The organism is Allobosea sp. BK604, assembly GCF_004341515.1.
Classification (GTDB): domain Bacteria; phylum Pseudomonadota; class Alphaproteobacteria; order Rhizobiales; family Beijerinckiaceae; genus Allobosea.
This window is the reverse complement of sequence record NZ_SLZF01000001.1, coordinates 842,197-897,132: the sequence shown is the minus strand read 5'-3', so window position 1 is coordinate 897,132 and position 54,936 is coordinate 842,197. Positions and strand designations below refer to the sequence as shown.

Genomic DNA, 54,936 nt, shown 5'->3' with positions numbered 1-54,936 from the left:
CGCGAGAGCCGGCGCCTGCATGTGACGGCAAAGGCGGACGATGTGTCCCGGCTCGATCTGCGGATGTCGCATGAGCCGGTGCGCTGGGGCCCCGGGCAGGCCGTGATCGAGATCAGCGCCGCAGCCGTCAATCCCAGCGACGTCAAGGCGACGCTGGGGATGATGCCGCACGCCAGATGGCCGAGGACGCCGGGTCGTGATTTCGCCGGGACGGTCGTCGAGGGACCGACGAATCTGCTGGGATTGGAGGTCTGGGGATCGAGCGGCGAGCTGGGCATCAGCCGGGATGGCAGCCATGGCACGCATCTGGTCGTCGACCTGGCCGATGTGCTGCCAAAGCCCCGTGCGATGTCGATGATCGAAGCGGGCGCCGTCGGCGTGCCCTTCGTCACGGCCTGGAAAGGGTTCGAGCGTTCAGGCTTCCCGAAGGCGGGCATGAACGTGGCCGTTCTCGGGGCGACCGGCAAGGTCGGGCAGGCCGCCATCCAGATCGCTTCGATGCTGGGCGCCAGGACGATCGGGGTCATGCGCGAAGGCGCGGCCTTCGACGGCTACCATGCCAACCCGGTCAGTATCGTGAGCGGCAACGGCGCCGAGGCCGCAGCCCGGATCCGCGAGCTGACGGACGGACATGGTGCCGACATCGTCTTCAACACGGTCGGCAGTCCCTATTTCGATCTGGCGCGTCAGATCCTGGCGCTGCATGCGCATCAGATCCTGATTGCGACCATCGATCGCGCCGTCCCGTTCGATATCCTGCAATTCTATCGCGGACAGCAGACATTTGTCGGGATCGATACGCTGGCCCTGAGTACGGCCGAGACGATCGCCATCCTCGGGCAGATGGTCCCGAGCTTCGAAAGCGGCGCGCTCAAGCCATTCCCGGTCCTGCCGTCTTCAATCTACACGCTCGATCAGGCGAAGGAGGCCTATGCCAAGGTGCTCGGCTCCTCGCGCGATCGCCTTGTCCTGGTCCCTGGGGGAGCTTGAGATGAATGTCACCCGGCTGAACGACGCGCCGTTCTACCACCCGCCCGCCCATGACGACATGCGCTGCCTGCGCTTGCAGGGTCACGAGGCCGGACCATCCTCGATGCTCTGGCTCGGGTTGTCGCATTTGCTGCCCGGCGGAAAGACCTCACTCGATACCTCGCCCCTCGAGAAGCTGTATTTCGTCGTCGAGGGCGAAGTCACCGTATCGACGGGCGAGGAGGAAGCCGTTCTGCGCCGCGGGGATTCCTGCCGCATCGCGCCTGGCGAGGCGCGGGCACTGCGCAACGATTCCAACAGCCCGTCGAGCATCCTTCTGGCGATGCCCCTTCCTGCTGCCACTCCCGCGAGCAGCTGAGATGGCCGATACGCTCCAAGTGATCGCGTTCCCGGGGGCTTCCAACTGGCCGCTATTCGCCGGCTTCGAGCGGAAATTCTTCACTGAGCGTGGCATCGACCTGCAGGTCAGCCTCACGCCGAACTCGCGCCATATGGCGCGCGAGCTGCACGAGGGACGGGCGCAAATCGCACTCACCGCCATCGACAACATCATCGCCTATGTCGAGGGACATGGCGAAGAGGTGCTCGAAGGCCCCATCGATTTCTTCGCCTTCATGGGGGTGGATGACGGTCTGCTCAGCGTGATGACGCAACCGGACGTCAAATCGCTTGCCGCACTACGCGGAACCACCTTGGCCGTCGATGCCATGACCACAGGCTTCGCCTTCGTCTTGCGCGAGTTGCTCCAGCAGGCGGGACTGCGCGACGGCGATGTCAGCTATGCCAGCGTCGGCACGGGCGCCGAGCGGCTGGCCGCTCTCAGCGCCGGGGCATGCACGGCGACCTTGCTCAATGCGCCGCTCTGTCTCGCCGCCGAGGCACAAGGCAAAGCGCGGCTGCTCCGCGTTCGCGACGTTCTCGGCAGCTATCAGGGCGTGGTCGGAGGCGCACGCCGCAGCTGGGCGCAAGCCAATACGCGGACGCTCCAGGCTTTCATCGCCGGCTTCCACGATAGTATCGGCTGGTTGGCGGACCCCGCCAACAAAGAGGCTGCCTGCGCGATCCTCGCGGCAAAGATGCCGCAGCTCAAGGCGTCGCTTGGCGCTGCCTATGATTTGCTGATCAGCCAGGGCGGCCTGACTCGCTCGCTCGACATCGATACGGAAGGCGTCGTCCGGGTGATAGACCTGCGGCGGCGCTACAGCACGCATGCCGACAAGCCCCTGGGCTCGCCCCTGGCCTATATCGACAATAGCTTCCGCCAGGCCGCGCTCGGCTGAAGCACTGCTGCGATCCCACCCGGCAGGCGCGCTGCTTGATCATGCCCGCGGTGAAGCGGTCGATGCCCTGACGACCAGTTGGGACGGCAGGACGACGTTATGCGGGGGGGAATCGTTGTTTTCGATCGCCGCCTGCAGCAACTGCCCGGCTTGCCGGCCCATCTGCTTGTGACTGATCCGCACGGTCGTCAGCGCCGGCGAAACGAGATCGAGCATCGGCATATCATTATGCCCGATGATCGAGATATCGGCGGGGCAGCTGAGCCCACGCTCTCGCAGTGCATCATAGGCGCCCAGGGCGAGAAGATCGTTGGCCGAAGCGATCGCCGTCAAATTGGGGCTGGCGTCGAGCAGGCGGTGCGTGGCGGCGGCGCCCTCCTCGCGGGTATAGGCCAGCGTGTCCTGGCAGGGAGCATCCTGGAGCTCGATGCCATGCGACAGGATCGCGAGTTGGAAGCCCCTGCGCCGGAGATAGCCGGTGGAGTGGCGGGACGGCCCCGCGAGATGGCCAATCGTGCGATGGCCGAGTTCGACAAGGTGGTCCACCGCCAGCTGCATGCCCAGGGCATCATCCGAAATCACGGCCGGCAAGCGCGCCCGCATCTCGGCACGGTTGACCAGCACGGCCGGCAGCTTCCTGCTCAGGCAATAGTCGACGAGCGGATCGTCACGGCTGACGGTTGCGAGGATCAGCCCATCGACCCGATGGGCGATGAGACCCTGAACGAGCTCTAACTGACGGTTCTCGTCATTACCGACGTCGGCGACGATGACGGAATAGCCCTGGGAGGCGAAAAGCTCGCTGACACCGCTGAGGATCGGGCCGAAGACCGGGTTCACGATGTCGGGGACGAGCACGCCCACCAGCTTGGATCGCCCCGTCCGCAGGCTGGCCGCGACCGGATCGCGGCGATAGCCCATCTGCGCGGCCGCCTTTTCGACGCGAGCGACGACATCCTCGGCGACCATCGAACGCGTTGCCGCATTCAGCGCCCGCGAGACCGTCGAGGCATGCACCCCGGCGCGTTCGGCGACCTGCTTCAAGGTCACGTTGGATCGGCGCTGGTCTTTATCGGATTCCATTCGCGATGCGGCGTGAGAGGGGGAGGAGACAGCGAGTATTCGAATTGGCAGCTTGACCGCAATGATTATTTCTGCAATCGATTGCAGAGACAAGGCAAGCGCCGTTCGCACTCTCACGGAGGCATGTGATGAAGAAAACTTTCGTTCGGGGCACCTGGCAGAAAACGCGCGCCTTCTCGCCTGCAATCGTTACGGAGGGCGGCAGGATCGTCTGGATTGCCGGCCATACCGGGCAAAAGGACGAGAATGGAAAGTCGCTCGCCGGCGATTTCGAGGCACAGACCTACCAGACCTTCAGGAACATCGAGGAGACGCTGAAGGAAGCGGGCGCGACCCTCAAGGACATCGTCACCATGACGGTCTTCCTGACCGATGCGCGAAACACGACGCGAATGACGGAGATCCGGTCGGAGATCTTCGGTTCCGACTTTCCGGCGAGCGCTGCGGTCACGGTCACCGGCTTCGCCGATCCGCACATGCTGATCGAAATTCAGGGCATCGCTGTCATCGAATAACTCAAAATGAGGGGATAATAATGTCGACTGCAAGCATCGGAGCGAGAATCGACAGATTGCCGGTGGGAAAATTCCACTGGAAGCTTTTTTATATTGTCGCCGTCGGCATGTTCTTTGAGGGATTTGACATCTATATCGCAGCCAGCGTTCTGGCTGGAACGACCAGCACCGGCTTTTCAACTTTTGCGCAAAATGGCCTGTTCATCTCGGCGACCTTCGTCGGCATGACGCTGGGGGCGCTCCTCACCGGCTTTCTCGGGGACCGCTATGGTCGGCGCCGCACCTACCAATGGAACCTGCTGCTGTTTGGTGCCGCCGCGATCGCCTCGGCCTTTGCGCCGGATATGCAGACGCTCATCATCCTGCGTTTTCTGATGGGGCTGGGATTGGGGGCCGAGAATGTGGTCGGCTATTCGATCATCGCTGAATTCTTCCCGAGCAAGACCCGCGGGCGCTGGGCGGGAATGATCTGCACGGCCGTGACATTGGGGCTTCCCGCGTCTGCGATCATGGCCTGGCTGCTGATCCCGATCTTCGGATGGCGCGTGATGTTCGTTCTCGGTGGAATCGGCGCGCTGATTGCGTGGCTGCTGCGGACGAAGCTGCCGGAATCGCCGCGTTGGCTCGAGATCGCCGGACGCGGCGCCGAGGCCGAAAAGCTCGTTTCCGAGATCGAACGTGAGATCGAGCGTGAACGAGGTGCGTTGCCCGCGCCCGATCTCACCCCGCCGCCGGCGATCGCGCGAGATCTCGGGCAGCTCTTCCGCGAGCCGCTGCTGTCGCGGGTGATCGTGGGCAGCGTCTCGCTGATGGTGGTGAACACGCTGATCTATGGCTTTATCGTCTGGATGCCGACCTTCTTCGTCAGCCAGGGGCAGACGATCACCAAGAGCACCGGCTTCGCCCTGCTGATGGCCCTGGGTGGCCCGCTTGGCTCCACGCTCGGCGCTCTCGCCTGTGACGCTTTGGGCCGGAAGGTCACCATCGTCGGATCGGCGCTCATCGGCGTGCTGCTGAGCGCGGCCTTCGCCCTCTCGACGGATGTCCTGGTCACGGTTTCGCTGGGCTTCCTTCTGACGATCCCGATCTACGTCCTCGTGGCGGCGCTGTTCGCGGTCTACATTCCCGAAATCTTCCCGACGGAATTCCGCCTGCGCGGCGTCGGGCTCTGCAACGCCGTCGGCCGCAGTGCCAGCATCATCGTCCCGCTGTTCATCGGGCCGGTCTTTGTCAGCTATGGCGTCGTCGGTGTTCTCAGCGTGATGAGCGCTGCGCTGCTGCTCATGGCGGTCGTGGTCGCGCTTCTCGGCATTGAACCGAGCCGCATGGGCTCGGCAGACTTGGACGAGGCAAAGCGGCCTGTGCCGGCTGCGTCATAAGCCGGGCAAGCGGGCTTTCCGACAATGACCCTGGCCGTTCGCCTGCGCGCGGGCAGCCAGGGTAGAACATGAGCAGCCCAAGGGGATGCTGACGGCCTTGCTCGCCATTCTGGACCTGATTTCGAGATATCCGGCGATCGCGTCATGACCATCTCCCTCACACCGATTTTCCGAAGGGCGACCGGCGCAGATTTCGCAGCCGCGGCCGCGCTGATGAACAGCTACTATGTCGATCGACTGTCTCCGGCGGAGCGTCGGGAAGGCTATCTGCTCGCCACCTTTACCGCCGAGCAACTCGCGGCCATGGATGCCGCCTGCGCGGTGCTCGTCGCCCATGTCGGCGAAAACCTGGCCGGTTGCCTGTGCAGCGCGGATCTGGGCGGAGCGTCAATTCCGCCGCCGGCAAAGGCGCTGCGCAGCTTCCTGCAGGGGATCGATCCCGACGGCGAGCATTTCGCCGATGACAGCACGATGGTTTATGGGCCGGTCTGCATCGACCGTGCCTATCGTGGGCACGGCATCCTGCGTGGCCTGATCGATCGGCTGCGCGGATTGGCCGAGAGCCGCTTCACCACCGCGGTGGCCTTCGTCTCAAGCTCCAATCCCAAGTCGATCGCTGTTCACCGTGACGGCATGGGCATGACCGTGCACGGCGAATTCCTCTTCGCTGGAGAGCGCCTGGTTGCGCTCTCATTCCCGCTTCGCGTCGAGGGGACATTCCGCGGATAGGCTGCCGTCATGTCCCAGGTTGGGTTGGACGATGGCCGGCCGAACGAGGCGGGGCACATAGCGGCGGCTGCAGCCGTCTAGAGCATTTCCGCGTTTCCTCGAAACGCGGAAATGCTCTAAGCTTTTGTTTTATTGCATTTTCTTCACGCGAACCGGTGTCCACTTCGCTCGAAAATGCTCTATTGATGCGCGTCGTGCGACCGCAGCATCTCGATGAAGGCTTCGAGGGCGGGCGATTGGGCGCGATCCTTGGCGACGACGACAGAGACGACGTGCATCGCGTTCGGCCGGACGAGCGGGCGCAGCTCGATGTCGAAAGAGCGGGCGAGGGCGCTTGCCCACGAGGGCCAGACGGCGATGCCCAGGTTCGCGTCGACCAGCCCGAGCATCGTGATCATGTTGCGGACCTCGAAGCTCGGTTGGATCGAGACCCCGGCCAGCGCGAACTGCCGATCGAGCCTGCGCCGAGCGGCACTCTCCGACGTCACCGCGATCAACGGATGACCGGCCAGATCAGCCCAGCCGACCTCATCCTTGAGCGCCAGGGGATGATTGCGGGCACAGACCAGCATCTGCCTTTCCTGGAAGATCGGTGTGCTCGTCAGCCCATCGTCCTTGGTGTCGAAGACGCCGACCCCGCAATCCGAGAGGGAATTCGCCACGCGGGTCGCGACTTGTTCCGGCCGAAACTCCTCGAGAACCACGCTGATGCCGGGATAGGCCGTGCGAAACTTGGCGATGACCTTCGGCAGGAGCGCGGCCGCCGCCAGCGGCGATGCAGCTATGCTTACGCGGCCACGGCGACGGGCGACGATCTCGCGCGTCGCCTCGACGCCATGCCCCAACTCGGCGAGGATTCTCTCGGCGAAGGGCAGAAATTCACGTCCGGCCTCAGTCACCTCGACTTTGCGGGTCGTACGGTCGAGCAGTTTGGTCTGAAGTTCGGCCTCGAGCTCGCGAATAAGCACGGAGAGCGATGATTGTGTGGCATTCAATCGCTCGCTCGCCCGCGTGAAGCTGCTCAGCTTCGCTACTTCCAAGAAGGCGCGGACCTGCTTGAGAGTAACATTCATTCTGTTTTCCTAAGAATGGATCTCCAGTAATCAGCTAACATTCATATTGGCAGGCAGCAAGCAGCGCCTCCGTAGCCGATACCCTAGTCGATATCATGGGGGGTCAGGCGGCGCGCATAACGCCGGAGCACCCCTTCGAATGCGGTGACGGCCGGCGAGGCCGAACGGTCGCTGCGCCTGATCATGACGATGTCGCGCGCGATCGTCGGCTCCGCCAGCGGCCTGGCGATGACGCGGCGGTGGGGAGCGGCCGCGCGCGCATAGGTCGGCAGGACCGCGATGCCCAGGCGGGCTTCGGCCAAGGCCAGGGCCGTGGTGATCTGGGTGACCTCGTAGGCGGGCAGGAGCTGTACGCCCGCCGTTTCGTAGCCGACCTCGACGAGCAGCCTGATGCCGCTGTCGCGGGTCAAGGTGATCAGCGGCTCGTCCCTGAGATCGCGCCAGGTGACTGTGCCCGCCGCCGCGAACCGGCTGCTGTGGTCGCAGAACAGCATCAGGCTGTCGCGCGCCATCGGAATGCGCTCGATCCCATCCTCGACCGCGGCAAAGGTGCCGACGCCGCAATCGGCCCGGCCCAGGCGGACCGCCTCGACGATCGTGTCGGTCTTCACATCGATCACGGAAATCTGGATCCCGGGATAGCGCTCCCGCATCTCGGCGATCGCTTCGGGCAGGATGACCGCCGCCAGCAGGGGCGGGGCGGCGACGACGATCCGGCCTCGCTTTCGCTCGGCCAGATCGATGGCACCTCTGACGGCGAGCTCGATATCCTGAACGATCTTCGCCGAAGCCCCGTGGAATTCTCTGCCGCCATCGGTGAGTTCGACGCGCCGCGTCGTGCGGTCGAACAGCCGAATGCCGAGCTCACGCTCCAGCTCGCGGATGAGTTGGGACAGCGCGGGCTGCGCCATATGCATGCGCTCCGCGGCCTTGGTGAAGGAGCCATGCTCGGCAACGGCGAGAAAGGCATGCATCTGACGCAGTGTGACGGCCATGCGACCAACTTATAATGATTTCATCTGAATTCATACGAATAAGCTCAATTCCATATGGCCGGGCTCCTGCCATGATGCCTCATCGCCGCCCGCACCGAGCCTGGCGCGGGATTGGAGCGGCCGTGACGCCGATGGTCGCGCAGGCCGGTCGTTCGAGGGAATTCATGTCTAACTATCCGGATCTCAAGCTCTATATCGGCGGTGCCTGGCGGAAGACGGCGGATGAGCTACCGGTGCTCAACCCGGCCGATGAAGCCGTGATCGGCGCGGTCCCGGTGGCGCGCCGTGCCGATCTCGATGCGGCGCTGGAAGCGGCCGCGAGCGGCTTCCGGATCTGGAGCCAGACTTCTCCGCGCCGACGTGGGGAGGTGATGCTCGCAGCGGCCCGGCTGATGCGCGAGCGCGTCGAGGAAATCGCCCAATCCATCACGCTGGAGCACGGCAAGCCGCTTGCCCAGGCGCGGCTCGAAGTGGTCCGGGGCTGCGAGTTCTTCGAGTGGGACGCTGCCGAGGGGCAACGCACCTATGGCCGCGTCATCCCGAGCGAGCCAGGCATCAAATACATCGTGTTGCACCAGCCGATCGGGATGGTCGCGGCGTTCTCGCCGTGGAACTTCCCGATGAGCCAGCCGTCGCGCAAGATCGCCGGCGCGCTCGCCGCGGGCTGCTCGATCATTCTCAAGGCGGCGGAAGAAACGCCGGCGGGAGCGTTCCACATCGCCCGCGCGCTGCACGATGCCGGCCTGCCGCCGGGCGTCTTCAATCTCGTCTTCGGCGTGCCTTCGGAGATTTCGGACTACCTGATTCCGCAGGACCAAACCCGCCTGATCGCCTTCACAGGCTCGACCGCCGTCGGGAAGCACCTGACCAAGATCGCCGCGGAACACATGAAGCCGGTGCTGATGGAGCTTGGCGGGCACGCGCCGGTCATCGTCTGCGACGATGTCGACCCGGTGGCGGCGGCGGTGACCTCGGCGATCCGCAAGGCCCGCAATACCGGCCAGGTCTGCACGTCCCCGACACGGTTCTTCGTGCAGGAACCGGTTTATGAGGTCTTCGCCAAGACCTTTGCCGAAAAGGCCCGCTCGATCGTCGTCGGCAACGGGCTCGACCCGGCGACCCAGATGGGACCGCTCGCCAATCACCGCCGCATCGAGGCGATGGAAACGATGGTGGCCGATGCCAGGGCGAAGGGCGCACGCGTCCTCGCCGGAGGCGAGCGGCTCGGCAATCGCGGCTATTTCTTCCCGGTGACGGTGCTGGCCGATGTGCCGGATGATGCGAGGGCGATGCGAGAGGAGCCGTTTGGCCCGCTCGCGCTGATCAGCCCGGTCTCGTCGCTCGATCAGGCGATCGAGAAGGCGAATTCGCTGCCTTTCGGCCTCGCCGCCTACGCGTTCACGCATTCCGCCAGCACTGCCGACCGTCTCGCAGAGACGATCCAGGCCGGCAATGTCTCGATCAACACGCTCGAGGCCTCCGTGCCCGAAACGCCCTTCGGTGGCGTCAGGGACAGCGGCTACGGCCGCGAGGGCGGCGCCGAGGGATTGGCGCATTACACGATCATCAAGAACGTCTCGCACCGCATGGCGATCTAGTCGCCAGCCGGCCGGAGAGGAGCTGCCACGTGAACTACGCCAGGAAGGACGCGAAGGCTTATGCCCGCGCCAATATGAAGGGGATCTGGGCGGCGGCGCTGACCCCGTTCACTCCGACGCTCGCCATCGACGAGGATGGCTTCCGCGAGAACATCCGGCACTGGACGGAGGAGCTGAAGATCGACGGGCTCTTCGTCGCCGGCAAGCAGGGCGAGTTCTTCTCGATGTCGCTCGAGGAGCGCAAGCGCAGCTTCGAGCTCGCGGTCGAGGCGACGCAGGGCCGTGGCGCCACGATCATGTCCTGCTCCGACCAGAATATGGACGTCGTCATTGAGCTGGCAAAGCACGCCCAGAAGGTCGGCGCCGACTATATCGTCGTGCATGCGCCGGTGCTGCACTTCTTCAAGGCCCATGACGAGACGGTCTACGAATATTACCGCGCGATCGCGGAAAAGGTCGATATCGGCATCGCGCTCTGGAGCCATCCGGATAGCGGCTATCTGATGAGCCCTCAGCTTTGCAACCGGCTCGCCGATATCGAGAACGTCGTCGCGATCAAGTATAGCGTGCCGCGCGCCATGTATGCCGAGCTGACCCGGCTCGCCGGCGACCGCATCCTGGTCAGCACCGCCTCGGAAGAGGAATGGCTCGACAATATCCTCGAGCTCGGCTGGCAGCTCTATCTCTGCTCCTCGCCGCCCTACCTGCTGCAGAGCGCGCATGACCTGCGGATGCGCGAATACACCGATCTCGCCTTCCGCGGCGAGGCCGAGAAGGCGCAGGCCGTGCGCGACAGCCTCGACCCGGTACGCGAGGCGCTGCGTTCCACGCGGCCGGCTGAGAAGCCGCATGCGCATCAGAAATACTGGCAGGAGCTGCTCGGGCAGGTCGGCGGCAGCGTTCGCGCGCCGCTGCTGCAGCTCACCGACAGCGAGAAGGTGGCGACACGCGCGGCTTTCGAAAAATCCGGGCTGAACCTGCGCGCAGGTCAGCCATTGGCCAAAGCCGGCTGAAGGCCCGGCACGTTCAGCGACGGGAGATCAAGGATATGGCTACGGAAGGACGTCTGAAGGCCTTCAACTTCGCCAAATGGATCGAGGAGCACCAGCACCTGCTCAAGCCGCCGGTCGGCAACCAGCAGATCTGGACCGATTCCGACTTGATGGTGACCGTGGTCGGCGGCCCGAACCAGCGCACCGACTATCACGACGATCCGGTAGAGGAGTTCTTCTACCAGCTCAAGGGCGACATGATGCTCAAGGTCGTCGACAACGGGAAGCACTATGACGTGCCGATCCGCGAGGGCGAGATCTTCCTGCTGCCGCCGCATGTGCGCCATTCGCCGCAACGTCCGCAGGAAGGCTCGGTCGGGCTGGTGATCGAGCCGAAGCGGCCAGAAGGCTGGCTCGACGCTTTCGAGTGGTACTGCTTCAACTGCACCCAGCTGGTGCACCGCGTCGAGGTCGACCTCGTCAGCATCGTCGACGACCTGCCGCCGCTCTATCGCGCCTTCTACGGCAACGAGCAGGCGCGCACCTGCCCGCATTGCGGCACGCTCCACCCCGGCAAGGAGCCGCCGGCCGGCTGGGTCTGCCTATAGGCAGCGCGCCCGGCGCAGCGGGTCGAGATCGCGTCGGGCAGACTGCACACAGGGCGGGGATGACACCGTCCGAAACATCTCAGAGGCATGAACGCAAACAACTGGAGTCCACCATGAAAGCGCGAGGCTTGTTGTTCGGTCTGGCGACGTCGCTGCTGATGTCCGCTGCCGCCTTCGCCCAGCAGGCGCCGGTCAAGATCGGGATGATCACCACCCTGTCCGGGCCGGGCGGCTATCTCGGCCAGGATATCCGCGACGCCTTCAAGCTCGCCATCGAGATGGAAGGCGGCAAGCTCGGCGGCGTGCCCGTCGAACTCGTCGTCGAGGATGACGGTCTCAAGCCCGGCCAGGGCAAGCAGATCGCCGAGCGCATGCTCAAGACCGACGGCATCAAGATCTTCACCGGCATCGTCTTCTCGAATGTCGCCGGTGCGACCGTGCCCGATATCGTCGATGCCGGCGCGCTCTATGTCAGCCCCAATGCCGCGCCCTCGAATCTCGCCGGCAAGGAGTGCAACGCGAATTATTTTGTCGTGTCCTGGCAGAACGACAGCCTGCACGAGAGCGCCGGCCAGAACGCGACCAATCTCGGCTACAAGCGCGCGTTCATCCTGGCGCCCAACTACCAGGCCGGCAAGGATGCGCTCTCCGGCTTCAAGCGCTATTTCAAGGGCGATGTCGTCGGCGAGCTCTATACCCGCCTCGACCAGACCGATTTCGCCGCAGAAATGGCGCAGATCCGCTCGGCCAATCCCGATGTCGTCTTCCAGTTCCATCCCGGCGGCATCGGCATCGCCTTCCTGCGCCAGTACCAGCAGGCGGGCCTGCTCGGGAAGATCCCGATGGTCGTCGCGGCGCCGTCGCTGGATGCGGTGACGCTCGCTGCCGTCGGTGACGCGGCGCTCGGCCTCAACGTCTCCAGCCACTGGAACTCGGATCTCGACAATCCCGCCAACAAGGCCTTCATGGCCGCCTGGACCAAGGCCTATAACCGTCCGGCGACCTATTATTCCAGCCAGGGCTATGACGCCGCGCTCGCCATCGCCTCGGCGCTGAAGGGCACCAGCGGCAAGCTCGATGTCCCCGCCCTCGACAAGGCGCTGGCCAAGGCCGATTTCCAGTCCGTGCGCGGCGCGTTCAAGTTCGGACCGAACCAACACCCCATCCAGGACTGGTATGCGCTCAAGGTCGAGAAGGATGGCGAGGGCAAGCTCGCCCTGAAGACGGTGGGCAAGGTGTTGACCAATCATGGCGATGCCTACGCGGCGCAGTGCAAGCTGTGATCCCGGGCGAGACGACCCCGCTCGTCTTGCTGCCATCCCTCCGGCCATGTGACTCGCGATGACGCTCGTCCTCGAACAATTGCTCAACGGCGTGCAGTTCGGCGTGATGCTGTTCCTGCTCGCAGCGGGGCTGACCCTGATCTTCGGCATCATGGGCGTGATCAATCTCGCCCATGGCTCGCTCTACATGGTCGGCGCCTATGCTGGCGCGATCGTCGCAGCGAAGACGGGCTCGCTGCTGCTCGCGATTCCGGCCGCACTCGCGGCGGCCGCCGCCGCCGGCGTGGCGATGGAGCTTCTCGTGCTGCGCCGGCTCTACCAGCGCGACCATCTCGACCAGGTGCTGGCGACTTTCGCCCTGATCCTGATCTTCAATCAGGGCGTCACGCTCCTCTTCGGCCGCCAGCCGCTTTTCGTCTCCATCCCACCGCTGCTGAACGGCTCGGTCGAACTCCTGCCCGGGCTGAGCTATTCAGTGTACCGGCTGACGATCATCGCGGTGGGATTGCTGGTCGCGGCCGGGCTCTCCATCCTGATCAACCGCACACGTGTCGGCATGCTGGTGCGGGCGGGCGCGACCCATCGCGACATGGTTCGCGCGCTCGGCGTCGACATCAAGCTGCTCTACACCGCGGTCTTCGGCCTGGGCGCGCTGCTCGCAGGGCTTGCCGGCTTGATGGCGGGGCCGATCCTCGCTGTCCAGGTCGGAATGGGCGAGCAAATCCTGATCATGACCTTCGTCGTCGTCGTCATCGGCGGCGTCGGCTCGGTCCGCGGTGCCCTTTTCGGGGCGCTCATCGTCGGAATTGTCGATACCTGCCTGCGTGCGTTCCTGCCCGGCCTGCTGCGGCAGGTGATGGCGGGTTCCGAGGCCGATGCGCTCGGCGCCGGTCTCTCCTCCATGGGAATCTATCTGCTGATGGCGGTCGTTCTGCTGCTGCGGCCCAAAGGGCTCTTCCCGAGCCATGCGTAACGAAGCGATGGTGCAACCCGTTCCCGTGCCGGTGGCCTACGGCCCGCTGCTGGCCACGCTCGTCCTCGCGCTGGCGCTCGTCGTACTGCCCTTCGCGGCGCAGGCTCTCGGCCAGCCCTCGCTCGTGCCCCTGGCGACGCGGGCGCTGATCTATGCCATCGCCGCCGCGAGCCTGAACCTGGCGCTGGGCTATGGCGGCATGGTGAGCTTCGGCCACGCGGCTTTCTTCGGCATCGGCGGCTATGTCGTCGGCATCCTCTACCAGAGCTTCACCGCCGACGAGCTTCTGTTCGGATTGATCCCGGGCACGAACCAGCTGCTGCTCACCCTGGCCGCGGCGATGCTGGCGGCGGGCTTCCTCGCCCTCGTGATCGGGGCCTTGTCACTGCGCACCAGCGGCGTGCAGTTCATCATGATCACGCTCGCCTTCGCGCAGATGCTGTTCTTCCTCTTCGTCTCGCTGAAAGCCTATGGCGGGGACGATGGCCTCATCATTCGCCGCCGCAACATCCTCTTCGGGCTCGATACGCGCGACGACACGGTGTTCTACTTCGTCTGTCTCGCCGCGGCGGCCATCATGTTCTGGGGGATCGCGCGCATCGTCGGCTCGCGCTTCGGCATGGTCCTGGCCGGTATCCGGCAGAGCGAGCGGCGCATGGCCGCGATGGGCATCGCCCCCTATCGCTACAAGCTCGCGGCCTTCGTCATCTCCGGCATGGGGGCCGGGCTCGCCGGCGCGCTGATGGCCAATTACCTGCGCTTCGTCAGCCCCGACATGCTGCACTGGACCAAGTCGGGCGAGCTGATGATCATGGTGATCCTTGGCGGCGTCGGCACGCTGCTCGGCCCGCTCCTGGGGGCAGCGGCGCTCGTCGTTCTCGAGACCGTTCTGACCGCCTGGACGGAGCATTGGCAGCTCGTTCTCGGGCCGATCCTGCTCGTCGTCGTGTTGTTCACCCAGGGCGGCCTGCGCGCGCTGCTCCGCCGGTTGGGGGGAGGGCGCTGATGGCCGAGCCTCTGCTCTGCGTTCGCGGCCTGCGAAAGCGCTTCGGCGGCCTCGTCGCCACCGATGGAGTCGATCTCGACGTCGCCGAGGGCGAGATCCACGCCCTCATCGGCCCGAATGGCGCCGGCAAGACCACGCTGATCACCCAGCTCTTCGGCGAGCTCTCGCATGATGCCGGCGAGATCAGGCTCGGTGGCGAGGAGATCGGCGCCCTGCCGACGCCGCAGCGCGTGCGCCGCGGTCTCGCGCGCACGTTCCAGATCACGCATCTGCTGCCGGACTATACCGTGCTCGACAATGTCGCACTCGCGGTGCAGGCGCGGCAGGGCCACAGCTTCCGCTTCTTCGCGGAGGCGCGTCGCGATGACGGCTTGCGCGGCCAGGCCAAAGGGCATCTCGCCGCCGCCGGTCTCTTTCACCGCGCCGAGGTCAAGGTCTCCGACCTCTCCCATGGTGAGCAGAAGCAGCTCGAGCTCATCATGGCGCTCGCCGGCGGACCGCGCCTGCTCCTGCTCGACGAGCCGATGGCCGGGCTCGGCCATGCCGAGAGCGAACAGATGGTCGGCATGCTCAGCGCGCTCCGGGGCAAGGTCACGATGCTGCTCGTCGAGCACGATATGGACGCCGTCTTCGCCTTGGCCGATCGGATCTCGGTGCTCGTCTACGGCCGGGTGATCGCGACCGGGACGGCTGCGGAGATCCGCGACAATCCCGATGTGCGCGCCGCCTATCTCGGCGATGGGGAGGCCTGATGCTGAGTGTGCGCAACCTGCAATCCGCTTATGGCGCGAGCCAGGTGCTGTTCGACGTCGCGCTCGAGATCGGCGAGGGCGAGGTGGTGACGCTGCTCGGCCGGAACGGCATGGGCAAGACCACGACCGTGCGCTCGATCATGGGGCTGCTTGCGCCAAAGGGCGGAGAGGTCAGTTTCGACGGCGCCCCGCTGCAAGCTGCCACGCCGGAAACGATCGCGCGGCGCGGCATCGGCTTGGTGCCGGAGGGAAGACAGGTCTTCCCCACTTTGACCGTGCGCGAGAACCTGGTCGCCACCGCCGCCAACCGGCTGAGGGCCGGCGATCCCTGGACGCTGGAGCGGGTCTACCAGCTGTTCCCGCGGCTGAAGGAGCGGGCCGAGCAAATGGCGCGCACGCTCTCGGGCGGCGAGCAGCAGATGCTTGCGATCGGACGGGCGCTGATGACCAATCCGAAGCTGCTTATCCTCGACGAGGCGACGGAGGGCCTGGCGCCGGTGATCCGCGCGGAGATCTGGTCCTGTATCGAGACCCTGAAGGCGCGCGGGCAGTCGATCCTGCTGATCGACAAGAACCTGCAGGTGCTCAAGCGCATCGCAGATCGGCATTTCGTCCTCGAAAAGGGCCGCACGGTCTGGTCCGGCACGAGCGCCGCCCTTGCCGATGATGCCGAATTGGTGAGCCGCTATGTTGGCGTCTGACATGGCCGACGAGATCATCGTCGCCACACTGGAACACGACGTGGTCGAAGCGTTGCGCGAGGCGTTGACGCTGCTGCTCGACAAGCTGATCGCGGCCGGTCGTGGTCCGCAGCATCTCCTCGATATGGTCTGGGAAGTGCCCGAGCCGGCGGCTTTCCATCCGTCGCGCCATCTCGTCGACCTCGCCTATCGCGAAGTCCTGATCGGCTTCAGGCCGCCGATCACCTTGCTGCGCTCGTCCGATCCCGGCCTGACGGTGCGTGCACGCATCGCGCCGGCCCAGCCTGTTCCGGACAAGCTGGTGCGCGGCTACAGCCTGCCGCAGCTCGGCCGGCAATACAGTCCGCGGCTGCAGGCGGATATGCTCGCGCTGTTCAGGCAATGGAGCCGGGATGGTGACGCCTACCGCGCCACGCATCCGGGTCTCGATCTCGCCTATGGCGAGGATCGCTTCGAGACGCTCGATCTTTTCAAGCCTGATGGCGTCGAGCGGCCACCCGTCTGGGTGCTCGTCCATGGCGGTTACTGGCAGGCTTCGGACAAGCTCCAGCATGCGCAGTTCGCGCGTGGGATGGTCGCCGCCGGTTATGCCGTCGCCCTGCCCAACTATGGACTGGCGCCCGACAACAGTGTCGCGCGCGCGGTCACGCAAACCGTCGCGGCGTTGAATTTTCTGGCGCGCGAAGCCGACAGTCTCGGCGTCGATGGATCGCGCCTGCATTTGTGCGGGCATTCCGCTGGTGCGCATCTCGCGGCCATGGCGCTCTGTGAACCGGATGCGCCGCGGCTCCGCTCGGCGCTGCTCCTCTCCGGCCTGTACGAGCTCGAGCCGCTCGGCCATTTGCCGCTCGGGCGGCTGCTCGGTTTCGACGATCCCGATTATGCGATGCGGCTGAGTCCAAGGCGCAGGCCTCCTCCCAGCAATGTTCGGTTGGAGCTGGCCGTCGGAGAGGGTGAGAGCGACGAGTTCAAATGGCAATCGGCCGCGCTCGCCGACGCCTGGGGTGTCTCGGCGCCGCTTGTCGTGTCGGGAGCAAACCATTTCAGTCTGCTCGACGGGCTGAATGGCGGGAGCTTGCTCGATCTGGCCCGCTCGCTCGCGACGGACGAGATATGATGGCTCGCCCGCTGCGCATCGCCCTCATCGGCTGGGGCGCGATCAACCGCCGCGTCGCCGAGCTGCTTGCCGAGCGTGTACCGGAAACAGTCGTGATCGTCGCCGTGGGCGTCAGGAGCGCGGCTGCGGTCGCCGGGCTGCCGGCGAATGCGAGGATGATCGCAAGCCCGGGTGATCTGGAGGCGCTCGATCTCGACCTGATCATCGAGGCCGCTGGCAGGGAAGCGGTCGCAGTCTGGGGAGAGGCGGCGTTGCGGCAGTCCCGTGGCTTCGCGGTCGCATCCACAAGTGCCTTTTGCGATGACGCATTGCTCGAGCGTCTGGTCAGCGTCGCCGATCAGGTGGGCAGCCAGATCCTGGTGCCCCCCGGCGCGCTCGCCGGCATCGAGGCTATCGCTGCCGCTTCGGCCTTGCCGCTCGACGAGGTCATCCACCGTATCGTCAAGCCGCCGGCCGCCTGGCGCGGCACGCCGGCCGAGGGCCAGGTGGCGCTCGATGGCTTGAATGAGCCCGTTACATTCTTCACCGGCTCGGCGCGGGAGGCGGCATCGCGCTTTCCCCAGAACGCCAATGTGGCCGTCGTTGCGGCTTTGGCCGGGATTGGGCTCGACCGTTCCAAGGTCGAGCTGGTCGTCGACCCTCGCGCGACCGGGAACAGCCACCAGCTCAGCGCGCGCGGGGCGTTTGGCACGCTGACCATCGCCATCGAGAACCGACCGCTCGCCGCCAACCCCAAATCCTCGGAGATGACGGCGCTCAGCCTGGTCAGGCTTGTCGAGAACCGTGTACGGGCGCTGGTGCAATAGGCGCCGTCAGGGCAAGCTTTCGCCTCGTGCCAAGGGAGCCAGGCTGGCTCCGAAACCCTGGTGTGGGCCTTAGTGGAGCGCCGCGCTCAGCAAGGCGCCGGCATAGAATCCGAGGCCGAGCACGAGATGTCCGACGATATTCAGCGTGCGGATTTTGTTCGCGATTGGGCTCCTGGAGGCGGCGAAGCCGTGGCCGAAGGCAGGCATCAGCAGGAACCAGGCCGGAATGAGCGTCGCAAGCCCTGCCGCCAGCGCTGGGATCAGCGTCGGATTGCGAGCCCAGTCAGGTCCGGCTGCGAGAAGGAGGAGCGCTGCGAAAGCCACGCCCGTCACGTAATGCGCGAGCCAGCCGATCCGGGCTTCTCCAGGGAAGGCCCGGGCCTCGCGAATGGTCCGGTGCATGAGCACGCCATGGCCCGCATGGCGCACCCATCGACCGAGCAGCCCCCAATCGGGATTGGGCGTTTGCAGAACCCGGTGCAGGAGCAGGTTCCACAAGTCGAAGACGATGGTGGCGGTGACGCCGATGACCACTGTGCGGATCATGAAGTCCAAAGGCGTCATCGAAGCCTCGTCCCCGCTGCGTCAGGCGGCAGCGAGCTGATAGCCCGACTCGCGAATGATGCGAGCGGCCGATATTTCGAGCTCCGCCTGCCGCTTGCGCAAAGTGTTCGCGTCGAAGAGCAGGCTTCCGTTTCGCTTGATGAGGTCGCCGTTCACGAAAACCGTATCGACATTGAAGGCATTGGCTTGCTGGACGACCGTGTGAACCGGGTCGTGCACCGGAAAGAGATTGAGCGCCTTCATCCCGATCAGGATGATGTCGGCCTTCTTGCCCGGTGTCAGGCTGCCGATGAGATGCTCCAGCCCGAGGGCTCGCGCCCCACCGATCGTGATCCATTCCAGCGCCTCGCGCGAACGCACCGGAAGCGTCTCGAGCGGACCATTGCCCTTCCGATAATTGGCGCGATGCTCCAGCGCACGCTGGAACAGCATTGCCACGCGCATCTCGGTGAACAGATCGCTGTTCGCCGCCGGGATGCTGTCGACCCCGAGCGACGGCAGGCCGCCCAGCGCGCTGACGCGCCCGGTGACGGGATCGGCCGGGTGGACATGCAGCTCGATCAGGGAGGTCACCGTGATCGACGCGCCGCTTTCGACGACGAGCTTCAGTTCCTCGTCGGTCAGATAGTTGCCGTGGACGACGTTATGGGAGTGGTCCAGCAGACCGCGCTCGGCGGGGATGAAATAACCTTTCGCGGAGACCCGGTCCTGCGGGCGGCGCGCGGCATGGGAGCTGGACAGGAGCCCGAGATCCCTGGCCATGCGGAAATCATGTTCGGTGACCTCGGGCGTCGAGAACTGGGGCCCCAGGATCGCGGCGGCGAGGGTGACGCGCCGGTCGTCGGAGGCGAAGCGGCCCTTGCGCAGCGCTTCCAGCCGCTCGCGCGCATGCGGCCTGTGGGTGAAGGGCAGGTCGCCGTCCGCCGCGAGTGGCTTTGCCGTGCCATGGCCGAAGACTGCGCGAATGCCGCTCTCTTCCAACCCATCGACCGAGCGCTCCGCCATCTCCAGCGAGGTCAGGTTATGACACCAGTCGAACAGGGTCGTGACGCCGCCATTGAGCTGTTCGAGCGCGCCGACGAGGGTCGCCACATAATTGTCTTCGGCGTTGAAGCGCGTCCCCATATTGCCGTGCATCAGCCGGTGATAGTCCGGCCCGGTCCAGCCGGCACCGATGGAGCGAAGCCCGGTCTGCCAGGTATGCAGATGCGCGTTGACCAGCCCAGGCAGGACGATCATGTCGGTCGCGTCATGGACCTCGTCCGCATCGGCTTCGATATGAGCGGCGACAGCGACGATCCTGTCATCCTCGATCAGCACGTCGCCGCGGACGAAATCGCCGATTGCCGCATCCATGCTGACGACACGGCCGCCCTTGATCAGCTTCTTCATGATAAACTCCAGCCGGGAAAGGGGCGCGGGCGGATGCCCGATTGATCGGGAGAATCAGCCGAACAGGGCGTAGGACGGGTCGGCGCGGCCGATCTCGCTCGCCCGGTTGAACTCGCAGGTCGCCTTCAGCTCCGCTTCGGTGATGATCCGCACCCGGCGGAAATCGCGGATGGTGTCGCGATGGGAAAGCGCCCAGCGCCCGTCATCCCGGCGCCAGCGATCGAGATAGCGCGAATGCACCGTCCGGTCTTCGATATCGCCGTCATCCCGCTTCACCAGCAGCGTCGCGGTGGAGGATGTCTCGCTCACAGCGTGGTCGCCCCGGACCTCGATCAACGTGTTGGTGATGCGGTGATTGTTGAACAGCATCCGGTCATGGGCATGCATCAGCCAGTCGACGAACGCCGTCCAGCTGCCGTCGAACATCGGCGCGAACTTAACCGTGGCCTCAGGATGCGCGATCGAGAGCAGGATATCGCGGTCGAGGCGGTCGAGGCCGCGCGGATAGGTGTGGATCAGTTTCCTGATCTGCGCTTCGGCCACAAGCTGTTCGACGGTGAAGTCCATGGATGCCGCTCTCGCTCTTCGGGCCGGCGGCGTTGCGCCGGGCCCCTCGTTCCCAGGAAAAAGACGTCCTCGCCCGATGGGCGAGGCGTTGTCGTCGTGGCGGCGCTGCGCGGCCGCTATTTCTCGTCGCCGATGACGGCGACGCAGGAGATCTCGATGAGGAAGCCTGGCACGGCCAGGCCAGCGATGGTGATCTGCGAGCTGGCAGGAGGATTCTTCGGGAAGACCTCGCGCCTGACCTTGGCGAAATCCCCGCCGTTGCGGGCATCGGTCAGGTAGACGTTCATCGTGACGATGTCGTCGAGCTTGCCGCCGACCTTGGCGAGGTTGCGCTCGATCTCGCGGAAGATGAAGCGTGTCTGGCCCTCGACATCACCGGCCAGCGACTTGCCCTGCTCGTCCTTCAGCGTCGTCACGCCGGCGAGCCAGACCGTCTTGCCGCCCTTGGTGACGACGCCCGGCGAGTAGCTGCGGCCGGCGAACTCAGGCGGCAATGGGATGTAGTCACGGGCTGCCGCGGCGCCGGCGGCGGATAGTGTCAGAAGGCCGACAAGCCAGGCCCCTGCTAGACGATTTTGGCGAATCACTTACCCCTCCATTTGATTTGCCTGAGGACATGTCATCGACGAGCCTAAAAGGCGTGGTTGATACGGTCCAATGCTTTATCCGCATTCAGTTATCTTGTTTCTTTATGAATGTGCTGGGCCGTGCCGTTCCGGATGAGATCATCGAATTAAGGTGGTATCGCACTGAAATAATTTAGCTTTTTATCGCCTTCGGCTGGCCTTAGCCGCGCCAGCGCAAGCCGCGACGCTCGATGGCGCGAACGAGCTCGTTCAGGATGACCGCCATCAATGCGAGGATCGCGATGAGGGCGAAAAGCGGCGCCGGATCGTGGGTCTCCGCGTAGAGCTTCGTCCAGTAGCCGATGCCCTGCGTCGAGACGTAGAGCTCGGCGAGCACGACGCCGAGCAGGGTCAGGGTCATGCCCAGGCGCAGTCCGGTGAACAGGCTCTGCAGCATGTTCGGCAAATAGATGTAGCGGGCGATGTCGAAGCTGGAGGCGCCGAGCGAATGGCCGCTGCGCAAGTACAGGATATTGATGTTCTTCATGCCCGAGATCACGTTGACGGCGATCGGGAAAAAGCCGTGGCTGAGCCCGAAGGCGATCTTGCAGGCTGGGCCAATGCCGAAGATCAGCACGAAGAGCGGCAGCAGGATGACCTGCGGAATGCCGTAGAGCAGCAGCACGACGGGGAAGAAGGCCTTGCGGCCGAAGCTGCTCCAGCCGACCGCAAGGCCGATGGCGACGCCGAACAGGATCGCCAGGGCGTAGGCGACGAACAGTATCCACAACGAGGTGACCAGCGCGTCGATGACGCCGGGCTCGCGGAACAGCTCGAAGATCGCCGCGTGGAGAACGAGCGAGGGCGGGCTGACGAAGCGGGTATCGGCCCAGAGGCGGGCATAGACCTCCCAGCACAGAAGGGCGGCGAGGAGCATGGCGCATCTGGTCCAGAAGATGCGGGCGCCTGTTGTCATGCGCATCGAGAGTCCATCCAAGGTTGCCGTTTGGCGGCGGTCGTCTTCGTTTGTCTGCAGGCTCGCCGGATCATTGCGCGCTCGCGCGGCTCTCGAGCATGGACAGCACCATGTTGGTCGCCACCGAGAACACGATCACGAAGACGATCCAGGCGAACATCTCGGCCGGTTCCATCAGCTCGGCTGCGAGGGCGATGCGCTTGCCGATGCCCGTGACGGAGGACAGCGTCTCGCCCCCCAGCACCGAGGCGAAGGTGATGAAGAAGCTGATCCGGATGCCGGTCAGGATGATCGGAAAGCTCGCCGGCAGCATCACATGGCGGAAGGTCGCGAACGCAGACGCGCCCATCGAGTGCGCTGCGCGCAGGTAATGCTCCTTCACCGCCGAGAACCCGGCGATGGCGTTCAGCGCGACCGGGAAGAACCCGTATGTCGCCGCATAGGCCACCTTGGAGCTGGGCCCGATCCCCAGGAAGAGGATGTAGAGCGGGAATAGCAGCGTCAGCGGGATTGCGAAGATGCCGGCGATCACCGGCTCGAAGACGGCGACGAGGAAGCGCGAGCGGGTGATCGCATAGGCAGCCGCCGAGCCGGCGATCATCGCGATCGCCCAGGCCTGCAGCACCGTCGACCCGGTGACGCGCAAGCTCGACCAGAACTGCCCGCTCTCGACCAGCTTGACGAAGGCGATGCGGACCGAGTCGGGCGAGGGGAGCAGGAGCGGGCTGATGGTTCCGAGCGAGCTCAGCAGCTGCCAGGCCCCGACCAGGAGCGCGAGAAAGCCGAGCTGGATCGCACGCGAGGACAGATTGCTTGCATCCCCGATCATGTCCGACCTGCCGCCGCGCTGGATTTGCGTTCGATCTGCAGTCCCTCGCGCACCTCGTCGCGCAGCAGCCCGTAGAGCTGGTTGCGCAGGTCGCCGAAGCGCGTCGTCAGCATGAAGTCCGGGGAGCGCGGATGCGGCTCGTCGATCTCGACGATCGTCTTGAGGCGGCCGGGGCGGGCGGCCATCACATAGACGCGGTCGGACAGGAAGACCGCCTCGGCCAGGCTATGCGTGACGAAGACGATGGTCTTGCCCGTCTTGGCCAGTAGCTCTGAGAGATCCTCGCCCAGCACCATGCGCGTCTGCTCGTCCAGCGCCGCGAAGGGCTCGTCCATCAGGATGATGTCGGTGCCGAGCGCGATGCCGCGCGCGAGATTCACGCGCTGGCGCATGCCCACGGAGAGCTGCTCCGGATAGTGGTCGATGAACCGCGACATCCCGACGGCCGCCAGCGCCTCCTCGGTGCGGCTCTGCCATTCGGACCTGGCGATGCGGCTGAACTTGAAGGAAACGTGGAAATTCTCGCGGATCGTGTACCAGGGCAGCAAGGTGCTTTCCTGGAAGATGAAGGCGATGTCCCGCGGCGAGGGGCCGTCGATCGTCCGGCCGGAAACCTGGACCTTGCCGGCGGTCGGCTTGATGAGCCCGCCGACGATGTTCAGGAGCGTGCTCTTGCCGCAGCCCGAAGGTCCGAGCAGGCAGACGAATTCTCCGCGCGGGATGTCGAGCGAGATATCGTCCAGGGCGAGGACGGCGGCTGAAGAGTGGCGGCCGGGATATTGCTGCCGGACATTCTGAATGGAGATCGCGGCCGTCTGGCTGGATACGATCTGCCCGGCGGGGGTCATCTTGTTCATTCGGGTCCAACGATGTTGCAGATCGGAGACTAGCTTGACGACACCGGGGCGAAGCCCGGCGTGTAGAGCTTTTCGATGGGCGGAGGTGTCTCGGTGATGCCGAGCTCTTTCAGGGAGCTCTGGATGACCTTCAGCGCCTCGGGATCGAAAGCCCCGTCCATGGACATGGAGCCGAGCTCGAGCTCGTAGGAGCGCGAGATCGCCTCTTCCGGCAGGCGCATCGTGCGGGCGATCGCCTTGACGCTGTCGGCCTTGTTCTCGCGCATGTATTTCGCGGTCTTGAACCAGGCGCTCAGGAAGCGCTTGAGATCGTCCGGCCGCTTCGCGATCAGGTCGTCATGGGCGAAAATGATGTTCGTGTGGAAATGCGGCACGTCCGCGCCGAACGAGACGAGCACCCGGCCCTTCTTGTCCGCTTCCATCTGGAAGGCCTGGACGGCCGAGGTGACGATGGCGGAAAGTTCGCCGGCTTCCAGGGCCGCAAGCCGGGAGCGCGTCTCGCCCATCGAGACGATCTCCATCCCGGTCGGGCCCCAGCCGCGTCGGGCGGAGGTGGTGCGGGCGAGCCATTCCGTCAGCGAGCCCAGCGTGGTCACGCCGATGCGCTTGCCCTTCATCTCGTCGATCGTCTTGACGCCGCTCTTTTCCCCGACCGCGATGACGAAGTTATCGGGCCGATTGGCAAGCGAGGCGACGGCATGGGCCGGCACGCCCTTGGAGGCGTAGCCCATGGCGGGCCCGGAGCCGAGGCCGATATCGATCGAGCCGGCCGCGAAAGCCTGCTGCATGCGCGCGTCGCCGGTGAAGGAGACGATCTCGATATCGAGGCCCGCCTCCTTCCAGATCTCGGCGGCCTGGCCGACTTCCAGCCCGGCGAAGGACATCTGTGCCGCGATCGCCTTGCCTACGCGCAGTTTCGTGCGCGATTGGCCGAGCACCGGGGCGGCCGCGAACGGAGCTGCGGCCGCAGCCATGGCGAGCGCAAGGGCCCGCCTTCTGGTGATGTCATGTCGTGCCATGCATTGTCCTCCCGAATCCGCGCCTGCCGAGGCAGGCGCTTCGCTTTGTGCGCAACGATTTACGAGGCCAGGCGAGGGATCAATCGCACGGCGTTGTCGCGCTCGATCGCCATCAGCTCGGAATCGGAGAAGAGCTTCAGGCTCCTCAGACCGTCCGTGGCCTCCTTGGCCGGGCGATAGGGGAAGTCGCTGCCGAGCAGGATCTGGGTCGGCGGCACGAATTTGGTCACGCCCGCCATCGTGATCTCGTTGGTCGCGGCGACGACGTCGTAATATTGCCGCTGGAACTCGTACATCGCGCCCTTCGGCATGTTCTCCTTGGCCTTCGGCATGTTCCGGAAGGTCCGGTCGAGCCTCGCCGCGAAGGTCGGCAGCGAGCCGCCGCCATGCGAGAAGATGAACTTGATGTCGGGGCATTTGGAGAAGGTGCCGTTGACCGCGAGGCTCGCGGCGCAGCGGGTTGTGTCGGTCGGGTATTCGACCAGAGCGGAGGAGACGTCCGGAACCAGCGAGCCGCAGCAATTCGGCGCCGTCGGGTGGAAATACACGACAGCCTTGCGTCGGTTGAGCTCCTGGAAGACGGGGAAGAAGGCGGGGTCCCCGGGCCAGCGATCGGCATAGCTGGTCATCAGGCCGATGCCGTCGAGCTTGAGCACATCGAGCGCGTATTCGATCTCGCGCAAGCTGCCCTCGACATCGGGCAGGGGAATGGCGGCGAACATGCCGAAGCGGCCGGGATAGTCGCGGATCAGTGTGGCGCCGTAATCATTGCAGAGACGCGCGAGGCGCCGCCCCTGTCCCACGTCGCCATAGTAGACGCCGGGCGTGGAGATCGAGACGACGGAGGTCTGGACGCCGGCCTTGTCCATGTCGGCGAGGGCCCGCTGCGGCGTCCAGCCATCGATGACATCGGTGTTGATGCCTTGCGAGGAATCGAGGACGCGGGCACGCTCCTCCGCCAGGAAGGCGGGAGGCAGGATGTGGTGATGGGTGTCGATGCGATAGGGCTTGGCGAGCGCGGGAGCGGCAGCCCCTGGGACGGTTTGGGCATGGACGCGCCCGCACATGCAGCCCGCGGCGGCGAAGGCGCCGAAATTGCGGAGGAAGCTGCGGCGGCTGGTCGATGTGCCGTTCGAGAATGATGAATTCGACGTCATGTGATCCCCCTTCTGGTCATGCATTTTCCATGCTGGCGTATTCGCCTTCGACATTGCGGTCGGGCGGCTAGACGTATGCCCGCCCTCGCGTCGCTGGATGGAAGAGTTCGGCCGGAGTCATCCGCCGCGCGGTCAGCCCCTGGGCATCGGCCCAGGCGGTCATGATCTCGAGCTCCGGCAGGTTGTCCTTGAAGCCGTAGCGCCAGAAATCCGCGCCCATGACGGAGGCGGCTTCCTCGGCAAGCGCCGCCGCCCAGGGAAGGGCGAGCTTTGAGGCTGTGAGATCGTCCAGCCCGGCAAGCGCCCGGCTTTTGGCGTCCTGGAAGGCTTTCAACAGGCTGTTGGGCAGCCAGGGATGGGCTTGGGCCAGCGTCTCCCGGACCGCGATTCCGTGCATGATCGGGAAGAGCCCGGTGCGGCGATAGTAGTCCTGCTCGACGCGGCGATAATCGGGAAACAGGCGCGAGATGCCGGGTGCGCGCTGGGTGAAGCAGGATGGTGCGCGCGCCGTGATCAGCGCATCGATCTCGCCGTCGCGCAGCATCGCCGAGAGCGTCTGGCCGGGCTCGATCGGGACGATCCGGACATCCGGTCCGGCATCGAGCGGGAAGCGGGCGGCGCGGCCCGATTGCTCGAGGCCGCCGGTTCGCCATTCGATCTGCGACGGCTGGACATCGAAGTCCGATGCGAGGATGCCCCGCATCCATAGTGCCGCGGTCATGGCATAGGTCGGAACGCCGACGCGGCGTCCGCGCAGATCCTGGGGCTCGCGGATCCCGGCATCGTCCCGGATGTAGATCGCGGAATGGCGGAACATCCGCGAGGTGAAGACGGGGATCGCGATATAGTTCAACGCGCCGCGCGACCGGGCGACCATGTAGTTCGAGAACGAGACCTCGGCGACATCGAACTCCGCATGCTCGAAGGTTCGGTAGGTGACCTCTTCGATATCCAGCGGGAAATAGGAGACGGCGCATCCCTGGACCGGCACGGTGCCGTCGATGATGGCCTGGACGCGATCATAGGAGCCTGTGGCGATGGTGATTGGCAACATCGCGACGTCACCGTATCCCGACGGCGACTGATGCGGTGCTCGACCACGGTGTCAAACGTCGCGCAGAGGCGACGTAAGCGCAGCCGATGCCTGCGCAGCAAAGCCAGTCTCCAGCCATCGGTGATGACCTCGTTCCCATCTGATCTAGCTGGAGCCTATGGGCAGGCGGCTATACTGTCTAATGAATTATAGGTATTCAATTATATGATTATGCGATAAAACTGCAGCGCGGGAATTATTGGTCTCCGAAGCTGCATCGATGTTGCCAGTACCCGTGCGGAGGCAGGCTAGCCGCTGCACCATCCGCTCAGAAGCCCACAAAAATTGAACCCAGCGTCCAAAGGATCGGACGATGGCGCCATGCTGGATCTGAACGAGCCGCTGCGCCGGAGCATGATTCAGATTCACCGATTGCTCTAATTTTTGCGTTTATGCCGCGGCGCGAACGTCGGCACTATCGGCACTTCCTATCGAATGATGCGGGAGGCCGATTTTGAACGACTGTCCGGAACTGGTGCCGCTCGACCGGCTATCGCCCGATCTCGCGATGATGGCCCATGCGATCCGGTTTCTCTCCGTCGATGCCATTCTCGCCGCCGGTGAAGGCCACCAGGGCGTGCCGCTCGGCATGGCCGAGATCGCCACGACGCTCTATGCGCGCCACTTGCGGTTCGACCCGGCCGATCCGACCTGGCCCGATCGCGACCGTGTGGTGCTGTCCAACGGCCATGGCTCGATGCTGCTCTATTCGCTGCTTCACCTCACGGGCTACCGTCATATCCCGCTCGATGCGGTGAAGCGTTTCCGAGAACTCGGTTCACCTTGCGCCGGACATCCGGAATATGATCCCCCGGCCGGAATCGAGACGACGACCGGTCCGCTTGGGCAGGGCATCGCCAACGCGCTGGGCATGGCGATCGCCGAAGCCTCGCTGAACGCCCGCTTCGGCGACGCGCTTGTCGACCACCGCACCTGGGCCTTCGTTGGCGATGGCTGCCTGCAGGAAGGCGTCGGGCAGGAGGTGATCCAGCTCGCGGGGCATTTGCGGCTGGGCAAGCTCACCTTCTTCTGGGACGACAACGCCATTACGGATGATGGCGCGACCTCGCTCTCGATCTCGGAGAATGTCGCCGAACGCTTCCGCGTCGGCGGCTGGCACGTGCAGGAGATCGACGGCCACGACATTGCGGCGATCGATGCGGCGATCACGGCCGCCAAATGCAATCCGCGTCCGTCGCTGATCGCCTGCCGGACCACGATCGCGCGCGGCATTCCGCGGCTGGAAGGGCAGCGCGGCGGCCATTCCGGCAAGCTGTTCCCGCAGGATCGCGCGGAGATGGCCGAGCGCTATGGCTGGACAGGCGACAGCTTCGAGATACCGGCGTCGATCGGTGAAACCTGGCGTGCCACGTCGTCGGCAGGATCGCGTGCACGCGCGGCCTGGACGATGCGCCTTGCGACCAGTGGAGAGGCTGTGCGCGACGAGTTCGAGCGCATCCAGGCCCGCACGCTGAAACCCCGCTGGCGTGAAGCGATCCAGGCCTACAAGACTCGCGCGGCCGGGGAGGGACGCGCCGAAATCGCCATCGCCAGTTCCGGCGAGATCGCGGCGGCGCTTTACGAGGTGCTGCCCGAGATCATGACGGCCTGCGCCGATCTCGAAGCGCCGACCAACCATAAGCGGCAGCTCGCCGCCTTCGATGCCGGTCATCGGTCCGGTCGCTATCTGCATTGCGGCGTCCGCGAGCATGCGATGGGGGCGCTCGCCAACGGCATGGCGGCTCATGGCGGGATCATTCCGCTCGCCGTCACCTATTTGCCGTTTTCGGACTATGAGCGGCCGGCCATGCGCATGGCCGCGCTGATGGGGCTGCCGACGCTCTTCGTCTTCAGCCATGACTCCATCGGCATCGGCAAGAACGGGCCGACCCACCAGCCCGTCGAGATCATCGCCTCGTTGCGAGCGATGCCGAACATGCTGGTGCTGCGCCCCTGTGACGCCGTCGAGGCGGTCGAGGCCTGGGAGATTGCGCTCGAGCATCGCACGGGGCCAGTCTCGCTGGTCTTCGCGCGCCAGAGCCTGCCGCAGCTTCGACGCGACGGCGAGAGCGAGAACCGCTCGGCACGAGGCGCCTATGTGCTTGCGGAGGCGGAGGGCGGCGCGCGGCGCATCACCCTGCTCTCGACCGGGTCCGAGGTTCAGATCGCGCTCGCGGCCCGCGAGATCCTGCAGGGCGAGGGCATCCCGACGGCCGTCGTTTCGATGCCGTGCTGGAGCCTGTTCGAGGCCCAGGATCGCGCCTATCGCAAAGTCGTTCTGGGCGAAGGTTGCGTCCGCGTCGCCGTCGAGGCGGCGGTCAAATTCGGCTGGGAACGCTGGCTCGGCGAGGATGGCGGCTTCGTCGGCATGACCGGCTTCGGCGCCTCCGGCCCGGCCGAGGAGCTCTACCAGCATTTCGGGATTACCGCCGAGGCGGTGGCCGGGCAGGCGCGCTCGCGCCTGTGACATCGCAAAGGAGGCGGAGCCGCCGGCGCCGCCTCCTCGGTCCGACGTCTCAGTAGATCGTCAGCGCCGGCACGAAGCTGATCAGCAACAGCACGATCATCGCGACGCCGAAGAAGGGCCAGAGCTCCCGCGTCGTCTCGCCGAGCGTGGTCCGGGCGATCGAGGTCGAGATGAACAACGTCGTGCCGATCGGCGGCGTGTACAGGCCGATGCCGAGATTCAGCACCATGATGATGCCGAGCTGGACGGGATCGAGTCCGATCGAGGCTGCTAGCGGCACGAAGATCGGCCCGAGCAGCAGGATCGCCGGCGGCAGGTCGATCGGCATGCCGACGAGAAGCAGCAGGATGTTCATGGCGAGGATGACGAGATAGGGATTCGAGATCGTCGCCGACACCCATTCGGCAAAGCGCTGCGGTACCTGGTCGAAGGTCAGGATCCAGCCGACGATGGCGCTGCCCATGATCACGAGCATGACCACGCCGGTGGCGACGCCTGCCTCGACCATGCTGACGCGGAAGCGCTCCCAGGTCATGTCGCGGTAGAGCACGACGCTGAGCACCAGTGCGTAGGCCACCGCGAGCACGGCGATCTCGGTCGGCGTCGCGATGCCGAAACGCAGCCCCAGCAGGATGAAGACCGGCATCAGCAGCGCCGGCATGCTGCGCCAGGCGAGCCGCGCCAGCTCCGCCTTCGAGACCGGAGCCTCCGGCGAGACATAACCGCGCCGGCGCGCAATCCAGCTGCACAGCACGACGAAACCGCCGGCCATCAGCAGGCCGGGCAGGATGCCGGCCGTGAAGAGATCGGCAATCGAGACGTTGCTGACCAAGGAATAGAGGATCAGCGGGATCGAGGGCGGGATCAGAATGTCGATGATGGCAGACGTGGCGTTATTGGCGGCGCAAAGCGGGGCCGGGTAGCCCTGTCGCTTCTGCCAGGGGATGAGCACCGAGCCGAGCGCGCTCGCATTGGCGACGGCGCTACCGGAGACGCCGCCGAACACCACCGAGGCAACGACCGTGGTCGAGAGCGGGCCGCCCCGCCAGCGCTGCATCGCCTTTGACGCGAAGGCGAGCAGCTCGCTGCCGAGCTTGCCGCCGAGCATCAGCGAGCCCGCGAGCATGAAGAAGGGCAGGGCCAGCATCGGGAAGGACTGGGTCTGCTGGTACATCTGCTGCGCGATGATCGTCAGCGGGATCTGGCCCTGCACGAGCAGGGCCGTGCCGGCGGCGACGATCAGCGCGTGGCCGACCGGGATCGCGAGCAGCATCAGGACGGTGAAGGACAGGATGAGGGCGACGCTCACGAGACCAACTCCTCGGGCGAAGGGGTCGGCATTGCTTCGGGTCCCAGCGCCGCGACGCGCACGGCCTGCGTGGCGGTGACGACGATGACGAGCAGGAGCCCGATGGCGAGCGTGTAGTAGCCGTAGCTCGCGGGGATACCCATCACGGGCGAGCGGTCGACCCAGAGCATCTCTGCGAGTTCAAGGATGCCCTTGCCGAGCACGACGTAGCTGACGACGACGATCGCGTGTCCCACGAGCAGCATGGTGCGGGCGCCCTGCCGACCGAGCATGGCGAGCACGGTCTCGACGGCCATGTGCCCGCCCTTCTGCACGCCGAGCACGACGCCAGCCATGATGAAGACCGGGAAGAGCCGCTCCGGCAGTTCCTGGGCGAAGCGGAAGCCGCCGGATTCGAGGACGTAGCGCGCCCCGACATTGGCGGCGAGCATGGCGAGCAATGCCGAGCCGACCGTGACGACGACCGCCTCGCAGAACCAGGCGACAACTCGATCGATGCCGTTCGCCCAGGCGATGGCGCTTGCGCGCCATCCCGTCCCGTATTGCCCGCCCATGACGTCAGGCCTGCGCCGACTTGGCGAGGCGGTCGACGAAATCGCCGAACGGCTTGGCCTTCCAGGTGTCGTAGACCTTGGCCGAGGCCTCACGGAAGGCGGCCTGGTCGGCCTCGTTGACCTGCAGCTTGGCGTTCGCCTTGAACTCGTTCGCGAACCTGGTCTCGGCGTCGAGGAAGAGCTTACGCTGCAGCTCGCCGGCCTCCTTGGCCGTCGCCTTGATCACGTCGCGATCGGCGGGCGAAAGCCGCATCCAGGTGATCTGCGACATCAGGAAGGGCGAGCACTCCCATTTATGCGCGGAGAGCGAGATGTAGCGGTTCACCTCGAACAGCTTCGAGGAGGCGATGTTGACGAGCGGGTTCTCCTGCCCGTCGACCACGCCTTGCTGAAGCGCGACATAGAGCTCGCCGAACGAGATCTGCTCCGTGCCGGCGCCAAGCGCCTGGAAAATGTCGATCGTCATCGGATCGGGCGGCGTGCGGATCTTCAGGCCCTTCAGATCGGCGGGCTTCACGATCGGACGCTTGCTGTTGGTGATGTGGCGGATGCCGTTATCCCACCAGCCGAGCGGTACCATCCCGATCTTGGCGAAGCGCTGGTCGAGCTCGCCGCCGAGCGGCCCTTCGAGCACCTTTGAAGGCGGCGGCCGAGGTCGGGAACAGGAAGGGCAGGCCGAGTGCGGCCAGCTCTGGCAGCAGTGCCGAGGTCGAGCCCTGGCTGTTGACGGTCATGTCGACCGCGCCGGTCCGCAGGCTCGTCAGCAGCGACTGCTCGTTGCCGAGCTGCTCGGCGCCGGCGACGCGCACCGCGAGGCGGCCATTGGTGCGCTCCTTGACCAATTCGCCGAACTTGTCGGCGGCGATCCAGCGCGGATTTCCAGCGGCGGCGTTGTGGCCGAGCGTCATCGTGACCTGCGCCTGCGCACCGCGCGGCAGGCCCAGGACGGCAGGCATAGCCAGGCCCGCGGCCAGCAGGCTGCGGCGGCTGATCCTGGTGGCTGTCAGATCGGTCTTCATGGTCGTCCTCCCGTTGTCGTGCCGTTTCGACGGCTCTTGCTGCTTGTCGTTGCGATCAGGTCCGGCCCTGCAGCGCGCGGTAGGCGGCGATGACCTGACTGTCGTCGCGCGCGCCCAGGCCGCGTCCGGAGACCGACATGAAGAGTTGATGGGCGAGCGCCGCCATCGGCAGCGCCGCCTTCGCGTCGCGCCCCGCTTCGAGCACGATGCCGAGATCCTTGACGAAGATGTCGATCGCGCTGGTGACCCGCGGTTCGTCTTCCAGCATGCGCGGTCCGCGATCCCTGAGCATCCAGCTCGACGCCGCCGAGCCCGAGACGATGTCGAGCATCAGTGCCGGGTCGACGCCGAGTTTCTCCGCCAATGACAGCCCCTCTGCCGCGATGGCGAGATGTGCGCCGCAGAGCAGTTGATTGACGGCTTTCGCAGTGGCGCCCTGGCCCGGAGTCTCGCCCATGAAGACGACCTTCGAGCCCATGGCGTCGAGCATCGGCTTCGCGGCGTCGAAGACTGCCCTGGGCGCGGCCGCCATGATCGTCAGGCTGCCGGCCTCCGCGCCGACCACGCCGCCCGAAACGGGAGCATCGACCAAGGCGTGTCCGGCGGCTTCGACCCGCCCCGCCAGTGCGGCGACGGAAGCGGGCGGGCAGGTCGCCGTCAGGATGAGGGTGCCACCGGGTGAAAGCCGGGCCAGCGCGTCCTGTCGGAACAGGACGTCCTCGGCCTGTGCGGCATTGACGACCATGAGCACGACGGCATCCTGGCCGGAGAAGGCATCCGCGATGCCCGCTGCCGGTCGTCCTCCGGCGGTGCCGAACGCGGCGCGCGCCTCGGCGCGCAGGTCGAAGCCTGTCACGGCGAAGCCGGCCCTGCTCAGATTGAGGGCCATCGGCAGGCCCATCGCGCCGAGACCCACGAACCCGATCCTCTTCATCATCCCTCCCGTCCACGTGCTCCGCTTGGCGGGAGCTTCGGCGTCCAGATGCCTAGTTCAGCCACCCCTTTACCCGGGTGCAGAGCGCGTCCGTCGAGATGCCGTAGCGGTCGTGCAGCGTCGGCAGGGCGCCGGCGGCGAGGAATTCGTCCGGCAGCCCGACCATCCGAAACGCCGGATGCACGCCCTCGCGCATCAGCAGGCCGGCGACCGCTTCGCCGAGCCCGCCATTGACTGTGTGGTTCTCGGCCACGATAACGAGCCGGCCCGGCTTGGCGCAGCAGTCGAGAATGGTCGCGGTGTCGAGCGGTTTGATCGTCGGCACGTGCAGCACGGCGACGTCGATGCGGTCGCTCTCGAGGATCTTCGCGGCCTCCAGCGCCCGCATCGTCATGATGCCGGAGGAAATGAAGAGCACCTCGTAACCGTCCCGCAGCAGCTTTGCCTTGCCGAGCTCGAAGCTGTAGCCGTACTCGTCGAGGACGAGCGGCACCTGGCCGCGCAGCAGGCGCATATAGGCGGGGCCCCGGTGCCGCGCCATTGCCGGCACGGCCTGCCCGATCTCGTGCGCGTCGCAGGGATCGATCACCACCATGTTGGGCATGGCCCGGAACAGCGCGAGATCTTCGGTCGCCTGGTGCGAGGGGCCGTAGCCGGAGGTGAGGCCGGGTAGCGCGCAGACGATCTTCACGTTGCGGTCTTCCTCCGCGATCGTCTGGTGGATGAAGTCATAGGCGCGGCGTGAGGCGAAGACGGCATATGTCGTGGCGAACGGCATGAAGCCCTCCGCCGCCAGCCCGGAGGCGGCGCCGAACAGCAACTGCTCCGCCATGCCCATCTGGTAGTAGCGATCCGGAAAGGCCTGCCCGAAAATATGCAGGTCGGTGTATTTGCCGAGATCGGCAGTCATGCCGAGGACCGAGCTGTCCTGCTTGGCCAGCTCGACGAGCGCATGGCCGAACGGGGCGGCTTTCGTCCGCTGCCCCTCGCCGGCGATCGAGGCGATCATCGCAGAGGTGGTGAGGCGGGGCTTGCCGGCGCCAGCTTTTGCCGTGGCCGATTTCATGAGGGTTTCCTCTCGTCGAGGGCCGCCAGCGCGAGCTGCCATTCATGGGCTTCGACGCGGATGAAGTGGTTTTTCTCGCGCGTCTCCAGGAAGGGCACGCCCTTGCCCATCAGAGTGTCGGCGATGATGATGCTGGGCTTGCCTTGGCCGTATCCGGCCTTTGCGGCATCGAAAGCGGCGCGCACTGCCGCAAGATCGTTGCCGTCGACGCGCTGGACGAACCAGCCGAAGGCATCGAGCTTCTCGGTCAGCGGCTCGAAGCCCATCACCGCGGTCGAGGCACCGTCCGCCTGCTGATTATTGATGTCGACGATGGCGATGAGGTTGTCGAGCTTGTAATGGGCGGCTGACATGATCGCCTCCCAGACCGAGCCCTCGTCGAGCTCGCCATCGGAGAACAGCGTGTAGACCCTGCTGTCGGAGCCTTTCCGCTTCAGGCCGAGGCACTTGCCCACCGCAATCGACAGGCCGAGCCCGAGCGAACCGCCCGACATCTCCATGCCCGGCGTGAAGCTCGCCATGCCGGACATCGGCAGTCGGCTCTCGTCCGAGCCATAGGTCTCCAGCTCGTCCTCCGGAATGATCCCGGCTTCGATGAGCGCCGCATAGAGAGCGATGGCGTAGTGGCCGTTCGACAGCAAAAAGCGGTCGCGCCCGTCCCATTCGGGATCATCTGGCCGGTAGCGCATCGCGTGGAAATAAGCGGTCGCCAGCACGTCGGCGATGTCGAGTGCCTGGGCGATATAGCCCTGGCCCTGCACCTCGCCCATCAGGATGGCGTGGCGGCGAATGTTCCAGGCCCGGCGCTCAAGCGAGACGTTGTGGCCGATGGGAGCTGTGCTCATGGGCACGATGCCTCCTGCATGGACTATCGAGATGGCTGGCCGGCAGTTGGGAGACCGGACGCTCAGCCGTGGATCAGCATGCCTCCGTTCACGTCGATGACCGCGCCGGTGACATAGGCAGAGAGATCGGAGGCCAGGAACAGGTAGACGCCGGCGACGTCGCTGGCCTCGCCGAGGCGATCGAGCGGAATGCCCTTGACGATATCCTTGCGCATCTCATCGTTGAGCTTGCCGCCGGTGATGTCGGTCTGGATCAGGCCCGGCGTGACGCAGTTCACGCGGATGCCGTCCGGCCCGAATTCACGGGCCATCGCCTTGGCGAGGCCCAGCACGCCGGCCTTGGCGGAGGAATAGTGCGGCCCGCCGAAAATGCCGCCGCCGCGCTGGGCCGAGACGGACGACATGCAGGCGATCGCGCCTCGCTTGCGCGCCCGCATATGCGGGATGAAGACCTGGCTGAGGAACAGCACGCCCTTGCAGTTGATGTCCTGGATGCGGTCCCAGCTCGCCTCGTCGATATCGAGCGTCTTGACCGGCTGGGTGACGCCAGCGTTGTTGATCAGGATGTCGACCTGACCGAAGGCTGCGATCACCTCGTCGGCCGCTTTCTGGCACGATGGCTTGTTCGCGACGTCGCAGGCCACGCCGAGATGCTGCGGGCCGAGATCGGCTGCGGCCTTGCGGGCGGCGGCTTCATCGATGTCGAGAATGGCGATCCGCGCGCCGTGTTCCGCGAAGAGCCTGGCGGTAGCGAGGCCGATGCCGCGCGCGCTGGCGGCGCCGGAAATCGCGGCGGTCTTGTCCTTGAGCAGCATTCCATCCCTCGGTCGTCGGTCTTTTTCTTCGCCTGACACTGACTCGCCTTTCGGCATGTGAAAAACGCAAAGTTTACGCTATTGGGTGAATGAGATTCATCGATCGTCTTTCGGGCCGGTCCAGCCATGTGTCGCGGTTGCGGATGACCTGGCGATCGGCAGCTCATCACGGATCGGCCATGAGACGTTTGCCACTCTCTGCACTTCAGGCTTTCGAGGCTGCTGCCCGCACGGGGTCCTTCCGCGCCGCCGGCGAGGAGATCGGCATCTCGCCGAGCGCGATCAGCCATGCGGTCCGCAAACTGGAGGGGCTGATGGGCACCGCACTGTTCGACCGGGAGGGCCGGGCCGTTCACCTCAACACGGCCGGAGAGGCGCTGATGCGCCATATCTCGGCAGGCTTTGATGAGATGCGCCAGGGCATCGAGACGGTCGGCCCGCGGTCGGGCAACCTGTTGCGGCTGCACTGCGCGCCGTCCATGGCCGCGCAATGGTTGCTGCCGCGTCTCCGCGGTTTACTGGAGGCACAGCCCGGGCTCGAGGTCCGGCTCGCCGCGGGGGTGGATTACCCGCGCTTCGAGCAGGATGAGTTCGATGCCGACATCTGCTACGGCCCGCCGCGTCAGGAAGGACTGATCGTCATCCCGCTCGGGGAGGAGGTCGTGACCCCGCTCTGCGCCCCGGATCTGGCCGCGCAGATTACGTCTCCGAAGGATCTCGTCACGGCCAAGCTGATCGACAGCGACAACAAACGCGTCAGGTGGAACAACTGGTTCCAGGCGAACGATATCGCGCCGCCGACCCCGCGCGGCTCCCGTTTCGATCGCTCGTTCATGGCCATCGCAGCAGCGGTCGACGGATTGGGCGTCGCCCTGGAATCGACGCGCCTGGCCGAGCGCGAGATCGCGGCGGGCCAGCTGGTGGCTCCCCTCGCGGGGCGGGCGCAGGATGTCCGTTATGTGGGCCACTACCTCGTGTTCCCTCGCGTGGCGAAGGCCCGGAGCTCGGTAAGGATGTTCACGCGATGGCTGACCCAGGAATTGGGTCTACCGGCCCCCCAAATGCTCAGGGACACATAGGTTGGGCCTTATTCCTCGCTGATCGCGGAACTATGGACACAAAAGTTGGCCCCAAATTCGCGCAAGGTTGTCCCCCGCCGAGCGCCAATTCAGACCAGGAGATGAATTCGCTCGCTCGCCCAGGATGCGATGACGCGCAGCCCGACCGTAAGCCCATCAGATTCACCGCTCGGTCGGCAGGCTATCAACGTGTCTCCACACGCCAGACGCAGATGATACTCCGTTATCGAGCCGCGCTGCACGATCCGTGACACGGTTCCGAGCGCGGAATCGACCCCTGGCTCGGCGCCGACTGCTGCAGGCGCGATGCGGATCGCCTCGGGCCGTAGGCACAAGGTTACACGGGCGCGGTTTCCCGTTTCGCGCGCGGTCATCAAGACGCCGCTCGCGGTCCGGACCACTGAATCGTGCTGTCGGCGCTCAGCTACCTCTCCTTCGAACAGGTTCGAGACGCCAATGAACTGGGCGACAAAGCGGGTCGCGGGCCGGTCGTAGACCTCGCCGGGCGCGGCATATTGCTCGATGCGGCCATTGTTCATCACGGCGATCTGGTCGGACATTGTCAGGGCCTCCTCCTGATCATGCGTCACCATCACCGTCGTGATTCCGATCCGCCTCTGCAGGTCCTTGATCTGGATCTGCATCTCTTCGCGCAGCTTGCGGTCGAGCGCTGCGAAGGGCTCGTCGAGCAGCAGAATTTGGGGCTCGATCGCCAGCGCCCGCGCTAGCGCCACACGCTGCTGCTGGCCTCCGGACAATTCATGCGGATAGCGATCGGCGAAGCGCGTCAGCTGCACCATGGCCAAGGCATCATCGACGAGCGCCCGGTTGCGCCTCCGGTCCCTGCTGCGCATCTCAAGGCCGAAGGCTACGTTTCCTGCCACGGTCATGTGCGGGAATAGCGCGTAGTTCTGAAACAGGACGCCAACATTGCGATGATGAACAGGGATCCCGGTCACATTCCGATCCCCAAAATGGATCGCGCCGGCCGTGGGCGTTATCAGCCCCGCGATCATGCGCAACGTCGTCGTCTTGCCGCAGCCGGAGGGGCCGAGCAGCGAGATCAGTTGCCCCGGCTCCACGTTGAGATCGACTCCGTCGACGACCGCTGCCGCCCCGTAAGTTTTGCTCAGCGCCGACAGTCCGAGTGCGACGGCAGCCATGCGATGGCTGCCGGGAGCAATCATGTTCATGCTGAGAAGATGCGGTTGGCGCTTTCGGTCCAGGCCGCGCGCTGCTTGTTGATATAGGTCCAGTCCGGCATGAACAGGTTCAGCTCGTCCATGCGTGTATCCGGATAGGCGACATATTTCAGCGCCTGCGGCGACAGTTCCACGCTCGAGACCGGCGGCGACACGAGGGCGAACTCCGCGAGTTCCTTCTGAACCTGGGCCGAAAGCATGCGGTTCATGAAGGCGGCACCGAGATCCTGGTTCGGTCCGCCCTTGACCAGAACCTGACAGTTCACGCCGGCGAAACAGCCCTCCTTGAGAAAGACCATGTCGATCGGCGCGCCCTTGGCCGTGTAGGGGTAGATGAACTTGGAGTAGTCGATCCCGCCGAAGACGGCCTGGCCCTGGGCAATCTCATTGGCGGCTTCGACGCCCGAGGTATAGACATTCTGGATGTTGGGCTTGATCTCGGCGAGCTTGGCCCAGATCTTGTCGACCTCGTATTGCGCCTCGGCGAAGGGCTTACCGGTCACGATCGCTGCCGTGGCGATCAGGAAGAACAGTCCCGAGGTATTCTGCCAGCTGTTTAGCTTGATGCCGTTCTTGTAGCGCGGGTCCCAGAGGTCGGCGAAGCTTGTCGGCGCCTTCTCGGCGGTGTTGCGGTACATGGTGCCGATCGAGATGCCGAGTCCGGTGCCGTAGCCGTTCTCGTAGTTGAAGCGCGGGAACAGCTTGGCCATGTTCGGCATCTTGTCGACCGGAAGCGGCGCGATCAGGTCTTCGCCCTTGCAGATCGGCACGGCGAGATCGTCGACGAACATCACCGTGTACTTCGGGTTCGACTTCGTCGCCCGCATCTTCGAGATGTTGGGCAGAGTGAAGCCTTCCTCAGCAAGTACCTTGCAGCCAAAATCCTTCTCGAAGGCTGGGATCACCTGCTTGCGAATGAACTCGCCCTGGGCGCCGCCCCAGATTCCGATGACGATTTCCTTACCCTGGGCCCAGGCATCGCGCGTCAGCACCATCGGCGCTGCGATCGCCGTCGCAGCCGATACGACGAAGCCGCGGCGGGTCGGAGCAAAGGCAGTCGTCGCAGCTTTTGAGAATATCCCGGTCATGTTCGTTCCCCGTTTTTGAGTGCCATGTGCGTGACGTTCAGCCGGCGACGATTCGCTGCATCTTGAGGCCGAGGGCGCGCTCGACGACGAGCAGCAGAGCCAACGAGAACGCGACCATCAGTGCCGAGATCGCGGCGACGCTCGGATCGAAGGAGCGCTCGATGAACACGTGAATCTGCAGCGGCAGCGTGAAATGGCGGGCATCCGCCAGCCACATCGCCATGGCATAGTCGTCGAAGGAGGTGATGAAGGCGAAGACACAGCCTGCCAGGATGCCGCCGCGGATCTGCGGCAGGGTGATGCGTCGGAAGGTGGTGAACTGCCCCGCCCCCAGGGTGCGCGCTGCATCCTCCGTCGAGGGGACGACGAGCAGCAGAGCCCCCGAGACAGTGCGCACGAGATAGGGCAGGCAGATCACCGTGTGCCCAGCCAGCAGTTGCAGGAAGGAATCGTTCGAGCCCAGCCTCGAGGCGAACTGCAGCAATGCGACCCCGGTGACGAGCACCGGGAACACGATCGGCGACAGGATCAGTGCAAAGATGAGGCTTCGGCCCGGAAAGCGGAACCGCGTCAACCCGATGGCGCACGGAACACCAAGCAGCACGGTCAGGGCGGTCACGAGCAGGGCGAGCTTGAAGCTGAACAGGAACGTTGTCTGGAATTCCCGGTCGGCCAGCACCTGACCATACCATTTCAGGGTGAAGCCGCGCGGTGGGAAGGACACGAACATGCTGTCCGAGATCGAGACGGCGATCGGGATCATCATCGGCGCCAGGATGGCCGCCGAGAGCAGAGTGCAGCAGAGCGCCAGGGCGAACGGGATGCGCGGCGCTTCCGGGTTCATCGAGCCTCTCCCCGGCCGGCCCAGCGGGCAAAGCGTCGCTCGAAAAGGCGTAGCATCACGAGATTGACCACCAGGGTCACGATGAGCAGGACCGTCGCCAGGGCCGCGCCGAAGGGCCAGTCGTTCACCGAGAGAACCTGCTGCTGCACCAGCGTGCCGAGCATCGCCGCGAAGTTGCCGCCCAGAATTTGCGGTGTGACATAGGACGCCGCCGTCAGGGAGAACACCAGCGTCACGCCGACCGCCAGTCCCGGGAGACTGAGCGGCACGGTCACGCGCCAGAACACGGCCCGCCAGTCAGCGCCTAGCGTGCGCGCCGCATCCTCGACCCCGAGGTCGATCTTGCCGATCGCGCTGGCGACCGGCAGCACAAGGAAAGGCAGAAAGACATGGGCCGAGGCTATGATGACCGCCCATTCGGTATAGAGCAGCGTCGGCGGAGCCTGGGCAATGCCGAGATTCTGGAGCAGCCAGCTCAGAAAGCCCTGCTTGGCCAAGATGAGCTTCCAGCCATAGGCCCGAACGACGACGAGGACGAGCAGCGGCGAGATGACGGTAAACATCACCAGCCGTGACCAGAAGGCGGAGCCGCGTGCCATCACGTAGGCCAGCGGATAGGCTATCGGGATGCAGATCACGCTCGTGATCGCGGCGATCCTCAGGGTCCGGGTCAGGACGACCCAATAGAGGTTGGAGCGGAACAATCGCGCATAGTTTTCGGTGGTCAGGCCTGGAACCGCGATGCCCTGGTCCATATGCGCAGTCAGGCTGTAGCCCACCATCTGGGCGATCGGCACGACGAAGCAGGCGAGTAGGAAGATGGCGGCGGGCGCGACCAACAATGCTCCTTTCGGTAGCGCGTAGCGACCGTGCGGCGCGGTCTCGGCGCGCTGGGCGCGCGCCGGAGCGACAGCCGACTGCTGCGCCACCGAGCTCATTCGGCGAGGCCGAGCAGGCGCGCGGGATTGCGCTTCGTCAGGAGGGCGATCTCGTCGATGCCGAAGTCGAGATCGAGCAGCGTGCTGATCAGGAGCCGCATGCCTTCGGCAGGCGTTGGTCCGGAGCCGATGCCGTAATCCGTGCCGAGGACGATCTGGTCGAGGCCGATCTCGCGCAACTGCCGAGCCCATGGCACGACGCCAGCGAACTGCGGGGCATTGGCGATGCCGGCGATCTCGTCGGCATATTCTCGCTCTACATAGTAGTTCGTGCGCGGCAGGCCGCGATGGAACATCCAGTCCGAGCAGGCACCTTCGAGAAAGAAGCCGCGGGCGGCGAGGTTCTTCTGCTGGTCGAGGTTCAGCAACGCCCGCGCCGGATGGGCGACGACCATACGGCGGATGCCGAAGCGCTCAGCGAGATCGGCCAGCCGCAGCACCTCCTCCGGCGAGACGTGGCCGGTGTTCATGTAGACTTCGGGGTGGTCCGCGACGAGCGCGAGGATTTCCTCGAGCTCGGCCGAGATCGGATCGGCGAGTGGAATGCGGATGGCGCGCGACAGCTCCTCCTCGGCGAAGCGGGGATAGAGGTCCTTGAAAGGGACCGGGCGGCCATCGACCATCGCGCCTTCGCGGCTCGCCATATGGTAGGTGCAGTGAGCGCCGAAATGCACGAACCTGGCCCCGGCGCCGTAGCGGAGCGCCGTCTTGACGGCGCGCGGATTCATCCCGCCTTGTACCGAGGTGAGGATAATGCCGCCGAAGATGTCGATGCCGGGCACCGCCCGCTGCGCCAGCCAGGCGGTTCCGCAGCTGTTGCCAAGCGTATGGTCGTAAAAGACCACGCCCGCCATCCCCGCTGCCTTGGCCTGTTGCGCAATCTGGAACGGATCGACGCGGCCCGGGCATGTGTTCAGCCAGGGCCCACTGTGAATATGCGTATCAATTGTGCCGACGAGGAGTTCGTCAGGCAGTTCGATCGTGCGTCGCACTGGCTCGGCGGCCGCGATGAGCGTGGGCTCGTGGCGATTCATATCAAGAAATGATCTCTTCTTAATCGTCGATCCACGCAAACATTGTTTCTTGGGCAGCGCAAGCGGCAGCTATTGCGCTGCAAACAATTTGCGCAACCACACCGGCAAAAGCACAGAATATGGTCCCGTGAGGCGCCCGAACTGCCTGAATCGGCGGCACGACTAAGCGTCGTCGAGAGCCTCGTTAATGGCTTCGAAAGCTCGCAGCCGCGCCGCGGCATCGGGCCCTGCCTTCTCGATCACGCCCTCGGCGATGGCGTGGCAGGCGGCGATTACGCCGACATGGCTGAACAGCGGCCCGGGCGAGGTCGTAGAGCAGCGGATATGCCAGGTCGCATCATGATGAAATGCGACACCCTCGTCAGTGATGTAAAGGATGCGGCAGCCGCGCTTACGGATGGCGGAGAGGATCGCGTCCATCGCGACAACGCGGCGGCGCAGCCCGAACACGATCGCGACATCGTCCTGCGTGAAGCCGACGACATGCTCCCCAAGCGTCTGGCCGGCGGCCGGCAGCAATGCGACCTGCTCGACCACCTGCAGCAATTGCCAGTGCATGTAGACGGCGAAAGCTTGCCCGGCGCGCAGGCCGATTGTCCAGACACGCCGCGCGGAGAGCAGCGCGTTCGTCACCGAATCCAGCAGTGCCGGATCGAGCCATTGGGCCGTACCGTCGAGATTGGCGCGATAATGGTCGAAGCGATCCGCGAACGATGGGCTGGCGCCGGTCCTGGTTCTGCTCCCGAGATAGAGACGCGAACCGCTCTCGCGCTCGAGGCGGGCCTGGACTCGGGCTTCTTCATAGGAGGCATAGCCAAGCCGCCTTATGAAGCGGGAGACCGTGGGGGTCGAGACATTCGCGAGTTTCGCCAGCTCGACGGTTGAATAGCTCGCCAGATCACCTGGAAAATCGCAAAGCATCAGCCCGAGCTTGCGCTCGGCCGGATGAAGATTCGGGAGCGCTTCCTGCACCCGCGCGAGGAATGACGCTTCGCGCGGACTCATGCTGACCTCGTTGCGTTCGCACTTGGCATCGGTCCAACTAGATAACAGGAGACGCGTCGATGTCAGCCTATTGCGTCAGGTGCAAATTATGTCCGCCTTCCGGCGACCGGCCAATGCCTGCTTCTGGCGCTCACTGCCGGTCGAGCGAGCGATAGCGGCCCGCTTGCCGCGCTGCAGCTCGCTTTGAGTAAGACGCAACTCTAGCTCATCAAACGCCTCGCAAGTTGCGTCCCGTCTTTGCGCGAACCCGCTCGCGGTGAGCGGTGTAGAGCCCGCTCGCTGCGATCACGGCTCCACCAAAAAAGGTCATCGCCTGCGGGACGGCTGCGAACATGAGGAACGAGAACAAAGAGGAAGAAGCAAGCTGCACGTAGGAGAAAGGAGCCAGCACCGAAGCCGGAGCCTTCTTGAATGCCAGGACGACCAGGCCATGACCGACCGTGGAGAATAGCCCCATGAGAACGCCGATGCCGATCTCGTGCAGGGTTAAATTCTTCCAGACGAAGGGAACGCCTAGCGACAGAACGACGAGGCCTATCATCGCTGACCAGGCCAGAGTGACCTCGGGGCGCTCGGCGTGCATTTTCCGCGTTACGATCGCGGCAATTGCCCAAGACATGGCGGCCCCCATCGGGAGCAAGGCCGCGGCACTGAAGCTAGACCCGCCAGGCTGCACCACGATCAGCACGCCCGCGAAGCCAACCGCAGCGGCGGCCCAACGGCGTATGCCGACCTTCTCGCCCAGCAGCGGTATCGAAAGCGCCGTAATGAAGATCGGGGAGATAAAATTGATGGCGGTAGCTTCGGCGACGGGGAGCATCGTCAGGCCGGAGACAAAGAGTACAGCGGACCCCGCGACTGCAATGCCCCGCAGCGACTGCATTCCGATAGACTTCGTTCTCAAACCGCTGCGGCCGCGAACAAGCAGCGTCGCCGGGACCACCAATAGGGCGAATACGACGTAGCGCAGCCACGTTACCTGCAATCCCGGCAGGCTGCCTGTCAGCAGTTTCGCCGTCACATCGCCAGCAGCGAAGAACAGGGTGCTCGCAAGAATAAGTCCGATCGCGACCAACGTATTGTCGGTCACCCCGGCGGGCGCCGCCGGCACGTGCTGCACCGGCTTCAGAGCCGTGGCAAAGGCATCGGTATCGGCCGCGATGACGGCAGAGGACGGGGGAGACATTACGATCCGTTTCGGGTAGGCGAGCCAGCGGCGCCGGTCTTGGGATCGAACAAGCCGCAACATCGTGATTAAAACGTGAAATCGCGAAGCGGTCTCGGCTCATCCGCCATGCAATTCACGCATGAATTTCTGAATCAGCTTTCGACGTTCACTCATTTTCGAGAGGTGGAGCAACGCGAACGCGCCATCTGCATCGTGCAACCCCGCGGGGCAGGGGCAATTGCTGCGAGGCCCATGGAAGCGGGCAGCTTTCGAGCGATTGGGGCTCGCTGCCCAGGCGATTGCGAAGGTGATGGGGCCGCGGCGAACATATCGGCTCGCTCGCCTACACGACGCACTATCCTTTCGAAAGATTGCCTCCGCGAGAGGTTGCTCGCCGTCTCCAAACACGCCGGTCGATCATGACCTTTATGGCCGCCGCGAGCGTGAGTGCGCACAGGGCCGCCTTCGACATCGTTTCCATCGTCCCCTCGATCAGCAGGCTATGGACGACACCGCCTACGACAATGATGACCGCGAGGACCATATGAGCGAGGCGCCACGTTGACGGCGACAGTCCCACCTTCCGGCGGAGCGCAGCCAGAATCGTAACAGCGAAGATCGCCCACATGGCGATCACCCCCCAAGTGGAGAAGGGTGTTGGCGATGAGAACAGAAGGGCATCGATCATGTCGGGCGGGCTACTGATCCAAAGCCCCCCGACATGGATCGCAACCGCTACGGCAAGCACCACTCCGATCCAGTGATGGGCGCGCCGTCCACGATAACCCGGGAGTCCTGGGAGGTAGCCGCCGATCAGCAGGGGTTGAAGAAGGACCAGAGCTAGCGCGAAGATCCCTGCAAATCCGGCGATTATGTAGACCGAACCGCGCCAGGCATGCAGAGGACTTGCCGCCGCGAAGGCGATTGGCGCGCATATAGCCGCCACAAGGGCTGCCCAGATCAGCGTCGCCCGGGCAACTCTCATTCTTTTTTCGAGTCCGATCAGACCGGCTGAAGGATGAAGTGAGCCTCGAGGCTCTTGTCCTTTGCGCTTCGCATCACCGGGCGCAGGAACACGGTATGAAACTCGCCACTGTCATAGGCGAGGTGGCCATGCGGTTGGCCAAAAACCGGAACAATCTGAGGCATCTCAAGACGGAACCCGCCGTTCTTATCGGTCAGCGTGGCGCCATGACTTTGCAGTTCGTGCTCCTGGCCCTCGGTCGTATGCGCCCAGATCTGGATGCGCTGCCCGGCAAGTGGAGCCCCGTCGCCCGAGCGGCGAACTGTGCCACTCATCCAAAAGCCACCCTTGCCGATCCGGTCCACGATCGGTGCACCTTTGCGATAGTTGTTGGCACCACCAGACATCGATGGGGTCGGTGCGAGGCCTTCGGCGCGGGCGAGCGACAGCAGCCCCGGAAGGCCGGTCGCCAGGAAGGATCCACCGGCCGCGATGAGGCTGCGACGGCACATTAGGACAGTGGTCATGCAAACCTCTCCTCGCGGCTTCGCAGCTGATCCGCCGACGGGTGGTGACAGGACTGCCAGACCATAGCGCATTTGCGATTGGTTTGCGACAACTCCGGACGACTAGCCTCGTTGCGGCACTGGTCGAGTGCGGCGAAAGGCAACCTCTTGACGAACGACCTGGGAGCGGGTTGCCATTCGTCGTGTCCTTGCGCAGTTGCGATGCACTTGCTTACGGCGAACCCTTCGAAAACTGTACCACTGGTGCTGTTTCGCGCGGCGACGCTCCTGACAGAGCCCTGCTGCGGTGCGCTATCACTCGCCCAACCCGTTGAAACGGCCCGCCTTTTCCGTGATCTGCGGCACAGTACCACGAGCTTTCTAGTTTAGGACGGTCGATCTGGAGATAACCGGGGCGGTCCGGCGACGGCACCGCGATGGGGTACCGAGCCGGGTGCAAACCGATTTCAGGGAGACCTTTCATGGCCAAGTATCGTCAGTCCCTGCCGCAAATGCAGGGTGGGCTTTTCCTCAGCGATGGCGGCATGGAGACGACGTTCATCTTCCACGATGGGCTGGAGCTGCCGCATTTCGCCTCCTTCGTCCTGCTCGCGAACGAAGCGGGCAGGGCGCATCTCAAGGCCTATTACGAGAGCTATCTGGCGATCGCGCGCGGGCGCGGCGTCGGCTTCGTGCTGGACAGTGCGACCTGGCGGGCCAATCCGGACTGGGGCGCGAAGCTCGGCTACGGGCCGGACGCCCTGCGCGCGGCGAACCAGGCATCGATCCGGGTGCTGGAGGAGTTGCGCTCGGGCTGGGAGACGCCCTCGATGCCCTGCGTGATCTCGGGCGCGATCGGACCGCGCGGCGACGGCTACAAGGCCGGCTTCATGGGCGCGGTCGAGGCGCAGGATTATCACAGCGCCCAGATCGCCGCCTTCGCCGACAGCGCGGCCGACATGGTGGCGGCCTATACGCTGAGCAATGTCGAGGAGGCGATCGGCGTCGCGCTGGCGGCGAAGGAGCACGACATGCCCTGCGCCATCTCCTTTACGGTCGAGACCGATGGCCGGCTGGTGACCGGCCGCAGCCTGCGCGAGGCTGTCGAGATCGTCGATGACGAGACCGGCGGCGCGCCGCTCTACTACATGATCAACTGTGCCCATCCGACACATTTCGAGCAGGCGCTGGAGGCAGGCGAGGGCTGGATCAAGCGCGTGCACGGCGTGCGCGCCAATGCCTCGGCGCGCAGCCATGCCGAGCTCGACGAGTCGGAGGTGCTGGACGAGGGCGATCCGGCCGATCTCGGCCGGCGCTACCAGGCCCTCCGCCGCAACTTCCCGGGCATGCGCATCCTGGGCGGCTGCTGCGGCACGGACCACCGCCATGTCGCGGCGGTCTGCGAAGCCTGCCTGGCGCCGACGGCGCTCTCCGCCTGATCAGGCGGCGCGGCGACGCTCCGGCGCGCGCGGTGCTGCGGCCATGCGGCCGGCGTCGGCGATCCGGAAGGCGGAGACGAGCTGGTTCAGCCTGGCGATCTGGTCGAGCAGGGTGCGAGCGGAAGCCGCGCTCTGCTCGGCGAGCGCCGCGTTGCTCTGGGTGATCTCGTCCATGTGGCTGACGGTCTGGCTCATCTCGTCGATGCCGTTGGCCTGTTCGCCGGCCGCCGAGGCGATGTCGTTGACGGTGGCCGAGACGCGCACCGACGCGTCAACGATCTTCTCCAGCGTCTCGCCGGCGAGACGGACCAGGCGGACGCCTTCGGCGACCTCCGCATCGGAGGAGCCGATCAGCGCGGTGATATCCTTGGCGGCGCCGGCGGAGCGCTGGGCCAGCGCCCGGACCTCCGCGGCGACGACCGCAAAACCCTTGCCGGCATCGCCGGCGCGGGCTGCTTCGACCGCGGCGTTGAGCGCCAGCAGGTTGGTCTGGAAGGCGATGCCGTCGATCACCGTGGTGATCTCGGAGATCTTCTGCGAGGCCTGCTCGATGCGGACCATCGCCTCGATCGCGTCCTTCACGATCGTGCCGCCCGTGCGGGCGACGGCTGCGGCATCGTCGGCGAGCGCCAGCGAGTCGCGCGAGGACTGGGCCGAGGTCTTGACCGAAGCCGCGAGCTCCTCGGTGGTGGCGGCGGTCTCCTCCAGCGCAGCGGCCTGCTGCTCGGTGCGGGAGGAGAGATCCTCGGCGCCGGAATTGATCTCCTGGGCCGAGGACGCGATCGCGGAGGAGCCGGTCTTGATGGTCGAGACCATCTCGCCGAGCCTGGCCAGGGCGTTGTTGAAATGGTCGCGGATCTGGGCGTATTCGGCCGGGATCTCGTTGCTCATGCGATAGGTCAGGTCGCCTTCGGCGAGTGCGGCCATGGCGGCTGTGACGGAGGAGACGACCTTGTCGCGCTCCTGCGCCTTGGCCTGCTCGGCGGCATGGGCCTTGGCCTCGATCTCGCGGCGGGCGGCCTCGGACGCGGTCAGGTAGGTCGAGATCGCATAGTCCATATCGAGCAGCGTCGCCTTGACGAGGGCGCCGATCTCGGCGGCGCGCTCCTCGGCGCCGGCCGCCTTGCCGCCGAAGCGGCCTTTCGGCCAGCCGGCCTCGAGCACCTTGGTGATGAGCTGCTCGAGCAGCAGGGCGTAGCCGCCGATGTACCAGCGCGGCTCCAGGCCGATCTTGGCATGGACCTCGCCGATGCCGGTGACGTTATGGACGAAATTCTGGTCGAGCCTGGCGTTGGCAATGGCACCCCAATGCGCGAGCTGGCGCTTCTTGGCGCTTTCCATCACCGCATCGCTGTTGAAGAAGGCCCTGGTCTCGGGAAAGGCCCGGACCTGCGCGTAGAAGGCCTCGAGCGCGCCAGGCAGGGCTTCGCGCAGCGTCGGCTCGACGGCGCGAATGCGCTGCAGGGCGTCCGGCCCGAGCTTCATGAAGTCGAGCCGGCGTGCGAGATCATCGGTCTTAGTCATAGCTGGTAGCCCCGAAGCCAATGCGCCGAAACCCCCTCGGCGCCTGGCCCGAACCATCGGTCAAAGATGGTTAACAACCAGCCAATTCCCGCCCCATGACGTAAAGGAATTTGACGTCTCCGGCGCTGCCGCTCCGGGGCGGCTGCTGCGCTATTGCGCCTGATAGCGCTCCAGGAACGCCTCCACGCTGAGCGTGCGGAAATCCTGCAAGGCCGCGTGCAGCCGCTGGTGATCCCAGTCCCACCAGGCGAGTGCCTTCAGCCGCTCGGCAATGGCTTCCGGAAAGCGGCGGCGGACGGGCTTGGCCGGATTGCCGGCGACGATGACGTAGTCCGGCACGTTCTTGGTGACGACCGCGCCGCCGGCAATGACGGCGCCGGTGCCGATCGAGCGGCCGGGCAGGATGATGGCGCCATGGCCGATCCAGACGTCATGGCCGATGGTCACGGGCGTCGAGCGGCGCCAGGCGAAGAAATCGGCATCATCCTCGGCATCGTCGAAATAGGCGGAGGAGCGGTAGCTGAAATGCGATTGGCTCGCCCGCATCATCGGGTGGTTGCCGGGATTGATGCGGGTATGGGCCGCGATCGAGCAGAATTTACCGATCGTCGTGTAAATGACATCGGCGTCGTTCACGACATAGGAGTAGTCCCCCAGCGTCGACTCGGCGAAAGAGGTGCGCGCGCCGATTTCGGTGTAGCGTCCGAGCGTTGCCTGCCGCACCCTGGCGGTCGGGTCGATCACAGGTTCAAGTCCGAGTTTCTTGCCCGCCATGTCGTCATCCTCTCACGGTCTGGTCTTGCCGGTGGCTCAGCCGGCTGAAGGGGAAGGGGCGCTCGTCCTGGTGGTCGGGCCGTCCGGCGCCGGCAAGGACACGCTGATGGATGCGGCCCGCGCGGCTCTGGCCGGCGACGGGCGCTTTGCCTTTGTGCGCCGCCTGATCACGCGGCCGGCCATGGCCGGCGCGGAAGACCATGACAGCTGCGCCGAGGCCGAATTCGCTGCCGCCGAGGCGCGCGGCGAACTGGCGCTGAGCTGGCGCGCACATGGGCTCTGCTACGGCATTCCGGCTGCCGCGCTGGGTGGCATCGCGCGCGGCCAGGTGGTGATCGTCAATATCTCGCGCGGCGAGATTCCGGCTGCGGAGCGGCTGGCGCCGCGCAGTGTCGTCGTGAACATCACCGCGCCGAACGAAGTCCTGGCGAAGCGGCTCGCAATGCGTGGCCGCGAGAGTGAGGCGGATATCGCGGCGCGGCTGGCGCGCGAGGCTCCGCTGCGGACCGAGCTGGCCGTACTCGTCGCCATCCAGAATGATCGCAGTGTTGCTGAGGCGGCTAATGAATTCGTCGCGCTGCTGAAGGGACTGAGTCCGCTCGGGGTGAGCTAAGCCCTCGTCCCTCAAAGGCTGCTCCAGCGTGCCGCATAGGGGAGCACCCGGTTGGAAGGCTGGCCTTCCGCCGTCATGCTCGGCCTTGTGCCGAGCATCCACGTCTTGAACGCTATCCGCGATAAGCGAAGACGTGGATGGTCGGGACAGGCCCGACCATGACGGGGACGGGGATAGCAGCCTCCGAAACCCGATCCTTTTCACTGGACGGGCAGGGCGGGAGCAGGTCTTGCCAGGTCGCATCCAGCCCTAGGACAACATGAACGAATCGAGCAGGCGGAAGCGGCTGTTGCGGCTTTCCTGCTTGAACAGCGCGATGCGGTCGATCGCGACGGGCTTCGCCTCGATCTTTTCGGCATAGGTCTGGGCCAGAGCCTGCTTCACCGGCGCGACCTTCTCATGCGGCAGCGAGCCGGTCAGCGTCATGTGGAAGCGGAAGGCGTCGCCGACATAGGGATAGCCATAGGCTTCGAGATAGGCGCTTTGCGCCGGGGTCAACGGGTGCTTCAGGCGACGCTGGCGATCGGCCTCGCTCAAGGGCGCGCGGAAAGGCTCGAAAGCCTGGACCAGCGCGAAGGCGAAGCGCTGTAGCGCATTGCTCTCGGCCGAAGGCGTCAACGCGACGAAGGAGCCGAGCGCGGCGACGCTCAGGCCTTGCAGCGGCACGCGCTCGAGCCCGGCGGCGTAGTTATGGGCGAAGGCACGAAGCTGGCCCTCGCTGCGGCCGCTGGCGATCTCGAAGGGCGCCTTCAGGGTCGCGTGGAAGCCGTAGCGGCGTGGTTCCTCGGTCAGCCCCGGCCAATGCGCCGGATCGCAGCCCGGCGGCACGAGGGCGGGAATGTCCTCGCCGGTGATCGCGTCATAGCCCAGCACGGCGCTGCCGAAGCGCCAGAGGGCGCTTTCGGCGGCGGGAGCGTAGTAGAGGGCGTAGCGCGGTGCGGTCAAAATGCGCGCTCGCCTTTCGACCAGACGCCGGAGAGCACCGGGGTCGCGCCGAGCGCCCTGAAGCGCACGAGATCGGCGCGCAGGCCCGGCTTGAGATGGCCGCGATCCTTGAGGCCGAGGATATCGGCGACCTTCCAGGTCACCATGCCCATCGCTTCCGGCAGGCTGACGCCGTGCTTGTCGTGCAGCTTGAGCACGGCCTGGAGCAGGCTGGCGGGGACATAGTCGGAGGAGAGCCCGTCGAGCAGGCCCTTCTCGGCGAGCTCGGCGACCGAGACGCCACCGGAATGCGAGCCACCACGCACGACATTGGGCGCGCCGGCAATGGTGGCGAGCCCGCGCTGCTTGGCGGCCTCGGCCGCTTCCACCGTCGTCGGGAATTCGGAGATCACGGCGCCGGAGGCGATGCCGGCCTCGACATGGTCGAGCGTGGTGTCGTCATGCGTCGCGATCGGGATGCCGCGGCTCTGGAACATCTCGACCACGGCGCTCCAGTTGCGACCGACATTCTCGGCGCCCTCGCGCTGGCGCACGATGATATCCTCCTCGAACTCGGCCTCGGTCTTGCCGTTGCCGATCGAATAGGTGCGCAGGTGCTCGATATTGCGCCATTGGCGCTGGCCGGGCGTGTGGTCCATCAGCGAGACGAGCTGGACGAGGCTGTCGTCCTGATAGGGCTCGATATCGCGCAGCAGGTCCGGGCTGGTCAGTTCGCAGCGCATGTGGATGCGGTGGTCGATGCGGAAGACGTTCTCGGCGATGCCGTGCCGCAGCGAGTTCATCACGTCGGCGAAGATGTCCTTGCGGTAATCCTTGGCCGAGAAGGGCGTGCCGGCGCAGATCGCGTCATAGACGGTGGTGACGCCGGCCGCGGCCATCTGCGCGTCATGGACCAGCGCTGCCGCCAGCCCATTCGGCCAGAAGACCTTCGGGCGCGGCATGAAGTGCTTTTCCATGTTGTCGGTGTGCATCTCGACGAGGCCGGGCGCGACATAGTCGCCCTGCACGTCGATGGCGCCCGGCAGCGCGGAGGTGCCCTGGTCGACGGCGCTGATGCCGTTCTCGTCGAAGGCGATGGTGCCGGTCACGACCTCGTTCTCGAGGATCAGCCTGGCATTGGTGAGAACGGTCTGCATCAGGCAGCCTTCCTGAAATCGGTGATGTCGAGATAGCGGGTGGCGACGCGCTCCCGTACCGCCTCGTCATGAAAAATGCCAACGATTGCTGAGCCGGCTGCACGAGCCTCGCTGATCAGCTCGACGACGACGTCGCGATTGGCGGCGTCGAGCGAGGCGGTCGGCTCGTCGATCAGCATGATCGGCGAGGGATCGACGAAGGAGCGCGCGATATTGACGCGCTGCTGCTCGCCGCCTGAGAAGGTCGCGGGCGCGAGATGCCAGAGCCGCTCCGGCAGGTTGAGCCTTGCCAGCATCGCCTTGGCGCGCTCGCTCGCCTCCTCGGCCGAGGCACCGCGGGCGAGCAGCGGGTCGCGGACGATGTCGAGGGCGGAGACGCGCGGGATGACGCGCAGGAACTGCGAGACGAAGCCGAGCGTGCGGCGGCGGATATCGAGCACCGTGCGCGGCACGGCCGCGACGATGTCGATGGCGCGGCCGGCATGGGTGATGCTGATCGAGCCAGCCGTCGGGCGGTAATTGCCGTAGAGGATGCGCAGGAGGCTCGACTTGCCGGCGCCGGAAGCGCCGGCCAGCACCAGCGCTTCGCCGGCTTCGACCGAGAAATTGACATTGTCGAAGACAGGCAGCCGCACTCCGCCCTGATTGTGCAGGGTGAAGGTCTTGGCGACGTTTTCGACGAGAATCATCGTGGTCATGATCGCAATGCCTTGCGGGCTAGGGGTGACGCGAGTGTGACGCTCAGACGCTCAGCACCGCCGAGGTGAGCAGTTGCGTGTAGGCGTGCTGGGGATCGTCGAGCACCTGGTCGGTCAGGCCCTGCTCGACGACCAGACCGTCCTTCATCACCATCAGCCGGTCGGTGAGCAGGCGCGCGACCGCGAGATCATGCGTGACGATGATGGCGGCCAGGCCGAGATCGCGGACGAGCACGCGCAGCAGGTCGAGCAGGCGGGCCTGCACGGAGACGTCGAGTCCACCGGTCGGCTCGTCCATGAAGACGAGCTTCGGTTCGGAGACCAGCACGCGGGCGATCTGCAGGCGCTGCTGCATGCCGCCCGAGAACTGGCGCGGGCGGTCGTCGATGCGGTTCCCGGAAATCTCGACGCGGGAGAGCCAGTCGAGCGCGGTCTCGCGGATCTGGCCGTAATGGCGCGCGCCATTGTCCATCAGGCGCTCGCCGACATTGCCGCCGGCCGAGACGTCCATGCGCAGTCCATCGCGCGGGTTCTGGTGGACGATACCCCAGGCGGTGCGCATCAGGCGGCGGCGCTCCTGCTCGGAGACCGAGTAGATGTCGAGGGGCTCGCTTGCGCTCCTGAACAGCACTTCGCCGGCATCCGGCTTGTCGATGCCGGCGAGGCAGCGCAGCAGGGTCGACTTGCCCGAGCCGGATTCACCGACGATGCCGAGCACCTCGCCCGGCCAGAGGTCGAAGGAGACGTCGGCGCAGCCGATGCGCTCGCCATAGAAGCGGCTGACACCGGCGACCGAGAGCAGCGGATCGGGATCGAGGGCGGCGTCGGGGGGGGCGACATGCATCGTCATGGTCTGGTTTCCTGCGCCGATTGCCATCCGTCATTGCGAACCCAGCGGAGCACTCCGGGGGGATTGCGCGAAACCCCCTGGATTGCTTCGTCGGCTGCGCCTTCGCGCAATGACGGGGTGTGATATGTAGCGATCGCGCTCATGACTTCGCCTCGTCTACGAGGTGAAGCGTCGAGGCGTCGCCGAGCATCGGGCCGCGATGGCCCTGATCACGACGCGTCTCGCAGTGATGGCTGTCGGAGCAGACGAACATGCGGTTGCCCAGATCGTCGAGCACGACCTCGTCGAGATAGGAATCCTTCGCGCCGCAGAGGCCGCAGGGCTCGGTCCAGCTCTGGATGCGGAAAGGGTGGTCGTCGAAATCGAGGCTCTTCACGCTGGTATGCGGCGGCACGGCGTAGATGCGCTTCTCGCGGCCGGCGCCGAAAAGCTGGAGCGCGGGCGACATGTGCATCTTCGGATTGTCGAATTTCGGGATTGGCGAGGGCGCCATCACGTAGCGACCGTTGACGCTGACCGGATAGTCGTAGGTCGTCGTCACCTCGCCGAAGCGGGCGATGTTCTCGTAGAGCTTGACCTGCATCAGGCCGTATTCGGCCCAGGCATGCATCTTGCGGGTCTCGAGCTCGCGCGGCTCGAGCTTCCGCAGCGGTTCGGGCTGCGGCACCTGGTAGACCATGATCTGCCCGGTGGTGAGCGGCGCCTCCGGGATGCGGTGGCGGGTCTGGATGATCGTCGCCTCCTCCGTCGCCTCGGTGGTCGTGGCGTCGGCGGTGCGCTCGAAGAAGCGACGGATCGAGACGGCGTTGGTGGTGTCGTCGGCGCCCTGGTCAATGACCTTGAGCTTGTCGTCCGGGCCGATGATCGCGGCGGTGATCTGGATGCCGCCGGTGCCCCAGCCGCGGGCGAGCGGCATCTCGCGCGATCCGAACGGCACCTGGTAGCCGGGAACCGCGACCGCCTTGAGCAGGGCGCGGCGGATCATCCGCTTCGTCTGCTCGTCGAGATAGGCATAGTTATAGGCGGGCTTGGCGTCCTCGCCGGGGATGCTCTGGTGGATGGTCATTCTGCAGCCTCCGGCAGGGCTTGGGTCTCACGCGCCAGCCGCTCCTCGCGCTCCTTGCGGATACGGCGGATCAGCTCGAGCTCGCCCTGGAAATCGACATAATGCGGCAGCTTGAGATGCTCGACGAAGCCGGCCGCCTCGACATTGTCGGAGT

The 54,936-nt window shown here is 65.4% G+C and carries 58 protein-coding genes (2 of these 58 cut by a window edge); 20 read left to right on the top strand and 38 right to left on the bottom strand.

Annotation, left to right across the window (positions count from 1 at the left end; translation table 11 throughout):
• The 3 genes in view from EV560_RS04350 to EV560_RS04340 are tightly spaced (at most 1 nt apart) and all read left to right on the top strand, a layout consistent with a single transcriptional unit that may run on beyond the window.
• Positions 1–990: the 3' portion of a quinone oxidoreductase family protein gene (locus EV560_RS04350; protein ID WP_131854320.1), read on the top strand. Its footprint begins 42 nt before the window's first position; only the last 990 of its 1,032 coding nucleotides appear in the window; the start codon falls outside the window, past its left edge; it ends in the stop codon at positions 988–990.
• A 1-nt stretch (position 991) separates the two neighbouring features.
• The gene (locus tag EV560_RS04345; protein ID WP_131854318.1) at positions 992–1,348 is read left to right on the top strand and encodes a cupin domain-containing protein; all 357 of its coding nucleotides are present in this window, start codon (positions 992–994) and stop codon (positions 1,346–1,348) included.
• A 1-nt stretch (position 1,349) separates the two neighbouring features.
• Complete coding sequence (locus tag EV560_RS04340) at positions 1,350–2,270, top strand: ABC transporter substrate-binding protein (RefSeq protein WP_131854316.1); 921 nt, start codon at positions 1,350–1,352, stop codon at positions 2,268–2,270.
• A 39-nt stretch (positions 2,271–2,309) separates the two neighbouring features.
• Here EV560_RS04340 and EV560_RS04335 read toward each other — a convergent pair whose 3' ends face one another.
• Positions 2,310–3,446, bottom strand: a complete 1,137-nt coding sequence (locus tag EV560_RS04335) for a LacI family DNA-binding transcriptional regulator (protein ID WP_248311882.1) — start codon at positions 3,444–3,446, stop codon at positions 2,310–2,312.
• A 35-nt stretch (positions 3,447–3,481) separates the two neighbouring features.
• On the opposite strand from EV560_RS04335, the gene EV560_RS04330 reads away from it, so the two are divergent.
• From EV560_RS04330 to EV560_RS04320, 3 genes are all read left to right on the top strand, one after another.
• Positions 3,482–3,868, top strand: coding sequence for a RidA family protein (locus EV560_RS04330; RefSeq protein WP_131854314.1), 387 nt, complete (start codon positions 3,482–3,484; stop codon positions 3,866–3,868).
• A 20-nt stretch (positions 3,869–3,888) separates the two neighbouring features.
• Positions 3,889–5,247 carry an MFS transporter gene (locus EV560_RS04325; RefSeq protein ID WP_131854312.1) on the top strand — a complete coding sequence of 453 codons (1,359 nt, stop codon included), beginning with the start codon at positions 3,889–3,891 and terminating at the stop codon, positions 5,245–5,247.
• A gap of 144 nt (positions 5,248–5,391) precedes the next feature.
• Complete coding sequence (locus EV560_RS04320; protein ID WP_131854310.1) at positions 5,392–5,976, top strand: GNAT family N-acetyltransferase; 585 nt, start codon at positions 5,392–5,394, stop codon at positions 5,974–5,976.
• A gap of 179 nt (positions 5,977–6,155) precedes the next feature.
• Here the strand turns inward: EV560_RS04320 and EV560_RS04315 are convergent, their stop codons facing one another.
• Both EV560_RS04315 and EV560_RS04310 read right to left on the bottom strand, forming a co-directional pair.
• Entirely contained in the window at positions 6,156–7,049 is an 894-nt protein-coding gene (locus EV560_RS04315) for a LysR family transcriptional regulator (protein WP_131854308.1), read from the bottom strand.
• Positions 7,050–7,132: 83 nt separating this feature from the next.
• The gene (locus tag EV560_RS04310) at positions 7,133–8,044 is read right to left on the bottom strand and encodes a LysR family transcriptional regulator (RefSeq protein ID WP_131854306.1); all 912 of its coding nucleotides are present in this window, start codon (positions 8,042–8,044) and stop codon (positions 7,133–7,135) included.
• 164 nt (positions 8,045–8,208) lie between these two features.
• Here EV560_RS04310 and EV560_RS04305 point away from each other — a divergent pair, with 164 nt between their 5' ends.
• From EV560_RS04305 to EV560_RS04260, 10 genes are all read left to right on the top strand, one after another.
• Positions 8,209–9,642, top strand: a complete 1,434-nt coding sequence (locus EV560_RS04305; RefSeq protein WP_131854304.1) for an NAD-dependent succinate-semialdehyde dehydrogenase — start codon at positions 8,209–8,211, stop codon at positions 9,640–9,642.
• A 29-nt stretch (positions 9,643–9,671) separates the two neighbouring features.
• Positions 9,672–10,655, top strand: a complete 984-nt coding sequence (locus EV560_RS04300; protein ID WP_131854302.1) for a dihydrodipicolinate synthase family protein — start codon at positions 9,672–9,674, stop codon at positions 10,653–10,655.
• A 35-nt stretch (positions 10,656–10,690) separates the two neighbouring features.
• Entirely contained in the window at positions 10,691–11,242 is a 552-nt protein-coding gene (locus EV560_RS04295) for a 3-hydroxyanthranilate 3,4-dioxygenase (protein ID WP_131854300.1), read from the top strand.
• Between the two features lie 113 nt (positions 11,243–11,355).
• Complete coding sequence (locus EV560_RS04290) at positions 11,356–12,525, top strand: ABC transporter substrate-binding protein (protein WP_131854298.1); 1,170 nt, start codon at positions 11,356–11,358, stop codon at positions 12,523–12,525.
• 58 nt (positions 12,526–12,583) lie between these two features.
• On the top strand, positions 12,584–13,498 hold the full coding sequence (locus tag EV560_RS04285; RefSeq protein ID WP_131854296.1) for a branched-chain amino acid ABC transporter permease: 915 nt from the start codon (positions 12,584–12,586) through the stop codon (positions 13,496–13,498).
• A gap of 7 nt (positions 13,499–13,505) precedes the next feature.
• A complete protein-coding gene (locus EV560_RS04280) occupies positions 13,506–14,504 on the top strand; it encodes a branched-chain amino acid ABC transporter permease (RefSeq protein WP_131854728.1) in 999 nt (332 codons plus the stop codon).
• Positions 14,504–15,256 carry an ABC transporter ATP-binding protein gene (locus EV560_RS04275; RefSeq protein WP_131854294.1) on the top strand — a complete coding sequence of 251 codons (753 nt, stop codon included), beginning with the start codon at positions 14,504–14,506 and terminating at the stop codon, positions 15,254–15,256. Before EV560_RS04280 ends, EV560_RS04275 begins: the two co-directional genes overlap by 1 nt.
• A complete protein-coding gene (locus EV560_RS04270; RefSeq protein WP_131854291.1) occupies positions 15,256–15,957 on the top strand; it encodes an ABC transporter ATP-binding protein in 702 nt (233 codons plus the stop codon). Before EV560_RS04275 ends, EV560_RS04270 begins: the two co-directional genes overlap by 1 nt.
• A gap of 1 nt (position 15,958) precedes the next feature.
• The gene (locus EV560_RS04265; protein WP_165923312.1) at positions 15,959–17,074 is read left to right on the top strand and encodes an alpha/beta hydrolase; all 1,116 of its coding nucleotides are present in this window, start codon (positions 15,959–15,961) and stop codon (positions 17,072–17,074) included.
• Entirely contained in the window at positions 17,074–17,880 is an 807-nt protein-coding gene (locus EV560_RS04260; RefSeq protein WP_165923311.1) for an aspartate dehydrogenase, read from the top strand. Before EV560_RS04265 ends, EV560_RS04260 begins: the two co-directional genes overlap by 1 nt.
• 69 nt (positions 17,881–17,949) lie before the next feature.
• Here the strand turns inward: EV560_RS04260 and EV560_RS04255 are convergent, their stop codons facing one another.
• The 10 genes from EV560_RS04255 to EV560_RS04210 form a co-directional block, all read right to left on the bottom strand.
• Positions 17,950–18,444, bottom strand: coding sequence for a DUF2938 family protein (locus tag EV560_RS04255; protein ID WP_131854285.1), 495 nt, complete (start codon positions 18,442–18,444; stop codon positions 17,950–17,952).
• Positions 18,445–18,465: 21 nt separating this feature from the next.
• A complete protein-coding gene (locus EV560_RS04250; protein WP_207907938.1) occupies positions 18,466–19,836 on the bottom strand; it encodes an amidohydrolase family protein in 1,371 nt (456 codons plus the stop codon).
• A gap of 54 nt (positions 19,837–19,890) precedes the next feature.
• Positions 19,891–20,403 carry a nuclear transport factor 2 family protein gene (locus tag EV560_RS04245; protein ID WP_131854281.1) on the bottom strand — a complete coding sequence of 171 codons (513 nt, stop codon included), beginning with the start codon at positions 20,401–20,403 and terminating at the stop codon, positions 19,891–19,893.
• Positions 20,404–20,519: 116 nt separating this feature from the next.
• Positions 20,520–20,990 (bottom strand): RidA family protein, encoded by a 471-nt coding sequence (locus EV560_RS04240; RefSeq protein ID WP_207907937.1) that lies wholly within the window; start codon positions 20,988–20,990, stop codon positions 20,520–20,522.
• 199 nt (positions 20,991–21,189) lie between these two features.
• Positions 21,190–21,951, bottom strand: a complete 762-nt coding sequence (locus tag EV560_RS04235; protein ID WP_131854279.1) for an ABC transporter permease — start codon at positions 21,949–21,951, stop codon at positions 21,190–21,192.
• Positions 21,952–22,015: 64 nt separating this feature from the next.
• Entirely contained in the window at positions 22,016–22,774 is a 759-nt protein-coding gene (locus tag EV560_RS04230) for an ABC transporter permease (RefSeq protein WP_131854277.1), read from the bottom strand.
• Complete coding sequence (locus tag EV560_RS04225) at positions 22,771–23,631, bottom strand: ABC transporter ATP-binding protein (RefSeq protein WP_248311880.1); 861 nt, start codon at positions 23,629–23,631, stop codon at positions 22,771–22,773. The genes EV560_RS04230 and EV560_RS04225 overlap by 4 nt, the downstream gene beginning before the upstream one ends.
• Before the next feature lie 29 nt (positions 23,632–23,660).
• Positions 23,661–24,650, bottom strand: a complete 990-nt coding sequence (locus EV560_RS04220) for an ABC transporter substrate-binding protein (protein WP_131854275.1) — start codon at positions 24,648–24,650, stop codon at positions 23,661–23,663.
• Between the two features lie 59 nt (positions 24,651–24,709).
• Complete coding sequence (locus tag EV560_RS04215; protein WP_165923310.1) at positions 24,710–25,807, bottom strand: amidohydrolase family protein; 1,098 nt, start codon at positions 25,805–25,807, stop codon at positions 24,710–24,712.
• A gap of 67 nt (positions 25,808–25,874) precedes the next feature.
• On the bottom strand, positions 25,875–26,861 hold the full coding sequence (locus tag EV560_RS04210) for a substrate-binding domain-containing protein (protein WP_131854271.1): 987 nt from the start codon (positions 26,859–26,861) through the stop codon (positions 25,875–25,877).
• 547 nt (positions 26,862–27,408) lie between these two features.
• Here EV560_RS04210 and tkt point away from each other — a divergent pair.
• Positions 27,409–29,367: a transketolase gene (tkt, locus tag EV560_RS04205; RefSeq protein ID WP_131854725.1), complete on the top strand. Its 1,959-nt coding sequence runs from the start codon at positions 27,409–27,411 to the stop codon at positions 29,365–29,367.
• A 49-nt stretch (positions 29,368–29,416) separates the two neighbouring features.
• Here tkt and EV560_RS04200 read toward each other — a convergent pair whose 3' ends face one another.
• From EV560_RS04200 to EV560_RS04170, 8 genes are all read right to left on the bottom strand, one after another.
• A complete protein-coding gene (locus EV560_RS04200) occupies positions 29,417–30,676 on the bottom strand; it encodes a TRAP transporter large permease (protein ID WP_131854269.1) in 1,260 nt (419 codons plus the stop codon).
• Positions 30,673–31,230: a TRAP transporter small permease gene (locus EV560_RS04195; RefSeq protein ID WP_131854267.1), complete on the bottom strand. Its 558-nt coding sequence runs from the start codon at positions 31,228–31,230 to the stop codon at positions 30,673–30,675. Before EV560_RS04195 ends, EV560_RS04200 begins: the two co-directional genes overlap by 4 nt.
• 4 nt (positions 31,231–31,234) lie before the next feature.
• The gene (locus tag EV560_RS04190) at positions 31,235–31,864 is read right to left on the bottom strand and encodes a TRAP transporter substrate-binding protein (RefSeq protein ID WP_282568831.1); all 630 of its coding nucleotides are present in this window, start codon (positions 31,862–31,864) and stop codon (positions 31,235–31,237) included.
• On the bottom strand, positions 31,785–32,249 hold the full coding sequence (locus tag EV560_RS36635; RefSeq protein WP_282568830.1) for a TRAP transporter substrate-binding protein: 465 nt from the start codon (positions 32,247–32,249) through the stop codon (positions 31,785–31,787). The genes EV560_RS04190 and EV560_RS36635 overlap by 80 nt, the downstream gene beginning before the upstream one ends.
• Before the next feature lie 55 nt (positions 32,250–32,304).
• The gene (locus EV560_RS04185) at positions 32,305–33,183 is read right to left on the bottom strand and encodes an NAD(P)-dependent oxidoreductase (protein ID WP_131854265.1); all 879 of its coding nucleotides are present in this window, start codon (positions 33,181–33,183) and stop codon (positions 32,305–32,307) included.
• A gap of 52 nt (positions 33,184–33,235) precedes the next feature.
• Positions 33,236–34,249, bottom strand: a complete 1,014-nt coding sequence (locus EV560_RS04180; RefSeq protein ID WP_165923309.1) for a transketolase family protein — start codon at positions 34,247–34,249, stop codon at positions 33,236–33,238.
• Positions 34,246–35,094, bottom strand: a complete 849-nt coding sequence (locus tag EV560_RS04175; protein ID WP_131854261.1) for a transketolase — start codon at positions 35,092–35,094, stop codon at positions 34,246–34,248. The genes EV560_RS04180 and EV560_RS04175 overlap by 4 nt, the downstream gene beginning before the upstream one ends.
• A 62-nt stretch (positions 35,095–35,156) precedes the next feature.
• The gene (locus EV560_RS04170; protein ID WP_131854259.1) at positions 35,157–35,909 is read right to left on the bottom strand and encodes an SDR family NAD(P)-dependent oxidoreductase; all 753 of its coding nucleotides are present in this window, start codon (positions 35,907–35,909) and stop codon (positions 35,157–35,159) included.
• Positions 35,910–36,088: 179 nt separating this feature from the next.
• Here EV560_RS04170 and EV560_RS04165 point away from each other — a divergent pair, with 179 nt between their 5' ends.
• Positions 36,089–36,988 (top strand): LysR substrate-binding domain-containing protein, encoded by a 900-nt coding sequence (locus EV560_RS04165; RefSeq protein WP_131854257.1) that lies wholly within the window; start codon positions 36,089–36,091, stop codon positions 36,986–36,988.
• An 89-nt stretch (positions 36,989–37,077) separates the two neighbouring features.
• Here the strand turns inward: EV560_RS04165 and EV560_RS04160 are convergent, their stop codons facing one another.
• The 9 genes from EV560_RS04160 to EV560_RS04125 all read right to left on the bottom strand — a co-directional run bounded on the left by EV560_RS04160 (position 37,078) and on the right by EV560_RS04125 (position 45,758).
• Positions 37,078–38,181 carry an ABC transporter ATP-binding protein gene (locus EV560_RS04160; RefSeq protein WP_248311879.1) on the bottom strand — a complete coding sequence of 368 codons (1,104 nt, stop codon included), beginning with the start codon at positions 38,179–38,181 and terminating at the stop codon, positions 37,078–37,080.
• Complete coding sequence (locus tag EV560_RS04155; RefSeq protein WP_131854255.1) at positions 38,178–39,278, bottom strand: extracellular solute-binding protein; 1,101 nt, start codon at positions 39,276–39,278, stop codon at positions 38,178–38,180. Before EV560_RS04155 ends, EV560_RS04160 begins: the two co-directional genes overlap by 4 nt.
• A 37-nt stretch (positions 39,279–39,315) precedes the next feature.
• Positions 39,316–40,122, bottom strand: a complete 807-nt coding sequence (locus tag EV560_RS04150; protein ID WP_131854253.1) for an ABC transporter permease — start codon at positions 40,120–40,122, stop codon at positions 39,316–39,318.
• Positions 40,119–41,051, bottom strand: a complete 933-nt coding sequence (locus EV560_RS04145; RefSeq protein WP_165923308.1) for an ABC transporter permease — start codon at positions 41,049–41,051, stop codon at positions 40,119–40,121. Before EV560_RS04145 ends, EV560_RS04150 begins: the two co-directional genes overlap by 4 nt.
• A gap of 5 nt (positions 41,052–41,056) precedes the next feature.
• Complete coding sequence (locus EV560_RS35675; protein WP_248311878.1) at positions 41,057–42,094, bottom strand: DUF6282 family protein; 1,038 nt, start codon at positions 42,092–42,094, stop codon at positions 41,057–41,059.
• 162 nt (positions 42,095–42,256) lie between these two features.
• On the bottom strand, positions 42,257–43,099 hold the full coding sequence (locus tag EV560_RS04140; RefSeq protein WP_131854249.1) for a MurR/RpiR family transcriptional regulator: 843 nt from the start codon (positions 43,097–43,099) through the stop codon (positions 42,257–42,259).
• 208 nt (positions 43,100–43,307) lie between these two features.
• Entirely contained in the window at positions 43,308–44,285 is a 978-nt protein-coding gene (locus EV560_RS04135) for a DMT family transporter (protein ID WP_131854247.1), read from the bottom strand.
• A gap of 337 nt (positions 44,286–44,622) precedes the next feature.
• Complete coding sequence (locus tag EV560_RS04130; protein WP_131854245.1) at positions 44,623–45,252, bottom strand: ferric reductase-like transmembrane domain-containing protein; 630 nt, start codon at positions 45,250–45,252, stop codon at positions 44,623–44,625.
• A gap of 17 nt (positions 45,253–45,269) precedes the next feature.
• Positions 45,270–45,758: a peptidase associated/transthyretin-like domain-containing protein gene (locus EV560_RS04125; RefSeq protein WP_131854243.1), complete on the bottom strand. Its 489-nt coding sequence runs from the start codon at positions 45,756–45,758 to the stop codon at positions 45,270–45,272.
• A gap of 461 nt (positions 45,759–46,219) precedes the next feature.
• Here EV560_RS04125 and EV560_RS04120 point away from each other — a divergent pair, with 461 nt between their 5' ends.
• Positions 46,220–47,176 carry a homocysteine S-methyltransferase family protein gene (locus EV560_RS04120; RefSeq protein WP_131854241.1) on the top strand — a complete coding sequence of 319 codons (957 nt, stop codon included), beginning with the start codon at positions 46,220–46,222 and terminating at the stop codon, positions 47,174–47,176.
• Here the strand turns inward: EV560_RS04120 and EV560_RS04115 are convergent, their stop codons facing one another.
• Together EV560_RS04115 and EV560_RS04110 are read right to left on the bottom strand one after the other, a co-directional pair.
• Positions 47,177–48,700, bottom strand: a complete 1,524-nt coding sequence (locus tag EV560_RS04115) for a globin-coupled sensor protein (protein ID WP_165923306.1) — start codon at positions 48,698–48,700, stop codon at positions 47,177–47,179.
• Positions 48,701–48,850: 150 nt separating this feature from the next.
• Complete coding sequence (locus EV560_RS04110) at positions 48,851–49,474, bottom strand: DapH/DapD/GlmU-related protein (RefSeq protein WP_131854237.1); 624 nt, start codon at positions 49,472–49,474, stop codon at positions 48,851–48,853.
• Here EV560_RS04110 and phnN point away from each other — a divergent pair.
• Positions 49,473–50,087, top strand: coding sequence for a phosphonate metabolism protein/1,5-bisphosphokinase (PRPP-forming) PhnN (gene phnN, locus EV560_RS04105; protein ID WP_131854235.1), 615 nt, complete (start codon positions 49,473–49,475; stop codon positions 50,085–50,087). The genes EV560_RS04110 and phnN overlap by 2 nt on opposite strands.
• Positions 50,088–50,336: 249 nt before the next feature.
• Here phnN and EV560_RS04100 read toward each other — a convergent pair whose 3' ends face one another.
• The 6 genes from EV560_RS04100 to EV560_RS04075 form a co-directional block, all read right to left on the bottom strand.
• Complete coding sequence (locus tag EV560_RS04100) at positions 50,337–51,032, bottom strand: DUF1045 domain-containing protein (RefSeq protein ID WP_248311877.1); 696 nt, start codon at positions 51,030–51,032, stop codon at positions 50,337–50,339.
• Positions 51,029–52,168 carry an alpha-D-ribose 1-methylphosphonate 5-triphosphate diphosphatase gene (locus tag EV560_RS04095; RefSeq protein ID WP_131854231.1) on the bottom strand — a complete coding sequence of 380 codons (1,140 nt, stop codon included), beginning with the start codon at positions 52,166–52,168 and terminating at the stop codon, positions 51,029–51,031. The genes EV560_RS04100 and EV560_RS04095 overlap by 4 nt, the downstream gene beginning before the upstream one ends.
• A complete protein-coding gene (gene phnL, locus EV560_RS04090) occupies positions 52,168–52,866 on the bottom strand; it encodes a phosphonate C-P lyase system protein PhnL (RefSeq protein WP_131854229.1) in 699 nt (232 codons plus the stop codon). The genes EV560_RS04095 and phnL overlap by 1 nt, the downstream gene beginning before the upstream one ends.
• A 43-nt stretch (positions 52,867–52,909) precedes the next feature.
• Positions 52,910–53,710 (bottom strand): phosphonate C-P lyase system protein PhnK, encoded by an 801-nt coding sequence (gene phnK, locus EV560_RS04085; protein WP_131854723.1) that lies wholly within the window; start codon positions 53,708–53,710, stop codon positions 52,910–52,912.
• A gap of 145 nt (positions 53,711–53,855) precedes the next feature.
• The gene (locus EV560_RS04080; protein ID WP_131854227.1) at positions 53,856–54,782 is read right to left on the bottom strand and encodes an alpha-D-ribose 1-methylphosphonate 5-phosphate C-P-lyase PhnJ; all 927 of its coding nucleotides are present in this window, start codon (positions 54,780–54,782) and stop codon (positions 53,856–53,858) included.
• Positions 54,779–54,936: the end of a carbon-phosphorus lyase complex subunit gene (locus tag EV560_RS04075; protein ID WP_131854225.1), read on the bottom strand. It continues 967 nt past the right edge of the window; only the last 158 of its 1,125 coding nucleotides appear in the window; the start codon falls outside the window, past its right edge; it ends in the stop codon at positions 54,779–54,781. Before EV560_RS04075 ends, EV560_RS04080 begins: the two co-directional genes overlap by 4 nt.

What these genes read in the sequence shown, in the direction of transcription:
- EV560_RS04345 (WP_131854318.1), top strand. Translation starts at nt 992, where the DNA reads ATGAATGTCACCCGGCTGAACGACGCGCCGTTCTACCACCCGCCCGCC.
- EV560_RS04340 (WP_131854316.1), top strand. Translation starts at nt 1,350, where the DNA reads ATGGCCGATACGCTCCAAGTGATCGCGTTCCCGGGGGCTTCCAACTGG.
- EV560_RS04330 (WP_131854314.1), top strand. Translation starts at nt 3,482, where the DNA reads ATGAAGAAAACTTTCGTTCGGGGCACCTGGCAGAAAACGCGCGCCTTC.
- EV560_RS04325 (WP_131854312.1), top strand. Translation starts at nt 3,889, where the DNA reads ATGTCGACTGCAAGCATCGGAGCGAGAATCGACAGATTGCCGGTGGGA.
- EV560_RS04320 (WP_131854310.1), top strand. Translation starts at nt 5,392, where the DNA reads ATGACCATCTCCCTCACACCGATTTTCCGAAGGGCGACCGGCGCAGAT.
- EV560_RS04315 (WP_131854308.1), bottom strand. Translation starts at nt 7,049, where the DNA reads ATGAATGTTACTCTCAAGCAGGTCCGCGCCTTCTTGGAAGTAGCGAAG.
- EV560_RS04310 (WP_131854306.1), bottom strand. Translation starts at nt 8,044, where the DNA reads ATGGCCGTCACACTGCGTCAGATGCATGCCTTTCTCGCCGTTGCCGAG.
- EV560_RS04305 (WP_131854304.1), top strand. Translation starts at nt 8,209, where the DNA reads ATGTCTAACTATCCGGATCTCAAGCTCTATATCGGCGGTGCCTGGCGG.
- EV560_RS04295 (WP_131854300.1), top strand. Translation starts at nt 10,691, where the DNA reads ATGGCTACGGAAGGACGTCTGAAGGCCTTCAACTTCGCCAAATGGATC.
- EV560_RS04290 (WP_131854298.1), top strand. Translation starts at nt 11,356, where the DNA reads ATGAAAGCGCGAGGCTTGTTGTTCGGTCTGGCGACGTCGCTGCTGATG.
- EV560_RS04285 (WP_131854296.1), top strand. Translation starts at nt 12,584, where the DNA reads ATGACGCTCGTCCTCGAACAATTGCTCAACGGCGTGCAGTTCGGCGTG.
- EV560_RS04280 (WP_131854728.1), top strand. Translation starts at nt 13,506, where the DNA reads ATGGTGCAACCCGTTCCCGTGCCGGTGGCCTACGGCCCGCTGCTGGCC.
- EV560_RS04275 (WP_131854294.1), top strand. Translation starts at nt 14,504, where the DNA reads ATGGCCGAGCCTCTGCTCTGCGTTCGCGGCCTGCGAAAGCGCTTCGGC.
- EV560_RS04270 (WP_131854291.1), top strand. Translation starts at nt 15,256, where the DNA reads ATGCTGAGTGTGCGCAACCTGCAATCCGCTTATGGCGCGAGCCAGGTG.
- EV560_RS04265 (WP_165923312.1), top strand. Translation starts at nt 15,959, where the DNA reads ATGGCCGACGAGATCATCGTCGCCACACTGGAACACGACGTGGTCGAA.
- EV560_RS04260 (WP_165923311.1), top strand. Translation starts at nt 17,074, where the DNA reads ATGGCTCGCCCGCTGCGCATCGCCCTCATCGGCTGGGGCGCGATCAAC.
- EV560_RS04255 (WP_131854285.1), bottom strand. Translation starts at nt 18,444, where the DNA reads ATGACGCCTTTGGACTTCATGATCCGCACAGTGGTCATCGGCGTCACC.
- EV560_RS04250 (WP_207907938.1), bottom strand. Translation starts at nt 19,836, where the DNA reads ATGAAGAAGCTGATCAAGGGCGGCCGTGTCGTCAGCATGGATGCGGCA.
- EV560_RS04245 (WP_131854281.1), bottom strand. Translation starts at nt 20,403, where the DNA reads ATGGACTTCACCGTCGAACAGCTTGTGGCCGAAGCGCAGATCAGGAAA.
- EV560_RS04235 (WP_131854279.1), bottom strand. Translation starts at nt 21,951, where the DNA reads ATGCGCATGACAACAGGCGCCCGCATCTTCTGGACCAGATGCGCCATG.
- EV560_RS04230 (WP_131854277.1), bottom strand. Translation starts at nt 22,774, where the DNA reads ATGATCGGGGATGCAAGCAATCTGTCCTCGCGTGCGATCCAGCTCGGC.
- EV560_RS04225 (WP_248311880.1), bottom strand. Translation starts at nt 23,631, where the DNA reads ATGAACAAGATGACCCCCGCCGGGCAGATCGTATCCAGCCAGACGGCC.
- EV560_RS04220 (WP_131854275.1), bottom strand. Translation starts at nt 24,650, where the DNA reads ATGGCACGACATGACATCACCAGAAGGCGGGCCCTTGCGCTCGCCATG.
- EV560_RS04215 (WP_165923310.1), bottom strand. Translation starts at nt 25,807, where the DNA reads ATGACGTCGAATTCATCATTCTCGAACGGCACATCGACCAGCCGCCGC.
- EV560_RS04210 (WP_131854271.1), bottom strand. Translation starts at nt 26,861, where the DNA reads ATGTTGCCAATCACCATCGCCACAGGCTCCTATGATCGCGTCCAGGCC.
- tkt (WP_131854725.1), top strand. Translation starts at nt 27,409, where the DNA reads ATGATGGCCCATGCGATCCGGTTTCTCTCCGTCGATGCCATTCTCGCC.
- EV560_RS04195 (WP_131854267.1), bottom strand. Translation starts at nt 31,230, where the DNA reads ATGGGCGGGCAATACGGGACGGGATGGCGCGCAAGCGCCATCGCCTGG.
- EV560_RS36635 (WP_282568830.1), bottom strand. Translation starts at nt 32,249, where the DNA reads ATGAAGACCGATCTGACAGCCACCAGGATCAGCCGCCGCAGCCTGCTG.
- EV560_RS04185 (WP_131854265.1), bottom strand. Translation starts at nt 33,183, where the DNA reads ATGAAGAGGATCGGGTTCGTGGGTCTCGGCGCGATGGGCCTGCCGATG.
- EV560_RS04180 (WP_165923309.1), bottom strand. Translation starts at nt 34,249, where the DNA reads ATGAAATCGGCCACGGCAAAAGCTGGCGCCGGCAAGCCCCGCCTCACC.
- EV560_RS04175 (WP_131854261.1), bottom strand. Translation starts at nt 35,094, where the DNA reads ATGAGCACAGCTCCCATCGGCCACAACGTCTCGCTTGAGCGCCGGGCC.
- EV560_RS04170 (WP_131854259.1), bottom strand. Translation starts at nt 35,909, where the DNA reads ATGCTGCTCAAGGACAAGACCGCCGCGATTTCCGGCGCCGCCAGCGCG.
- EV560_RS04165 (WP_131854257.1), top strand. Translation starts at nt 36,089, where the DNA reads ATGAGACGTTTGCCACTCTCTGCACTTCAGGCTTTCGAGGCTGCTGCC.
- EV560_RS04160 (WP_248311879.1), bottom strand. Translation starts at nt 38,181, where the DNA reads ATGAACATGATTGCTCCCGGCAGCCATCGCATGGCTGCCGTCGCACTC.
- EV560_RS04155 (WP_131854255.1), bottom strand. Translation starts at nt 39,278, where the DNA reads ATGACCGGGATATTCTCAAAAGCTGCGACGACTGCCTTTGCTCCGACC.
- EV560_RS04150 (WP_131854253.1), bottom strand. Translation starts at nt 40,122, where the DNA reads ATGAACCCGGAAGCGCCGCGCATCCCGTTCGCCCTGGCGCTCTGCTGC.
- EV560_RS35675 (WP_248311878.1), bottom strand. Translation starts at nt 42,094, where the DNA reads ATGAATCGCCACGAGCCCACGCTCATCGCGGCCGCCGAGCCAGTGCGA.
- EV560_RS04140 (WP_131854249.1), bottom strand. Translation starts at nt 43,099, where the DNA reads ATGAGTCCGCGCGAAGCGTCATTCCTCGCGCGGGTGCAGGAAGCGCTC.
- EV560_RS04135 (WP_131854247.1), bottom strand. Translation starts at nt 44,285, where the DNA reads ATGTCTCCCCCGTCCTCTGCCGTCATCGCGGCCGATACCGATGCCTTT.
- EV560_RS04130 (WP_131854245.1), bottom strand. Translation starts at nt 45,252, where the DNA reads ATGAGAGTTGCCCGGGCGACGCTGATCTGGGCAGCCCTTGTGGCGGCT.
- EV560_RS04125 (WP_131854243.1), bottom strand. Translation starts at nt 45,758, where the DNA reads ATGACCACTGTCCTAATGTGCCGTCGCAGCCTCATCGCGGCCGGTGGA.
- EV560_RS04120 (WP_131854241.1), top strand. Translation starts at nt 46,220, where the DNA reads ATGGCCAAGTATCGTCAGTCCCTGCCGCAAATGCAGGGTGGGCTTTTC.
- EV560_RS04115 (WP_165923306.1), bottom strand. Translation starts at nt 48,700, where the DNA reads ATGACTAAGACCGATGATCTCGCACGCCGGCTCGACTTCATGAAGCTC.
- phnN (WP_131854235.1), top strand. Translation starts at nt 49,473, where the DNA reads ATGTCGTCATCCTCTCACGGTCTGGTCTTGCCGGTGGCTCAGCCGGCT.
- EV560_RS04110 (WP_131854237.1), bottom strand. Translation starts at nt 49,474, where the DNA reads ATGGCGGGCAAGAAACTCGGACTTGAACCTGTGATCGACCCGACCGCC.
- EV560_RS04095 (WP_131854231.1), bottom strand. Translation starts at nt 52,168, where the DNA reads ATGCAGACCGTTCTCACCAATGCCAGGCTGATCCTCGAGAACGAGGTC.
- phnL (WP_131854229.1), bottom strand. Translation starts at nt 52,866, where the DNA reads ATGACCACGATGATTCTCGTCGAAAACGTCGCCAAGACCTTCACCCTG.
- phnK (WP_131854723.1), bottom strand. Translation starts at nt 53,710, where the DNA reads ATGCATGTCGCCCCCCCCGACGCCGCCCTCGATCCCGATCCGCTGCTC.
- EV560_RS04080 (WP_131854227.1), bottom strand. Translation starts at nt 54,782, where the DNA reads ATGACCATCCACCAGAGCATCCCCGGCGAGGACGCCAAGCCCGCCTAT.